We start from the raw sequence: 57,671 nt of genomic DNA on the forward strand, positions 1-57,671 counted from the left end.
TGTCACGGGCTGCGAGAACACTGACAGTGCGGAGGTGGTGATCAGTTCGCCACCGTCGGTGACGGCAGAGGTGGCCACACAAGCTTTTTCGGAAATCCACGTTATAATAGCGACGGCCGTGGGGGACGGTGAATATGAGTACAGTCTCGATGGTGGCCCGTGGCAGTCCAGCGGCACCTTCGAGGACGTTTCCTTTGGGGGGCACATTGTGACGGCCAGGGACGTTAACGGCTGCGGCCAGGCGGAGGTCCCGGTGACGGTGCTGGACTACCCGCACTTTTTCACCCCGAACGGCGACGGTCGCAACGAGACATGGAACATTGTCGGTTTTTCAGGCATGGCCGGCACAAAAATTTATATATTTGACAGGTTCGGCAAGCTGCTCAAGCAGATCAGCCCTTCGGGGACCGGCTGGGACGGGACCTACAACGGCAGCCCGATGCCATCGAGCGACTACTGGTTCACCGTGGAGTACACCGAGGACGGACAGCAGAAACAGTTCAGGGCTCATTTTACTTTAAAAAGATAAAAGATCTAGGTCCCATCGAAATAAAAAAGCTGAACCAATTTGGTTCAGCTTTTTTATTTTAAACTATTAAATTGTTTTTAAAAGTTTTCAATTAAAATTAGGATCTTTTATAAACTAAACCCTAATGTCAAAGTAATGTTGGAATTGTTAGTATCAATTGTAGCGGCATCAACTAATCCAACACTATAAAGCTGATTGTTTACAGTTCGGTCTGATTGATCATATGCTAAATCCAATTTTATATTTCCAAAATTATATCCTAATCCTAACGAGAAACCATTTAAATTTCCATAGAAATCTTCATTCTTGTATGGACTTTCTTCTAGACGATAGCCTCCTCTAAAACTAAATTCTTTATAACGATACTCACCTCCGACACGGTAAGTTGAAGCAACTTTAAGGTTATCTGAAATAATATTGTTTTGAGATGAAAAATAAATATCGGATGTAGGCCTAAACTTCATATTTCCAAAATCTTTTCTAGAATAATCGAAACTAATCAAACCTTGTTCACCAAATACATACGCTAAACTTCCAGTGATTTTACCGGGAGTTTGAAGTTTGTAATCAGGAAATACATTTACAATATTGGGATTGATTACAACAGTGTCAGCACCATCTCTAATGGTGGACAAATATTGGCTTGTTTCTTCGGAAATAGTATACCATATAGGTGAATCATATGCTAATCCTAATCGCAACTCACTTGTTATTTTGGCAATTGCTCCAAGTTGAAACGAGAAACCAGTACCGATGGTTGATAGATAATTATCAAAACGGACGTTAGAAACCATTGATCCCGTATTGGCATTAGATTCATTAAACACAGTTGAACGTTCATAATTAATAAAATGTGAATTCAAATTTAACCCTATATATAAATTATCTTTATATTGGGATGCGACATTAAATCCAAATTTTCCATTATAACCTGTAGCAACATAATTGTAGCGCTGATTAAAGGTTCCAGAAGCAATGTTAGATGAATACATTGTGTTTTCATCACTATCGTTTAAAGGTTCTAGTATATAAGATTCATATCCTAAAAAAGCTTGTTGATTTGAATAACCAAAGGCAGAACCTATTTCTGAATATGCCTCTGTGTAAGTCTCTCCTGGGAAAGCCGAAATTTCGTCTAATCTCAAACCTTGCGCATATCCTAAAAAATAACTGTCTATAGACCTAGTGTTCACTCCAGAGGCAAACCAATTATCTTCATAACTAGCTGTTTTGTCATAAGCTACGCTCAACACAAACTTTTTCCAATTTGAATTTTCATTGTTATTGTTGAAAACAAATGCAGCACCTGTTTGATTTAAATCGATTTTCGATTCTGATGAAGAGTTAAAGCCGTTAAAAAAACTAACATCATTATTAATGTTTAAGCTAGAAAGCGAAATGGAAGCATGGCTACTGTTGAATACTGCCGAACCAGCAGGATTGATACTTACTGCCGACATATCTCCTCCAAGTGCTCCAAACGCACCGCTCATACCTCTAAATCTAGCTGTACCCTGAACTTCATCTAGAGAATATCTTACGGCATCACTTATGTCTTGAGCCATAATATTTGACATAGATAGAACACCTATGAATAGTAAACTGAACTTTTTCATATTATTTTTTTTAATTTGGAATAGCTTCTTGTCGATATAATGGATTATCCTCCTCTTCGTGAAGATCCACCTGAACTTCGTCCGCCGCCACCGCTTGATGATCTAGAAGGACTTGAACTTCGAACAGTAGGCGAGCTAGTAGAACGACTTGGTGTATTCATTCTTGTCATGGAACGTGTGCTTCTGGACGGTGAATTTACTCGAGTATTAGAACGATTGGTATTCATCCTTGTTGTAGATCTACCATTTGAATTATTTACTCTGGTATTTGATCTTCTAATGCTATTTGCTGGATTATATCGTGTTGTACTTGAACTACTCACAGTAGAATTGTTTCGTCTCGTTGTACTGCGAGCATTGTTATTTCGGTAATTACTACTTCTGCCGTAATAATCTACTGTGCCTCTACGTCCCGAATGATAAGCAACGCCTCTATTGTAGTAATGACCATAATACGGATTATTGTAATAGCCATAATAGTATGGATGATAGAAACCTCCATAGAATCCATATCCATAAAAAGGTGTGTTCCATCCGAAACCAGCATTCCAACCCCAATAGTTGTTCCAGCCCCAGTTATTCCATCCGTAATAACCCCAGTTGTTCCATCCCCAAGGTCTATACCAACCATAGCCGTAACCCCAATTGTTCCAGCCCCAGTCGTTGTTGTAAACATTTATCGTAACATTGTCAGAATCTTGTCCCCAGCCAGCATAACTTTCTTCATACTCAACCTCGCCAGTGGCTTCGTTGTAAGTTCCTTCATAATCATCAATATCTGTAAAAATGACATTGTCGTCTTGGGCAATGTTTGCATACTTTTGAGATTTTTCTGCAAAGTAACCTTTATAATAGGTATTATCGCTGGTTGAAGGCTCTGTTTCATCTATAGTAACAGTTTCATTTGAAGAACTGTAAATACCATCATTATCATAACCAACGTATTGGTACGATCCACAAGAAGCCAACACAAACAGCGAGCTCAAAGCAAGATAGAATGGCAATTTCGATTTTAGGTAAGTTTTAAATTGCATATCTCTTTAATTTTATTGTTGAACATTACAAAAATAGTTAGTTTTGCGCAACTATTTTTTTATTTAACATAAGCACAACTTTTGTGCCAAAATACTGACAATGAGTAAAAATCTTACATCTCGTGCGGAAGATTATTCAAAATGGTACAACGAGTTAGTTGTAAAGGCTGATTTAGCAGAGAATTCAGCAGTGAGAGGTTGTATGGTAATTAAGCCGTATGGATACGCTATTTGGGAAAAAATGCAAGCGGAACTTGACAAAATGTTTAAAGAAACGGGTCATCAAAACGCATATTTTCCTCTTTTTGTTCCAAAAAGTTTGTTTGAGGCTGAAGAGAAAAATGCAGAAGGTTTTGCAAAAGAATGTGCGGTAGTTACTCATTACAGATTACAAAATGATCCAGAAAATTCGGGGAAATTAAGAGTTGACCCTGATGCAAAATTAGAAGAAGAATTAGTAGTAAGGCCAACGAGTGAAGCAATTATTTGGAGTACTTATAAAAATTGGATTCAGAGCTATAGAGATTTGCCAATATTGATAAACCAGTGGGCCAATGTGGTACGCTGGGAAATGAGAACACGTTTATTCTTGCGCACTGCAGAGTTTTTGTGGCAAGAAGGTCATACGGCTCATGCCACTAAAGCGGAAGCTATTACAGAGGCAGAGCAAATGAATGATGTCTATGCTGAATTTGCAGAAAATTTTATGGCAATTCCTGTCATTAAAGGTGTCAAAACAGAAAGTGAAAGATTCGCAGGAGCAGTTGAGACCTACTGTATTGAAGCATTAATGCAAGACGGTAAGGCTCTTCAGGCGGGAACATCTCACTTTTTAGGGCAAAATTTCGCAAAGGCCTTTGATGTGAAATTCACCAATAATGAAGGTAAATTAGATTATGTTTGGGCTACATCTTGGGGAGTTTCTACGAGATTGATGGGAGCGTTGGTTATGACGCACAGCGATGATCATGGTCTAGTTTTACCTCCTAATTTGGCACCAATACAAGTGGTCATTGTGCCCATACATAAAACCGATGAGCAATTGGAAGAAATTTCAAATTTAGCTAAAAATCTTATGGAAGATTTCAAGGCTAGAGGCATATCGTGTAAGTTCGACCATAGGACTACGCATCGTCCTGGAGCAAAATTTGCACAATATGAGTTGCAAGGTGTTCCTGTGCGAGTAGCTATCGGTCCTAAAGATTTAGAAAACAAAACTGTGGAGCTTGCCAGAAGGGATACTCTCACTAAAGAGACTGTGAATGTTGAAGATTTGGTTAAAACTGTGACTCTTTTAATGAGTGAGATCCAAGAGTCATTGTTTAAGAAAGCGAAGGATTTTAGAGATTCTCATATCACTGAAGTCAATGATTTTGATGAATTTAAAAAAGTATTGGAAACCAAAACGGGTTTTGTGTCAGCACATTGGGATGGCTCTTCTGAAACGGAGCAAAAGATAAAAGAATTGACTAAAGCAACTATTAGATGTGTCCCTCTGGATGCTAAAAATGAGAGCGGAATCTGTGTGTTTTCTGGTGAACCTTCGAGTAGAAGAGTACTGTTTGCGAAGGCTTATTAAAAAAATCAAAAAAAAATTGTTTAGGTATTGCAACATTTAAAAATAGTTGTATTTTTGCATCCGCATTGAAACAATTGCACGTTCATTTAAAATGTTTCTGGAGTCACTGGTAAACAACCCAAACTTCAAATGTAATAACTCAAATGGCCCGTTCGTCTATCGGCTAGGACGCCAGGTTTTCATCCTGGTAAGAGGGGTTCGATTCCCCTACGGGCTACATATTAAAAGAAAGTAATAAAATAATGGCAAATCATAAGTCAGCATTAAAAAGAATTAGAAGTAACGAGGCAAAACGTTTGACCAACAGGTACAAGCATAAAACTACTCGTAATGCTATCAAAAAATTACGTGAGACAACAGACGCTAAAGAAGCACAAAAAATGCTTGGTGATGTTGTATCTATGATTGATAAATTGGCGAAGAAAAATATCATTCATAACAATAAGGCTGCTAACTTAAAGTCTGGTTTGACAAAGCATGTAGCTTCTTTGTAAGAAGAATTGAAATAATATTGAGAAAGGTCTTTTCATTGAAAAGACCTTTTTTTTTGACTTTACTCAAAAATAAACCCCTTGAAAATGTTCTTTCAAGGGGTTTGTCTTTTCAGAATCTATTTTTAATTATCCATTCATTGATAATAAAAACTCTTCGTTGTTCCTGGTCTTTTTAACTCTGTCATTGATGAATTCCATGGCTTCAACAGGATTCATATCTGCCAAATACTTGCGCATTACCCACATTCTTTGAATAGTGGCATCATCCAAAAGTAAATCATCTCTTCTTGTACTTGAAGATGTAAGGTCAATGGCTGGGAAGATACGACGATTGGATATTTTTCTATCCAACTGAAGCTCCATGTTACCAGTACCTTTGAATTCTTCAAAAATAACTTCATCCATTTTTGAACCTGTTTCTGTCAACGCTGTGGCAATAATGGTCAATGAACCACCATTTTCAATATTTCTAGCAGCACCGAAGAAACGTTTAGGTTTGTGAAGCGCGTTTGCATCTACACCACCACTTAAAATTTTACCTGATGCAGGCTGAACTGTATTGTAAGCTCTTGCCAAACGGGTGATGGAATCTAATAGGATCACAACATCATGTCCGCATTCAACCAATCTTTTCGCCTTTTCTAAAACTATATTTGCAATTTTTACGTGTTCATGTGCTTCTTTGTCGAAAGTTGAAGCAATAACTTCACCACGTACGTTTCTTTGCATATCAGTTACCTCTTCAGGACGCTCATCGATCAACAAAATCATTTGGTAAACTTCTGGATGATTGGCAGCAATAGCATTTGCAACATCTTTCAACAACATGGTTTTACCAGTTTTTGGTTGCGATACAATCATACCACGTTGTCCTTTTCCTATTGGAGAAAACAAATCCATAATTCTAGTGGAAATGGTGCTTTGCTTTTCTGCAATATTGAATTTTTCTTGAGGAAATAATGGTGTCAAGTGTTCAAATGATACTCTGTCTCTTACCACGTCTGGACTTTGACCATTGATTTTACTCACTTTAATCAATGGAAAATATTTTTCACCTTCTTTAGGAGGTCTTACATGACCGAGAACTGTGTCTCCAGTTTTAAGGCCAAATAATCTAATTTGGGATTGTGATACATAAATATCATCAGGTGATGATAAATAGTTATAGTCGGACGAACGTAAAAATCCATAACCATCCTGCATAATATCTAATACGCCTTCACTTTGTATGATTGCATCAAACTCAAAATCTGGTTCTCTGTAACGGTTTCTGGTATCCTTATTACCATTATTGCCGCTATTGTCGTTCACATTGCCATCTTTTTCTTTCGAACGCTGATTGTTAGGTTTGTTTGAATTGTCTTTCTGGCGTTGGTTAGACTTGTTCTGTTGTTTTTCGTTTTGTTTGTGTTGAGTTTTTTGCTCATTTTTATCAGACGAAGTTTCTGTAGATTTTTTCTCGTCTTTGGAGTCGTTTTTAGAATCACTAAACTCCATTTTTTGTTGCTCTTTAGAGTGTGTGACTGGTTTTTTGATGCGTTCTCTTTTCTTTTTTTGTCGAGGGTTTGATGATGAAGAAGTATCAGAAGAACTTCTCGCAGGTGTTTCCTCTTTAAGAACCTCTTTTTTTACGGCTTCAGGATTTGCTGCCTGAACATCCAATATTTTGTAAACCAAATCAAGTTTTTTAAGCGTACGATATTTTGGTACATTCAATTTTTGAGCTATATCCTGTAAATCGGAAAGCTTTGTTTCTTTTAATTGCGAAATTTCAAACATGTATGTTTATAGAATAGTTATTTTAAACTGAAATTGGCTCTAATCTGAACTTTTCAAATATAAACTGAAAGATAAGGGTAAAACCAAGAAAATTTTTGAAGATTAGACGCTGTGTAACGTTCTGATGCACACATTGTCTATGCAATAATACAATTTTATTTTAAAAATTGACATAACTTTTAAAAAGAAACTGTTAATTTTGTCGTTAAATTTTTGAAAAACGATGTTACAACGCATACAAACAGTGTATTTGTTACTTGCTGCCATAAGTTCTGGAGGGCTTATTTTTGTGTTCCATTTATGGACAACTAATGCAGATGCAATGGTTTATGCAAAAGATAATATGTATTATTTGGCTTTGTTTTTAGGTTCTGCAGCATTATCTTTGATTTCGATTTTTGGATATAAAAATAGAAAGTCGCAATTCGTATTGAATCGGCTTAATATCATATTGAACTTTATTTTATTAGGATTATTTGTGTATCAATCCCTAAACTTATCTGGAGAAGCTGACGTTTCGGAGAAAGGTATTGGGATCGTTCTTCCTGCTTTGTCTATCGTGTTGTTGGTTTTGGCCAACAAGGCCATAAAAAAGGATGAAGATCTTGTAAAATCTGTGGATAGATTACGATAAACCCTATTAACTTAATTTTATTAGTGCGTAAGCCCAAGGTGAAGATCTTGGGCTTTTTTATTTTTTGAATTCAATTACCTCCAAGTTTTCGATTTTTTTACTGTCAATAGTAAATCGCAACATAGTTCTGACTTGTTGAAATCCGTGTTTACCGACAGCTCCAGGATTCATGTGTAATAGATTTAAATTTTTGTCTGGCATCACTTTTAAAATGTGTGAATGACCACAAATAAACAATCTTGGAGGATTTTCATAAAGCATTTCCCTTACCTTTATATTGTATTTTCCAGGGTAACCTCCAATATGAGTCATCAACACATCTACCTCTTCACAAAAAAAACGATTGTGTTCAGGAAATTCAACTCTGGCCTTGGCATCATCAATATTGCCATAAACTGCCCTCAAAGGTTTTAATCTTTTGATTGCATCAGTCACTTTCAAATCTCCTATATCTCCAGCATGCCATACTTCATCGGCTTGTTTGACATATTTTAAGATATCATCATCTATATAACTGTGCGTGTCGGAAAGGAGAAGAATTTTTTTCAAAATTGAAATTTTATGAGGCCACTCAATTAAAAATTTGTTAATAAAGAATCGTTAATCGTCAATCGCAAATAACTGACTATCTTTGCCACTTACAAAAATAAACCTTTGCATTGAGATATTTTATCGAGTTTTCATATAACGGAAAGGAGTATCATGGCTGGCAAAACCAGCCTAACGCTATTTCTGTGCAACGGGTCTTGGAGGAAGCATTGTCAAAGTTGTTGCGAACCAAAATTAGTGTCATGGGAGCAGGTAGAACTGATGCAGGCGTACATGCCTCACAGATGTTTGCTCATTTTGATATTGAAGATTCATTTGATGTTGAGTCAATCGTTTTCAAATTGAATTGTTTTCTGCCAAAGAATATTGCAATTCATAATATATTCAGGGTAAATGACAAGGCACACGCTCGCTTTAATGCTACAAGCCGGACCTATCATTATAAAATTGCAACAAAGAAAAATGTATTTACATACGATTTGGCATATCACATTTATTTTTCTTTAGACGTTGACAAAATGAATGCGGCATGCAAAATTTTATTTGACTATAACGATTTTCAATGCTTTTCCAAAAGTAATACAGATGTAAAAACGTATCATTGTACTATCAAAGAGGCATTTTGGAAACTTGATGAAAATCAATTGATTTTTAAAATTACAGCTGATAGATTTTTGCGAAATATGGTAAGGGCAATTGTTGGTACCATGATAGAAATAGGGCTGGGAAAAATTGAAGTGGAACAGTTGCACAACATTATAAAATCAAAAAGTAGGAGTGAAGCCGGTTATTCGGTTCCTGCAAATGGGTTATACCTAACAAATATTGTATATCCAGAAAAAATTAAACAAATCAATTGATGTCAACAAAGACCAAAGACATATATGATGCAAAGCTGTTCAAACGCTTGTTGCAATATATCAAACCTTATAAACTGGTTTTTTATAGCACCTTGGCGTTTGTTGTAGGTTTGGCGGCTTTTGGAGTCTGGAGACCTAAAGTGCTGCAAGAAGCGATTGATACCAAAATGGCATTGCAAGAATATGATGGTTTTTTGTACTACATTATTCTGATGGTAGTTCTACTTGTTCTGGAAGTAGTTTGCAATCTTCTCTTTATTTATTATGCCACTTGGTTGGGACAATCAGTTGTAAAAGACGTTAGGGTCAAATTGTTCAAACACATCATGTCTTTTAAAATGAAGTATTTTGATAATTCTTCTGTGGGTGTTTTGGTGACAAGAACCGTGACAGATATGGAACGTATTGCTGATGTTTTTGGCGATGGATTGTTCATGATTTTTAGTGATTTGTTGAAAATGATTGCCATTTCTGGAATGATGCTTTATATGAATTGGTCTTTGGCACTGATTGTTTTCATCACAATGCCTGTCATATTATATGCGACCAATATTTTTCAGAAGTATATGAAAATGGCTTTTGAAGATGTTCGAAATGAAGTTTCAAACCTTAATTCATTTGTGCAAGAGCGAGTAACAGGAATGAAAATACTTCAATTGTTTGCTCGTGAAGAAACCGAATATCAAAATTTTAAGAAAATCAACGAACGTCATAAAAAAGGCTGGCTCAAAACCGTTTGGTACAATTCGATTTTCTTCCCAATTGCTGAATTTTTATCATCCATCACTTTAGGTCTTGTGGTTTGGTATGGTGGCTTGAATGCCGTTTTGGATGACACGGCATCACTTGGTGAATTGACAGCCTTTATCATGATGATACCAATGTTGTTTAGACCTTTGAACCAAATTGCCAATAAATTCAATACACTTCAAATGGGAATGGTAGCAGCAAACCGTGTCTTCAAAGTGCTGGATACCGATTCTCATATCGATGATGCAGGAACTATTGAAGCGCCACAGTTTAGAGGCGATATTTCATTTAAGGATGTTCATTTTTCTTATATTGAAAATGAGGAAGTTCTGAAAGGTATTTCGTTTAAAGTGGAATCAGGTCAAACTGTTGCCATTGTTGGTGCCACTGGAGCAGGAAAATCTACGATCATCAATCTTTTGAATCGATTTTATGATATTCAAAATGGAAGTATTCTAATTGATGACATCAACATCAAGGACATGACTTTAAGGTCTTTGAGGGCGCAAATTGCGGTGGTTTTACAAGACGTGTTTTTATTTGCAGACACAATTCTTAACAATATCACCTTGAATAATAAGGACATTTCAGAAGAAGAAGTGCATCAAGCCGCAAAAGATATTGGAATACATGATTTTATCATGAGTTTGCCAAATGGTTATCACTACAATGTGAAAGAGCGAGGCGTAATGCTTTCATCAGGTCAGCGCCAACTTATATCGTTCTTAAGGGCTTATGTTACCAATCCAAGTATCTTGGTTCTGGATGAAGCTACATCTTCAGTCGATTCTTATTCAGAGCAATTGATTCAAGATGCTACTGATAAAATTACGAAAGGAAGGACTTCCATAGTCATCGCACATCGATTGGCCACAATCAAAAAAGCAGATAATATCATTGTGATGGATGCTGGAAAAATTGTTGAGCAAGGCACACACAAAGAATTGCTCAAGAAAAATGATGGTTATTACCGAAATCTATATGAAGTGCAGTTTATGAAAGAGGAAGCGGTTTAAGTTTGTTTTGCTGCTCGTTGTGCTTCAATCATGGTATCCAAATTTCCATTCAAATACCAGACTACAAACATTATTATTCCAACAATAAACCAAAAAACAAGCATTAATGCCAAAAAAATGAGAGTTCTCAAGATCATATTTGAAAGATTTAAGTCATATAATCTTTTAAGGCAGAATGCGGAATATAAAATCATCAGTCCGACAAAGGCAAAGCTAATTAGCCCAACATTCCAGTTTAACCACATGATAGGAATCATTAAGACAGATGACGTAAGGGAGAGTTGCGCTTGTATGTACATGAACACAACCAATAACTCTGTATAATTATATTTCTTTAGTCCGAGAAATGTAATTCTAGCTAAAATAGCATAGAACGGAACATAAAGCATCATAAAAATTGAGTTATATTCCTGAAGAATCGAAACCCATTCTTTTTGCATTTCTTCTTGACCGTTTGCAGCATACATTGAATAATCCATTATGTCAGGAAAAAATTTTCTTTGGACAAAAACATAAAGTCCAGTGATTGTAACAGCTAATGCAAAATAACTAATGACATCAACATATTTTTTTCGAGTTCCATTTATATAACTGTCAATGACATCTTCAGGTTTCTTGAAAAGATTTATAAATGTCTGAAAGAACTTGTTGTCGTAATTAAAAAATGTTTCACTGAAATGAGCAAAAAGATTACCCATCGTCAATCGATTTCGAATTACTCTTCCACCGCAGGAATAGCAATAATCACTATCTTCTAAAAGGTCGGTTTTACAGTTTTTACAATTCATTTAAGTCAAAGCTTTCGAAATCAATTTCAATAACTCGTCAGTGTCTTTATACATTACGAACTCACCATTTACGATGTATGAAATTTGACCAGTTTCTTCACTTACTACCAAAGCCAAAGCATCTGTTTTTTCTGTAATACCTATGGCAGCTCTGTGACGCAAACCGAACCGTTGAGGAATGGTACTTTCATTATTAACAGGAAGAATGACACGTGTAGCCTTTACAGTGTTGTTGGCGATAATTATAGCACCATCGTGCAATGGACTGTTTTTAAAAAAGATGCTTTCGATAATAGGTTGGGTCACTGTGATACTCATTTCATCTCCAGTTCCTGTCAAGAAATCTAGATTGTTGTTACGTTCCAATACAATCAGCGCACCTGTATTGGTCGAGCTCATTTTTTCACAAGCTGCCACAATTGCGGAAATATCTGTTTCGGTATTATTTTCGGTTTTGAGGAATTTCATCTTACTGAAAAATCTTCTTTGTCCACTTAAATTTGTTGAACCGACCATCAACAGAAATTTCCTGATTTCAGGTTGAAAAACCACAATCAGCGCGATAATCCCAACCTTCATAAATCCGTCAAATATGTTATGTAGCATAAACATATTGAGCAGATCGGTCACTTTCCAAATGACATAAATAACTATGATTCCGATGAAAATATTGACAGCCACTGTGCCTTTGACCAGCTTATAAACATAATATAGAAGAATGGCAACGAGAAAGACGTCGATAAAATCGATGATGCCAAAATCCCAAAATTTGAGTTTATCCAAGGTTGTGTGCTTTGTGTAAATTTAACAAAATATAGTTAATCGAAAATATACTCATCATTGGATATGATGGCGTGTTTCAATTTTATTTTTGAAAGCAGGGATTTATAGTCGATATAATCCTGAAACGTTAAATCTTGATTGAATTTTAAGTAAATGACTCCCATGATTTTATTCTGTATAGAATCCATGTATTTCAATCTGCTGGAAAATTCAGATTTGACAATTGCCTCTGAATTGATACTGATGGAATCATTTGACTTAAACAAAATACTTAAGATGTGATTTGTTTCCGAAGGTAAAGTTTCATAAAACCCTTGGCTTTCGACAATACTTTCATCAATACCATCGTGATAGGTGATGTCTGTAAAATCTATAAAGCCAAGATTTTTAATGGACGTGTCATTACAAGTATAGTAGTTTTTGGTATTTTCGTTTTTGTGCATTTCTGCATTTCTCTTCTTTTCCTGTAGCGTTATTATGGATGGAATGGCTTGCCTTAATGTCAGCCGTTTGTCCACATTCACAAGCCAGTTGGTAGAAATGATAAGGTTTTTTCGATTTAATTCTACACTGTCTTTTTCAGCTTCATTATAGAAAATATAGGCAGAAGATACATCTCTAACATCATGAATACTGGTTTGGTCAATTTCCGGAAGTTGAACAGATTTCTCCTTGCCGCAGGAGAGGAAGAGTAATATAAAAACTGGAAAAATGTATTTCATTGGTTTATTGTAAATGATCTATCAACTTAACACATTCCACGGCTTCCTTCACATCGTGTACCCTTAAAATAGATGCTCCTTTTTGCAAGGCCACAGTATTTAAAACCGATGTGCCATTCAGCGCTTCATCAGCTGATGAGTCGAGTGTTTTGTATATCATTGATTTTCTGGAAAGACCAATCAACATAGGTTTTTCAAGAATTTTTAAAAGCTCTAATTTACTTAAAAGTTCAAAATTCTGTGTTATGTTTTTTGCAAAGCCAAATCCTGGGTCGATGATGACGTCTATAATTCCATAGCTTCTCGCAGCTGCAATTCGCTCTGAAAAATAATAAATGATATCTTTCACCAAATTGCCATAATTGGTAAGGCTTTGCATAGTTTGAGGATTACCTTTCATATGCATCATTACGTAGGGAACACGCAGATTGGCAATAGTTTGCAACATAATGTCATCGAGCTTTCCGGCTGAAATATCATTGACCATACAAGCTCCTGTCTCGACACAACGTTTGGCAACCTCGCTTCGGAAAGTGTCCACGGAAATCAATGTCTCTGGAAATGCATTCAAAATCAATTCTACAATTGGAATAATACGTTGCAATTCTTCTGTTTCGCTAACGTCTTTGGCATTTGGCCTTGAACTGTAAGCGCCAACGTCGATAAAAGTAGCGCCTTCTGACAGCATTTTTTCCACTTGGTTGAGAGCGATGGATTCATCTTGATATTTTCCACCATCATAAAATGAATCAGGTGTAAGATTGAGAATTCCCATCACTTTGGGTGTGGATAGGTCAATGAGTTGTCCTTTGCAGTTGATTGTCATAAGTTTGATTCCTAATTCGGGATTTTGAGTTCAAGATTTAGATTGACATAAATAATTCTCAAAAACTATATGCATAGAAATTCTTGAAAATTTTAGTGTTGTTACTATAGAAAACTTTGAACTCTGAACTTTGAACTTTAAACTTTTTAGGCGAAATTTACGCAAAATTAAATTTTTAAATGTCGAATACGTCAAAACAATACGATGCTGTCATAGAAATATGCAGAACACTTTTCATTAATAAAATGTCTGATTATGGCAGCGCTTGGCGAATATTAAGGCTTCCTTCTTTAACAGATCAAATTTTCATCAAAGCCCAACGTATACGTGGATTGCAAGAAAATAGTGAAAGAAAAGTGGATGAAGACGAAAGCAGTGAATTTATAGGAATTATCAATTATTCCATAATGGCGCTCATTCAACTGGAAAGAGGTGTTGTGGAGCAACCAGATTTGAAAGTTGACGAAGCGACCAAATTATATGATGAAAAGGTTGCCTTGACCAAAAAATTGATGATGGACAAAAACCACGATTATGGCGAGGCTTGGCGTGATATGCGTGTCAGTTCGTTGACAGATTTGATTTTACAGAAGGTTTTGCGAGTCAAGCAAATTGAAGATAATAAAGGCAAAACGTTGGTAAGCGAAGGAATCGACGCTAATTATCAGGATATGATTAATTATGCAGTCTTTGCAATGATACATTTAACAGAAAATTAGAAAATGAAATACATAGTAAACATCGCAAGAATATTAGTCGGAGTACTTTTCATCATTTCGGGATGGATAAAGTTGAATGATCCGCTCGGATTTTCATACAAGCTTCAGGAATATTTTGGGACTGACGTTCTGAATTTGCCATTTTTGGAGCCTTATGCTTTGGGCATTTCGATCTTTGTAGTCGTGTTCGAAGTAGTTTTGGGCGTGTTTCTATTGATAGGTTATAAACCAAAATTCACTATTTGGAGCTTACTTGCGATGATTGTGTTTTTCACTTTCCTGACATTTTATTCTGCATATTTTGATAAAGTAAAAGATTGTGGCTGTTTTGGTGATGCCTTAAAGTTGACACCTTGGGAAAGCTTTACGAAAGACGTCATCTTATTGGTTCTGATTTTGATAATCTTCTTCGGAATCAAACATATCAAACCGATTTTTAGCAAATTTGGAGTAACACTCGTGGCGCTTTTAAGCTTTGTTTTAAGTCTTTGGTTTGGCTATCACGTCTTGATGCATTTGCCGACTGTAGATTTTAGAGCGTACAAAATTGGCAACAATATTCAAGAGCAAATGAGTACGCCTGCTGATGCTCCAAAACCATTGATTGAATATTATTATACATTCAATGTCAATGGGAAAGAAGAAACTTATACAGTCACAAGTGGTTATCCGGAAGTTGATGGCGAACTGGTAAAAGTGGACTCCAAAATTATTGATGAAGGTTACGTTCCGCCTATTCAGGATTTTTCAATCGAGTCTGATGATGAGAATTTAACGGATTATTTTCTGGAAGAGCCAAAATTGGTAATGGTAGTAATGTACGATTTGTCCAAAGCCGAATGGGAAGGTGTAGAAAAATTGAAAGCAATGTCCGAACAAGCGATGAAGAAAGGTTATAAAGTGATCGGATTGACCTCCTCAGGAAGCGAAGCAAAAGCAAATTTCAAAGCAGCTCATCAACTTGATTTCGATTTTTATCTATGTGATGAAAAAGTGCTCAAGACCATTGTTCGTGCCAATCCAGGTGTTGTGGTGTTGAATAAAGGTACAGTGAAGCAAAAGGTACATTGGAACGACATTGATGATCTAAAATTTTAGGTTGGGAGAATACCCAATCGTTGAGGATTTGAGTCCCATTTTCAAATTAAATGATAAATAACTGATAAAATATCTCCTAAATAAAATATTTTATGCCGCACTTACTTTGTTTGGTGTTGTAACAGTTATTTTCTTTTTGTTCAATGTTTTACCAGGCGACCCAGCGCAGATGATGCTAGGTCAGAATGAAGACAGTGCACAGTTAAAAATTGTGAAGCAGAAATATGGTTTCGATAAACCTATTAGCACACAATATTTTTATTATTTGAATGATTTGTCGCCACTTTCTTTTCACTCAACAAATGCTTCAGATTATACTTTTTTGAGCGAAGATAAATATTCAGCAGCGAAATTATTCACTATCGGAAACACCACAACGGTTTTAAAATTTCCGTATTTGCGTGAATCCTTTACAAAACAAGGTAAAAAAGTTTCGCAGGTCATTGGTGAAACACTTCCCAATACATTTGTGTTGGCAGTATCAGCCATATTGATTGCCATATTTACAGGAATCGTTCTAGGAATTGTTTCAGCATTATTCAAAGACCATTGGATAGATAAGTTGATTCAGGTGGTCAGTACAATTGGTATGAGCGTACCATCCTTTTTCAGTGCCATTTTGTTTGCTTGGTTTTTTGGTTTTGTGTTGCACGAATATACCAATCTTGAAATGACAGGAAGTTTGTATGAACTGGATGATTTCGGCGAAAAGATGCATATTCAATTGAAAAATTTGATACTTCCGGCTATTGTTTTAGGAATTCGTCCATTGGCTGTAGTGATTCAATTGATGCGAAATTCATTGTTGGAAGTATTCAATCAAGATTACATTCGAACAGCAAGAGCAAAAGGTTTGAGTGAGTTTCAAATCATAAGAAGACACGCGCTTAAAAATGCATTGAATCCAGTGGTTACGGCTATTTCTGGATGGTTTGCTTCAATGTTGGCAGGTGCTGTGTTTGTTGAGTATATTTTCGGTTGGAATGGACTCGGAAAGGAAATTGTAAATGCATTGAATACACTAGATTTACCAGTGATTATGGGTTCTGTTTTAATCATAGCTTTAATCTTCATAATTATCAATATTTTTGTAGATATCATATATGTTTGGTTAGATCCAAAAGTTAAACTTCAATAAAATAAATAATGAGAGCACAGATAGTAGCAGGAAATTGGAAAATGAACAATGATTTGGCAATGACCGAAACGTTGATTACAGAATTGAAAAATCAAAAGAAAACATCAGATGCCGAAGTGATGATTGCACCAACTTTCACCAATCTTTGGGCAGCTTTTCAAGCATTGCGCCAATTTCCAATTGAAGTGATTGCACAAAATATGCATTTTGCAGAAAATGGAGCTTATACTGGCGAAGTAAGTGCTGAAATGTTGAAAAGTGTAGGAGTACAAACGGTTATTTTGGGCCACAGTGAGAGAAGAGCCTATTTTAATGAAACTGATGAACTATTGGCAAAAAAAGTGGATACTGCTTTAAAAAACGAAATGAGAGTGATTTTTTGTGTTGGTGAAGAATTGAACGATAGAAAATCGGACAATCACGAAAATGTGGTTGAAAACCAAATAAAAAATGCCTTATTCCATCTAGATGCAAACGCTTATGAAAACATCGTTTTGGCCTATGAACCGGTTTGGGCAATTGGTACCGGTGAAACTGCCACGCCCGAACAAGCACAGGAAATGCACGCATTCATCAGGAAAACCCTTTCCAATAAATATAGCAATGATGTTTCTGATAAAGTCTCCATTTTGTATGGTGGCAGTGTGAAACCTAACAATGCCAAGGAAATTTTCTCAAAACCAGATGTCGATGGCGGATTGATTGGTGGTGCATCACTTAATGCAAATGACTTTTTTGCGATAGTAAACGCTATTTGATGAGGCTTAAATTCCTATTTCAACCTGAAATCTAACGTACCAATTTTCGCGATTCGAGCTATCAAAATAGTTTAAATCAGTTTTAGTGACTTCTGCCTGAAGTTTCAAGGAATGTTCCCAAATATATTTGGTAAGTCCTAAAGAATACTGATTGGTTTGTGGCGTAAGTCTTTCAATGTCTTCGTGCGGTTTTTGGTGCGAAAATCTACCAATCACTTCATAATTGTTATCAAAAAGATAGCTCAACTGTGCATCATAACCATCACCAACATAAGCAAAGCGTTGTTCCGCAGCGTCTTCTGGATTTATGGTAATCGGGTTATCGGTCATTCGGTTCATATAAGCTGTTTGAAATGCCCAACCATCATATTTAAAAACGGCATCAAGCAACAGCGATTTTAAATCCCGGCGTTCAAACAAATCATTGCCAAGTGTTCCTTGCGTTCGCCTCGCCTTTTCATTGTAATGATAAGAGCCCGAAAACATTACTTTTGGTTTGTCCTCACGTTTCAAATCACCTTCAAAAAGGGTTCCATTGCTTTTAAAAGCGCCCAATGGGAACAGTTCCAAACGTCCTGTAAAAGCCAATCCGTTATCTGGCTCTCTGGTCCAATTTCGACCTTCGCCAGTGCTGACAGCTGTTTTTACATTGTATGAAAAATTGTTTTGCAGTTCATTGAGGTAATATACCTGAAGTCCAAAATCTCTGTCAATATTAAAACGCGCATTGTTGATACTTCTATCGGTTAGCTGCAAAGCTCCGGAAGAGTTGATACGTTGACGGTTTCCTGGCAATTTTGTCTGTCCAAAACCAATGTTCCAATGTTCGTTAGGTCTATAAAAAACAATCGCATCACGTATGATGTTGAGGTTTTCACCATCTTCAATCGCACCAACATCTCCAGGAGAAAACGATAATTGGATAACATAAATGATTTTCGGGTCACCTACGTAGCCATCAAAACGCAAACGTAATCTTCGAATCAGTGCTTCATAAGCTGGGTCTTCATCTTCATTGTTGAGGTACGTCAATCGGTTTTGCATTCTAAAACGAATGTTCAATTGAAAAATACTATCAGGAGACGTAATACCAAGACCTTTTCCGTAGCTATAATAAGGTAAAGCGGAAAGTCTAATGTCGTTGTTATCTTGGGCATTCGATATTAGGCAAAAGAAGATGCCCAAACAACTGAAAATAATTTTCTTCATCCGATTTATTTTGACGCCAAAAGTACTAACTAAATTAATGATTAGTAAATTTGCAAAAAAAATTAATGGTCGAAATATATATAGGTTATCAATTTAAGGTGAATCCGTTGCAGCCAGCCGTTGAAATTCTTATTGCTGAATTGGGCTATGCCGGATTTGAGAGTTTTGTTGAAACTGAAGATGGCGTAACAGCGTACATTCAAAAAAATGAATGGAACACTGATATTTTGAAAGATATCGATATACTTAAATCCGAAGAATTTCAAATTTCTTATACGTTTGAAGAAATCGAACAAACCAATTGGAATGAAGAATGGGAAAAAAACTTCAATCCGATAATTGTAGATGATGTATGTTCGGTTAGGGCACCATTTCATCCAAAACCAGATACAAAGTACGATATCGTGATTGAACCTAAAATGAGTTTTGGTACAGGTCATCACGAAACAACGCACCTGATGATTCAGCATATTTTGAAGAATGATTTTACCAACAAATCTGTCTTGGATATGGGTTGTGGTACAGGTGTTTTGGCAATTTTGGCCGAAATGAAAGGCGCAAAACCTATTGATGCCATTGATTATGACAATTGGTGTTATGTGAACAGTCTTGAGAATGTTGAGAGAAATAACTGCAAACATATCACCGTTTTGGAAGGCGATGCCGCGTTATTGGATGGAAGGTCTTATGATATAATTATCGCGAACATCAACCGAAATATCCTGTTGAATGATATGGCTACTTACGTAAAATCATTGAATCAAAATGGGATGCTCTTTTTGAGCGGTTTTTATAATGATGATATTCCGATTATTGAAGCCGAATGCAATAAACACAACCTGAAACTCGTTGAAAGTTTGGAAAAAAATAATTGGGTTGCCCTAAAATTTGTAAATTAGTATAAAGTTTTGAAAATGAGTACCAGAGAAAAACTACAAGAAGACCTACTTGTCGATACCTTGGAACAACAGCTTAATGAGATTGTGTTGTATAATGATGATGTGAATACTTTTGACCACGTTATCGACACCTTGATTTACGCCTGTGACCATACACCAGAACAAGCCGAACAATGTTCAATTTTAGTGCATTATAAAGGAAAGTGTACGGTGAAAACTGGTGAATATGATGATTTAAAACCTCGCTGCACAATGCTTCTGGAAGCAGGTTTGAGTGCGGAAATAGTGTAAAATAATCAGACCTGACAGGTTTTCAAAACCTGTCAGGTCTTTCTAGGATTTTTGGAGAGTATCATTTACAATGTCGAAGGACACACAAAATCAGTCGTCTTCAAATCCGTTTTCTTAATGGCACCAAATCCGCCCGCAATGTCCACCAAGTTATTAAATCCTCTCGCCTTTAAAATCGATGCTGCAATCACCGAACGGTAACCACCAGCGCAATGCACGTAATAGGTTTTGTCTTTATCCACCTGATTCATATTTTGGTTGATGAAATCCAAAGCAAAATGTTGCGCATCTTCAAGATGAGAAGAAGTATATTCACCATCTTTTCTCACATCAAGAATATTTAATTCCTGTTTCTTTGCTCGATTGGCGAATTCATCAGCAGAGATAGATTCTAACGTTCCAATCTCTTTTCCAGCCGCTTTCCAAGCTTCTAGTCCCCCTTCCAAATAACCGAGCGTATTGTCATAACCTACACGTGATAACCGTGTCACAGCTTCTTCGCTTTTTCCTTCAGGAACCACCAAAATTATAGGTTGTTTCAAATCAGTAATCAGCGCTCCAACCCAAGGCGCAAATTGACCATTCAACCCAATAAATATCGAATTTGGAATATGTGCTTTCACAAAATCTTCCTGCGAACGAACATCCAGAACCAAAGCCTCTTCGTGATTGGCCATAGCTTCAAAATCTTCTGGATTTAAAGGCACATTTCCTGTTTTCAAAACCTGCTCAAAAGAATCGTATCCCGTTTTGTTCATCATCGCATTCTTTGCAAAATATTGAGGTGGAGGAGGCATTCCATCCAAAACTTCTTTCACAAATTCCTCTTTTGTCATATCTTCTCGAAGAGCATAATTGGTTTTCTTTTGGTCGCCAATAGTTCCGACGGTTTCTTTACTCAAATTTTTCCCGCAGGCCGAACCTGCTCCGTGTGCAGGATACACAATGACATCATCAGCCAATGGCATAATTTTATTACGAAGGGAATCATATAACATTGCAGCCAAATCTTCTTTGGTCAAATCAGATTTAATAGCCAAATCAGGTCTTCCTACATCACCCAAAAACAACGTATCTCCTGAAAAAATAGCGTGATTTTTACCATTTTCATCAATCAATAAATAAGTTGTGGATTCCAAAGTATGACCTGGTGTGTGCAATGCTTTAATGGTTATTTTTCCCAATTGGAATTCTTCACCATCGGTTGCCGAATGAATATCATACGATGTTTCAGCTCCTGGACCGTAAACGATAGTTGCTCCTGTCTTTTTTGCTAAATCAATATGTCCTGAAACAAAATCGGCGTGAAAATGCGTTTCAAACACATATTTAATTTTGGCATTTTCTGAATTTGCTTTATCGATATAAGGCTGAATTTCCCTCAAAGGGTCAATGATGGCAACTTCACCTTCAGATTCGATGTAGTATGCGCCTTGAGCAAGGCATCCTGTATATATTTGTTCTATTTTCATAGGTGTGAATTTTTGATATTCAAAGATACAAATTATTGATTTTTTGCTTTGTGACTTTTATCACATTTCTCTATAGCAATTCTCGAAAAATGATATAGATAGCGACCAAGAGAGTAAACCATCCAAATCCGCGTTTGAGTTTTTTGCCACTGACAAATTTTGAGACATAAACGCCAACAATGATTCCCAAAATTGAAATAAATGTAAATATCAATAAAAATGTCCAGTGGATATTATTATGGCGTAAATCGCCCGTAAAGCCTATCAACGAATTAAGAGCAATAATGAATAGGGAAGTGCCAATGGCTTTCTTCATAGGGAGCTTTGCCAATAAAACCAGAGCAGGAATAATCAAAAAACCGCCACCTGCACCGATGATTCCTGTCAGCAAACCTACTCCAATTCCTATCATCATAAGATATGGAATGTTGATAGTGGAAGGTGTTTTAATGTCTGTCAAATCCTTCTTCGACCGAATCATTGAAAATGAAGCCAATATCATAATGATTGCGAAGAAAGACATTATGAAAATGTCCTTTGTCACTTCAAAACCATTGATACTGAAAACCGTGTTAGGAATAGCTGGAACTAAATAACGACGGGTTAGGTATACCGTTGTGAAGGCAGGAATTGAAAAAACAATAGCCGTTTTAACGTCTACCAATTGTTTTCTAAAATTCTTGAATGCTCCGATGGTTGAGGTACATCCAACCACAAAAAGCGAATAGGCAGTTGCTGTTACAGGATTGATGCCAATCAAGTATACCATAACAGGAACAGTTATGATGGAACCACCACCTCCTGAAAGTCCAAGAACTAGACCTGTGATAAAAGCTCCTAAATAGCCTAAAATTTCAGTAATTTCCATTTAATGAGGTAGTTTGTCTTTCAGAACGCCATACACATAGGTTCCTAAAATGGCAGCCAAAATCACTATGAGCATAGAAAACACACCTGTTCCCACCAAGATATACATTGGTCCAGGACAAGCGCCAGACAATGCCCAGCCAAGTCCAAATAGCGTACCGCCCAGAATGTAACGTGTCAGTCCTTTTTCTTTTGAAGGAACATTTATAATCGAACCTTCTATATTTTTTACTTTGAATTGTTTCGAAAGCAATAATAGCAAAATACCTGTTCCTATGGCAGTTCCAATAATTCCGTACATATGAAAGGATTCAAATTTGAACATTTCATAAATCCTATACCAAGACACAGCTTCCGACTTTACCAGTACAATTCCGAAAACAATTCCTACGATTAAAAACTTAAAGTATTTCATTTTTTAGAAAATTAAAGGAAACAAAAGGTGTATCATAATCAATCCGCCAAGAAAAAAGCCAATAATGGCAATCAAGGATGGTCGTTGCAAACTGCTCAAGCCTGTAATGGCGTGGCCTGACGTGCAACCTCCAGCGTAGCGTGTTCCGAAGCCTACCAAAAATCCGCCAATGATTAAGATGGCAAGACCTTTAAGACTTAAAACAGCATCCCAACTATAGATTTCTGAAGGCAACAAAGATTTACCTGCATTTTCAAAACCAAACTGGGAAAGTTCTTCAACTGTCTTCGGATTCAAATCGATATCAGAAGGATTGGATAACAGAAAATGCGCAATGAATCCACCGATAACCGCTCCCAAAACCACCATTAAATTCCATCGTTGTGATTTCCAATCAAAATTGAAAAACTCGGTTTTTTTTCCAGCGCCAGCAATGGTGCAAAACGTGCGAAGATTGGACGACATACCAAATGTTTTCCCAAAATAAATAAGAGTAAACATAATAATGGCAATCAATGGACCCGAAACATACCAAGGCCAAGGGTTTAAAATAAATTCCATAAAATTGATAATTTAATGCAAAAGTAAGATGATGAAATTAGTTAAGTGTCACAATTGTTACTAAAAGTCCAATAGTTCTATTTTATTTCGGCTCAACTTTATTTTCTGTTCGTTCTCCAGTTGTTTTAATAGTCTTGAAACCACAACTCTAGAGGTATGCAAGTCTTCGGCAATATCTTGATGCGTTTTAGGGATAATGATGCTTGAGTTAAGTTTTGCTTGGTCTTTCAAATACTTATAAAGTCGTTCATCCATTTTAAGAAAAGCAAGCGTATCGATAGTTTCAAGCATTTCATTAAATCGAATTTGATAGCTTTGAAGGATGAAGTTTCTCCAGCTTTCATTAGAGTGAAACCATTCTTGCATTTTTTGAGTGGAAATCATCACAATAATTGAATCTTTGTCGGCAACAGCTCTAATCTTGCTTTTTGATTTTGCCATACAACACGTAAGTGACATTGCGCACGTATCTCCGCTTTCCAATACATATAGTAGCAGCTCATTACCATCCTCATCTTCTCGTAGCACTTTTATATTACCTTCAATCAATAAAGGAATGCTGGTTAGGTCTTGCCCAATGTCTACAATAATGTCATTCGTATTGAATGTGTGTGGAGTACCATATTTTGATAAGTTATCAATCATAAACTCATCAATTTGATAGTTGAAAGGCTGCAAGAGTTCTTTAGATACCATACTTCAAAAGTAAACATTTAGAAATTTGAAATAAATTGTTTGGTAGATTTTTAATTAATGTAGTATATTTGCATCCCATTAAAAAGGCCTCGTGGCGCAACTGAATAGCGCACTTGATTACGGCTCAAGAGGTTACAGGTTTGAATCCTGTCGAGGTCACGAATAAATCACGCAATAAGAAAAAACGCCAAGCTTGCTTGAGCGTTTTTTTTTGTGTGATTTTCAAACCGGAGTTAATGCTTTTTACAAGCTGTCTGAACTGCCCAACCCCAAGTTTACTTATGCTTCACAAGAAACTCAATGTGTATCATTTATGAAGCTGTATTTATCCTTTAAATTTTCTTACACTATTTTAAACCTTCCACGATAACAATTGTCTAATCCAGAAGGATTAGGGAAATTCTGTTAAATAAAATTTAACTTCTAGAGTATTTTCGCCTTTTCAAGTTAGATTTGTTTTGCTCAAAAATTATTTCATTCTAATGTTGAATTCCATCACTCAATGAAGAAAAGATATATACTCTATTTTATTATCGTCGGAGGTTTAACGGCCTTAATTATCCATAGAGTACTTGCCAACAAGAAAATCAATGATAAAGGAAGCGACAAAAAAATGAATGTTGCAATGTCTGTTCAAGGAATGGTTCTCAAACCTGAAACCTTTGAAGATAATCTATCATTGTCAGGAAGTTTGGAAGCCAATGAAGAAATTGATATCCGAAGTGAAATTTCTGGAGTTGTGGAGAGCATTAATTTTGAAGAAGGTGCAAAGGTTTCCATAGGACAAGTTTTGTTTAGAGTTAATGGTATAGAACTTCAGGCCCAATTGTCAAAAGCAAAAACTGCACAACAATTGGCATCTGAAAATCAAAGAAGAGCAAAATTATTACTGGAAAAACAAGCTATCAGTCAAGAGGAGTACGATATTTCGAATGCAGATTTTGAATCTGCAAAAGCAGAGTCGCAATTGATTGCTGCACAGCTATCCAAAACTACAGTGAGAGCACCATTTTCCGGTACTATCGGGTTGCGTTCCATTTCCAAGGGAACTTATGTCACGCCTACTACTCCTATTGCAAAACTTGTGAATACAAATCAATTAAAAATTACATTTTCCATCCCAGAGAAATATGCGTCTCAAATGAAAGTAGGAAATGAACTGACATTTACTACTTCTGATTCAAAAGAGGAATATCAGGCTAAAATTTACGCCATAGAACCACAAGTAGATGTAGCTACTCGAACTTTGAAAATGAGAGCCATTGCTGAAAACAAAGAAGGGAAATTGTATCCTGGTACTTTCGCCAATGTGCAGTTGCCTCTTGAAACGATGAATGACGCTCTGTTGGTGCCGACTGAATCATTGATACCTATTCAAAATGGTAAAGTGATTTTTGTTTCTGAAGATGGAAAAGCAAAACAAGTTGAGGTCGAAACTGGCACTAGGACTGATAGTATGGTTCGTGTGCTTTCAGGCATTAAGGCTGGCGATACGATTTTGACATCAGGTGTGATGTCGCTCAAAAATGGCACAGCTGTCAAAGTCAACCTTAACAATAGTTCTAACTGATGAGTTTATCTACCTTAAGCATCAGGCGTCCAGTACTCACTATTGTGATGAATTTGGCAATTATGCTGTTCGGAATTATCGGTTTTACTTATTTGGGTGTAAGGGAGTTTCCTTCTATCGACCCAGCCCAAATTTCCGTAAGCACTAATTATTCAGGAGCGAACTCTGATATCATCGAGTCACAAATCACTGAACCACTTGAAAAAGCGATTAATGGTATCGATGGAATTCGAAATATCACCTCTTCGAGTAACCAAGGTTCTAGTAGAATCAATATTGAATTCAATCTAGACAAAGACCTTGAAGAAGCCGCAAATGATGTAAGGGATAAAGTTTCTCAAGCTGTTCGTAGTCTGCCGCAAGATATCGATGCGCCACCAGTAGTTTCGAAGGCTGATGCTGATTCTCGCGCTATCATTTCTATGACCGTTCAAAGTGATAACAAGAATATTCTGGAGTTAACGGACTATGCAGACAATGTGCTTTCTCAACGTTTGCAGACCATTCCAGGAGTGAGTAGTGTTCAGATTTGGGGACAGCGCAAATACGCTATGCGGCTTTGGATAGACCCGGTGAAATTGGCATCATATGGTGTGACGGTTGCGGAAGTGAGAGAAGCCTTGTTGTCTCAAAATGTGGAATTGCCATCAGGGAAATTGACTGGTGCCAATACCGAATTGACGGTAAAAACTATTGGAAACTTATCAACTCAAGAAGAATTCAATAATATCATCATTTTTACGGATGATGAAAAAGTGGTTCGTTTTAGTGATGTGGGAAATGCCACTTTGGAAGCCGAAAATATGGAAACAAAGTTGAGTGATTCTGGTCAACCTATGGTGGCAATGGCAATTGTACCACAGCCAGGAGCCAATTATGTTGCCATTGCAGATGCTTTTTATGAAGAGTTCGAAAAACTCAAAAAGGATTTGCCAAAAGATTTCAAATTGAATGTCGTCATCGATGACACATTGTTCGTGAAAAAAGCCATTACAGAAGTGGTTGAAACATTGGCGATTTCTATTATTTTGGTGATTTTGGTCATCTATTTCTTCTTTCGAAATTGGTCGATGGCATTACGACCATTGATTGATATTCCAGTGTCGCTGATTGCTACATTCTTCATTATGTGGATGTTTGGTTTTTCCATTAATGTATTGACCTTGTTGGCGATTGTGTTAGCCACAGGTTTAGTTGTGGATGATGGTATTGTGGTCACGGAAAACATTTATAAAAAAGTTGAGGAAGGAATGACGCCTATTGAGGCAGCCATCAAAGGCTCCAACGAAATTTTCTTTGCAGTTATTTCTATTTCCATCACATTGGCAGCTGTTTTTCTTCCAGTCATTTTTCTTGAAGGCTTCGTTGGAAGACTGTTTAGGGAATTCGGTATTGTCATTGGTGCAGCTGTCCTTATTTCAGCATTCGTATCCTTGTCCTTAACGCCAATGTTGAATGCATATCTGATGAAACCAGGCAAGCAAAAGCATTCAAAATTCTATGAAGTGACCGAGCGCTATTTTGTAAAAATGAATACAGCCTATTCAAATTCACTTCAGAATTTTATGAAGAAGAAGTGGTTGAGTTTTCCCATTCTTTTAGGGTGTATTTTAATGATTGTATTGTTTTTCAATCTGCTTCAGAAGGAAACGGCACCTTATGACGATAGAAGCTATATTCGAGTGAATGTGACTGCTCCGGAAGGCGCATCCTATGATTATATGGATCGTTTTATGAACGAAATCACCGATTTAATCAATGATTCCATTCCAGAAAAAAAGGTGAGTTTAATCATCACGTCCCCAGGATTTGGTTCAGCTTCTGTCAATAGTGGTCGTGCTATTATTTCGTTGGTTGAACCGAGCGAGCGCGAACGTTCACAAAAGGAAATTGCAGAAGATTTAACGCGTTGGACCAAAAAATTTGAGAATGCACGTTCCAGTGTTTCAGAATCTCCAACTATCGCTGTCAATAGAAGGGGAGGAATGCCTATTCAATATATCATTCAGGCACCGAATTTTGAGAAATTGAAAGAAAAGATTCCGGAGTTTATGGAAGAGGCAGAGAATCATCCAGTTTTTGCCAATACGGATGTCGATTTGAAGTTCAACAAACCAGAAATTTATGTGACGATTGATAGGGAAAAAGCTAAAACATTAGGGGTTTCGGTATTGGATGTTGCGCAAACATTACAATTGTCCTTAAGTGGTCAGCGTTTTGGATACTTTATGATGAATGGTAAGCAATATCAAGTCATAGGTCAATTTGATAAAAAAGATAGAGATGCTCCAATGGATTTAAAATCGATGTTTGTTAAAAATGATAGAGGAGAATTGATTCAAATGGATAATCTCGTAACTACCGAAGAGCAAAGCAGTCCACCGCAATTATATCACAACAATCGTTATATGTCTGCAACCGTTGCGGCTAGTTTGGCGCCAGGAATGAGCATTAACGACGGCATAGATGCAATGGAGTCGATTAAGGAAAAAGTCTTGGACGATTCCTTTACTACAGATTTGGGAGGAGAATCTCGAGATTTTGTAGAGAGTAGCTCTAATACGATGTTTGCCTTTGGATTGGCTTTACTGCTGATTTTCTTGATTCTTGCGGCGCAATTTGAAAGTTTCATCGACCCATTTGTAATTATTTTGACGGTTCCTATGGCTGTGGCTGGAGCATTATTTTCACTATGGCTCTTCGGACAGACGTGGAATATTTTCAGTCAAATTGGTACCATTATGCTCATCGGGCTGGTTACCAAAAACGGAATTTTAATAGTAGAGTTTGCAAATCAACTTCGAGAGGAAGGAATGCCTAAATATGAAGCTATTATGAAAGCATCAGAGTCAAGATTAAGACCAATTCTTATGACGAGCTTAACCATCGCTTTAGGTGCGTTGCCAATTGCTTTATCTCTTGGAGCGGCATCCACCAGTCGTATTGGAATGGGTGTGGTTATCATCGGAGGAACGATGTTTGCGTTGATTTTGACCTTATTTATCATTCCTGCAATTTATATGATGTGGTCTCGCGAGAAAAAGCACATTCCAGAATTCGATAAAATAGATAGTTATGAAAAGGCATAGGTTTCTTTCTATCCATATTAGTGTCTTTTTGATGTGCTTTAATCTTCATATGAAGGGTCAAGAATTATTGACATTGGAAGAAGCTGTTCAGGTTGCTTTGGAAAACAACTACGAAATTCGATTGGCAACAAATGATTTAAAAATTGATGAAACATCCGTCAGTCCTGGTCTCGCTGGAATGTTGCCAAGGGTTGTTGCATCTGCCACTAAAAATAATAGTACTCAAAACATTTCACAAGTACGTTCTGATGGTACGTTGAGAGAGCTCGATAATGCCAGAAATAACAATCTCAATTATGGTGTCAATCTAGATTGGACAATTTTTGATGGCTTAAGTATGTTTGCGCGTTATGACCAATTGAAAGAGCTCGAGAAACTTGGCGAAGCCGAATTGCAAAGTACGATTCTCAACCGTGTAAGCGATGTGATGAATGTGTATTTTGATTTGGTACAGCAGCAGCAGCAATTGATAGCGTTGGATAGTAGTTTGGTGATTTCGCAGCAAAGAGTTGAATTGGCTGATAATCGATTCAGTATAGGAAAAGCCTCAAAACTGGAAGTGCTAAATGCACAAGTCGATTTAAATACTGACAGAACCTTGTACATTCGACAGAATGAATTATTTGCCAACACTAAAATACGATTGAACGAAATTTTGGCTCGTGATACAAAAATCGATTTTAAGGTTGAAGATGAGATGTTGATAAGTGAAAACCTGCTGCTTGCTGATTTGGAACGTCTTGCGCAAGAGCAGAATCCAGAATTGCAGATGCAACTCATCAATAAGCGTATTGCAGAATTGGAATTGAAGGAAATCAAAGGCAATCGTTTTCCTGTTATTTCTGCTAATACTGGTTATAACTTCAGCGAATCAGAGAACAGTTTGGGCTTTACCACACAGAACAATGCACAAGGTTGGAACTATGGTTTCACGGCAAGTATCGATATTTTTAACGGTTCCAATCAAAATAGAAACGAGAAAATTGCTAAAATCCAATTGGAGAATTCTACCATCGCGATTGAACAACAAACACAAACACTGAAGTCGCAATTGGCATCAGCATTTCAGACCTATTTGTCAAATATGAGTTTGATAGAATTGGAAACCAATAATGAAGAAATTGCAAAGGAAAACCTAGATATTACACTTGCCAAGTATAGAATAGGAACCATTCCAACCATTGAATTCAGGACTGCCCAACTTAATTATATCAATGCACAATTGAGATTGAGCAATGCCAAATACGAAGCGAAACTGTCTGAAATCGCCTTAAAGCAATTGGCTGGGAATTTATCTTTGTGATATATTAATTTTTGAAATTTTCGATTCCTAATTTCAACCATTCATAATACTCATCAGCATCAGGAGTATATCCAACTGGTTCAATAAGGTTTTGTTCGTCGTGGCTCATCAATACATAAAAAGGTTGTGTATTGGTTTTATATCGAATAGTTTGAAATTCGCTCCATTTTTGACCGATGTATTTCAATTTTTTTCCTGGTTTCAATTGAGATTCAACAACGTCATCTTCCTCAAGCGGACGCTTATCATCCACATATAAAGAAATCAAAACCACCTCGTTTTTAAGGATATTCAAAACTTGGTCCTCAACCCAAACATTCTGCTCCATTTTTCTGCAGTTAACGCAAGCCCAACCTGTAAAATCAATCATTACAGGTTTTCCAACTTCTTTCGCGTAAGCTAAACCTTTATCATAATCATTGAATGCCAAAATTTGATGAGGTGCCAATAGATGTGCGCCTTCAGGAAGTTCTTCGTGTTCACTTCCAATAATTCCGCCTCCCACTTTAGAATTACCAACACCATAAGGAGATTCAGCATAATCAAGTGGAGGAGGGAAAGCACTAATTAGATTTAGAGGTGCACCCCAAAGTCCCGGAATCATATAAACTGTGAAAGACAGTACTAATAGACCCAAACTCAATCGGCCAACAGAAATATGAGTTAGAGGTGAGTCGTGAGGCAATTTGATTTTTCCAAATAGATATAAAGCCAAAGTTCCGAAAATGGCAATCCAAATGGCAATAAAGACTTCTCTTTCCAATATGTGTAATTGCAATACCAAATCTGCTTGCGACAAGAATTTAAAGGCAAGAGCCAATTCCAAAAATCCTAGAAATACTTTTACCGTATTGAGCCATCCACCAGATTTTGGTAGAGAATTGAGCCATCCTGGAAATGCTGCAAATAAAGCAAAGGGCAATGCGATTGCTAATGAAAACCCCAACATTCCTATTATTGGAGCGATACCACCTTTAGAGGCTGCTTCAACCAGCAAAGTTCCAACAATTGGTCCAGTGCAAGAAAACGAAACGATCGCCAAGGCCAAGGCCATAAAAAAGATGCCAATCATTCCGCCTTTATCAGCTTGCTGGTCTACTTTATTTGCCCATTTATTTGGTAGCATAATTTCAAATGCACCCAAAAATGAAAATGCAAATACCAAAAGTAACAAGAAGAAAATAAGATTGAACCAAACATTCGTTGCAAGTGCATTTAGTGCATCAGCACCAAAAATTGCAGTGACTGCTGTGCCGAGCAATACGTAAATAATGATGATGCAAATCCCATAAATAATTGCATTTCGAATTCCGACAGCCTTATTTTTACTCTGCTTGGTGAAAAAACTTACTGTCATTGGAATCATTGGAAAAACGCAAGGCGTCAATAATGCAGCAAAACCTGATAGAAAAGCGATGATAAAGATGGTCCAAAGACCTTTTTCTTCAGTTTTTTTTTCCTCCTTTTTGATGTCCTTAACAACTTCTTTTTCTGGTTTTTGAAAATCAATGGCACCAAACGAGCCTTCATTTTTTTCAACCACTTTTGCATTAGAAAGGTCGAACTCTAAATCTACATAAGTTGGAGCAAGGCATCTTTCATCATCACATACCATAAACTCAACCTCACCTTTTATGATAGAGAGTTCTTTGTTTAATACTTTAATTCTTTGTCTAAAATCTGCCTTTTTCTCAAAGAACTTTATTTTCATTTGAAAAACAGGGTCATCAACTGTTTTTCCATTTTCTTCGGCAACGGAGTCGATTAACTCATATTTGTCATTGGATGTAAATGAGAATAACGTCGGGATCGGTCCATTGTCCGGGACATTTTGAGAATATAGATGCCAACCCTTATCTATGGTGGCTGTACTTATCAAGGTGTATTCGGTGTCAGAATTTTTTTCTACGGAAGTTATCCATTTTACAGGTTTCAAAACTTGTGATTGAACCGAAAAAAAAGAACAAAACACTATAAGTAAAGCAGCTATTTTAAGTTTCATTAGTTAGTATGGGTAATTAAAAATGTTGCACAATCGCAAAAATACGATATTTAATGAGAGCTTAAAAATCCTTATAAACTTGAAATAATAGCGTTAAGAGGATGCTAAAATTTGGTGCTTAATATAATGAAGAATATGATGATCATTTAATCAAGAGCATTTTTTGTAACATAAGAGCGCCAACCGATGATGGCCAATTGGAATTTTGAAGCTTTTGATAAATCCAATTGTCGCTTGGTATAGCTTGGTAAAACAGCTTTATTGAGTTTTGCCAAAAATTTAAAAAATGCTTTTTTCATAGTCGAGAAACATTGATGTAAAGTTAGCTAATTAACCTCAAACTGTTAAATTGATGATTTAATAAAGTCTAAAATAAGGGATGTTGAGTCACTTCCGTATCTTTGGAAAAAATAGAAATATGAATAGAATAATTACTTTTTTAATCATTGTCTTCGTTACGCAACTCGGTTTTGGGCAAATTTTGCGCATCAATGAGTTGGATTGCGATACGCCAGGCACTGATGACAAAGAATTCGTAGAATTAAAATCTCAAACGCCAAATTTCCCTTTAGATGGTTATGTTGTTGTGTTCTTCAATGGTTCAACTTCTGGAGGCAATATGAGTTATTTGGCTTTGGACCTTGATGGTTATGAGACTGACATCAATGGTCTTTTGTTGATTGGAAGTACAACTGTTTCACCGTTTCCACAATACATTATTCCTCAAAATGTGATACAAAATGGAGCAGATGCAGTGGCTATTTATCAAGCAGATGAAATCGATTTTGAAGAACCTGTCTTGGCATATGTTGATGAGACATTGATTGATGTAATGCTTTATCAAACAAACGATAGTGACGGACAAGGATTGTTGACAATTTTTTCTGAATTTGACCCTACTATTACAATTCTCAATGAAGGTGCAGGAAATAACACTAATTCCATTCAACTTGATAATGGAAATAATGATATGGGTTATTTGGTACAGGCGCCGACACCACGTCGGTTGAACGACGGAAGTGGTGTGGTTTTGAACGGAATTTTGATGACACTTTCACAAACGATGTACAATGAAGGTGAGAGTTTTGATATCGTTTTTACATCAGAGCAAAATGTTACAGAAGACTTGAATTTCACATTGAATTTGAACAATGGTACTTTTGATGCGTCTGACTTTACGGGAAATACTTCCATAACAATTCCAAACGGTTCAAATACAGCAACAACAACGATTACATTAGTAGATGATACGTTGGATGAAGGCGATGAAGAAATGGTCATTAGAGTAACTGGTTTGCCACCAACATTTTCTGCCCTCAACAATAATCTTCGCATCAGAGCTGTGGATAATGATTTTACCGTGGCATCTTTCGGTACGCCTATCAATCCAACATACGGAATAGTTGAAAGCACACAACCTGATGGTTATTACGATAGTTTAGAAGGATTTGCTGATAATGCTTTGAGGCAAGGTATTCAGAGCATTATTGCTGAAGAAGGTGTGGTAAGGGCGCAAACTTATGCGGACATTGTGGATATTTTAAAAGAGGCTGACCAAAATCCAGAAAACAGCAACCAAGTTTGGTTGGTCTATAAGGAAATAGGAAGAGCAAAGCTGGATTATCAAACAACATCGAGCAATATTGGCAAATGGAACAGAGAACACACCTATCCGCGTTCGAGAGGTGGATTTAACAATATTGAAGCTGACGATATTGCTGATGGCAGAGACATTTTTTGGAACACTACAGCCGACTCTTTGCGACACGGAAATTCTGATGCCCACGCGTTGAGAGCTGTTGATGGACCAGAGAATAGCTCACGAGGCAACCAACATTATGGTCAGTATAATGGCCCAATGGGAACACTCGGCGGATTCAAAGGCGATGTTGCTAGAAGTGTTCTTTATATGGAATTGCGCTATAACGGATTACAGGTTGTAAACGGTTTTCCTGAAGGTACGGTTGGTCAGTTGGGAGATTTAGCGACACTTTTGGATTGGCACCGTAACGATCCACCTGATGATTTTGAAATGAATCGTAACAATGTGGTTTACACTTGGCAATTCAACAGAAATCCACTGATTGACCATCCTGATTTGGTAGAATATATTTGGGGAACGAATGTAGGAGATCCTTGGAATCCAAACCTGAATGTCGATGAGGTAAATGATTTGGCGGTCAAGATATTTCCAAATCCAAGTAATGGTACGATAAACTTTTTAGGAATTCGCAACAATACATTCGTAGACATTTTTTCTACAGACGGAAGAAAATTATCAAGCTTCAATTTGGAGGGAGATAGATCTATTGATTTAAATCTAAAAAGTGGTCTATATCTGATGCAAATCTCTTCGGAAGGAAAAATTATCTCAAAGAAATTAATCATCAATTGAATGAAAACTTAATGAAATAAAAAAGCCCAAATCCTTAATAGAATTTGGGCTTTTTCGTTTGGTTGGTTGTTAATTTTTCTTCGATGTTATTTCAATAACACCATCTTTGGCTTTCTTGCCGTGTTTTTCAATTGCTTTATCACCTTTCAAAACATTGACACTTTCAATATTTTTAGGGTCAATCGCTTCCATATCCTTTTTTGAAATTTCCTTTCCATCCAAGAAAATTAAAGGTTGGTCGTCTCCACTGGTGAAAACTTTGAAATTTTTGTTGTCATTTTCTACTGTAATGATTTCAACATCTTCGCCATCATCGTTGGTCCACACAATATTTTTTACGTCTTTTTTAATCCATACAGTGTCTTTTTTATTCTTTTTGATGAAAACCACTTCATCTTCAGAATCAGAACTGTTTTTTGTGGAGCCAGATTTAATGACGTACACCTTTTTCTCTGTTTTTACTTCGTGCTCTTCACCATCTTTTCCCACCACAATCACTTCCTTTTTAACTTCTACTTCATCTTCGTCATCAGTAGAATATACAAAAACGTTACTGTTTGAACCTGTTCCAGAAGTTTTTACCTTTTTCTCTCCATCTTCAGTTATGATTTCAAAGCTTTGACTTAAATTTTTCGTCGCTTGCGCCACTGAAAGCTCGTTTTCATTAACATTGAGTGTAATGGCTATGTCCTTGATGGGTTCGTCAGAATTCACATAAAACTCTCCCGATTTTTTGTTGTAATCATAAGCGATTTTAATACCGATAATCTCTTTACTTGAGTTTCTCGTCACTTTTTTAAAGTCGATCTTCACATCCTTTTCAGCCATTTTTTCTTGGATGGACTCCAATTGGTTGTCCTTCGTAGTTTTGGTAACAACATACTTTATGATGTTTTGTCCTATAAGAACTTTTTCAGTTTCTTTTTTTGGAGTTTGGGCAATAGTTTTTGTGTTAAAATTGAAAACAAATAAAGTCAGCAAAGGAAACACCAAAGCATACTTTAATGCATTTATTCTGTTGGATTTGGATTTGTGTAACATAACGATTCGTTTTTTAATTAATGAATTATAGAAATTATTGGTCATCGCCAATTGATGACTGGGAATACTTGTTTTTAGTAATAGGTGCTGATAGCTTTTCTCGCAAGGCGCTACGTGTTGTGCTTCATTATCTGCAATAAATTCAAGATTTTGAAGCATCGATTTTTTGTAAAACCAAACGATTGGGTTAAACCATAGCAAAGCGCATACCAATTGTGAAAGGATGACATCGAGAGAGTGCCATTGGTTGACGTGTACTTTCTCGTGTTTTAATATAAGTTTGAGTTCATTCTCACTAAACATTGAAGGATTATAAACGATCCAATTGAAGAATGAAAAAGGTGCTACTTCCTTATCCGTCTTAATGTAAGTGTATGAACTTTTAATTGATGGATACTTCTGAAGTGTAATGAACAACGAAACCAGTTCAAAAACCATTTTTATAACAAAGAAGAGCAATCCGATTAAGTAAACAATGCTTATTAACTGCATATAATCAAAACTGGCGGTTGTAACACTATTTGACTCTGTAATTGTGGATGTTGAAGCCATATTCAGGAACATCACAGGCTCATATTCTACGTATACAATTCTCGGAAACAATGGAAGAATGATGGAAGTGATGATTCCTAAAAACAAAAACCATCTGTTACTTGTAAAAAATGTCTCTCGTTGCAAAAACAATCTGTAGCATATATAAAATATGACCAATACAGCCGAAGATTTTAGAAAATAGTCCATATTACTTCTTGTTTTCTATTAATGCGATAATCTCTTTCAGGTCGTCTACACTTATTTTTTCTTCCTTTGCAAAAAATGACACTACATTTTTATAAGAGCTGTTGAAATAATTTTCGATAGCAGTATTCATAAAGCGCTTTTTATAAGCTTCTTTAGAAATAATAGGGAAGTATTGGTGTGTTTTGCCATAAGCTGTGTAACTGACATATCCTTTTTCTTCAAGATTTCTGATGATAGTAGATAGTGTATTATAATGAGGTTTTTCATCCTCCATTTCAGCCAACACATCTTTGACAAACGCTTTTTCAAGCTTCCAAAGAATATGCATAATTTCTTCCTCCTTATTGGTCAGTTTTTGCATATCATTCATTTTAGACAGTCAAACATATAACTATTTTTGTAGTTATACAACTACATAAATCGTTATTTAACTAAAATTTAAGTTTTCGGCATTAAATAAAATGAAATGGTATCTTCACCAAAAAATTAGATTATGAGCTTACTTTGGGTCATTTTAGGATTGATTTTGTTGGTTGTGGGAGGAGAGTTTTTGGTACGTTCGTCAGTCGCACTGTCTTTTAAATTTAACATCTCAAAATTAGTCATAGGTATGACTGTGGTGTCATTTGCGACTTCAGCACCAGAACTTTTGGTGAGTTTGCAGGCCGCTCTTGATGGCTCGTCAGATATTGCTCTTGGTAATGTAATAGGTTCAAATATTGCGAACATTGGATTGGTTTTGGGTGTGACGGCATTGATTTCTCCCTTGGGAATTGACAAAAATTTCTACAAGCTTAATTGGCCTATGATGATGTTACTCTCCGTAGTAATGTATTTTATCTTGGAGAGTGGTGATGTTCTCGACTTTAAAGAAGGTTTGGCATTGTTTTTAGCCTTGATTGTATTTCTTTATGTTTTAATCAAACGTTCCAAATCTGAACCAGAGACTCATATCGAGGATCTAGATGATGATCTAAAAATAACTTCAAATTTTAAAATCATTATTTGGCTTCTGATAGGTGCTTCTGCACTTTATTTTGGAAGTGAATGGTTAGTGAGAGGCGCAAAGGAAATGGCGATTTCTTTAGGTGTGAGTGAACGTGTCATTTCCATTACAATGGTTGCCGTTGGTACGAGTGTTCCAGAACTTGCAGCTTCTGTAATTGCAGCGCTTAAGAAAGAAAAGGCTATTTCATTAGGTAACTTGATTGGTTCCAACGTTTTTAACATTGCATCAGTTTTGGGGTTGACAGCAATGATTCAGCCTATCTACGTAAACAACCCAAATATCTTGACGAATGATATTTTTTGGATGATGGGCTTTGCAGCAATCCTATTACCTTTTGTGTTTCTTCCCAAAAAATTTGAAATAGGAAGAATCAAAGGATTTATTTTAATAGCAGCCTACGTAGCTTTTGTTGTTTTGGCTTTCACTGGAGAAAATTAAAAAACGCCTGCAATCATAAAGATAGCAAGCGTTTGTTTTATAAGTGAGCGTGTTTGTTTAAGCTTTGGCAGACTTTACAGTTTTAATAATACGACTGGCAATCTTGTAAGGGTCACCATTAGATGCAGGTCGTCTATCTTCTAGCCAACCTTTCCAGCCTCGTTCTACAGTGATGATAGGAATTCTAATAGAAGCTCCACGATCAGAAACACCATAGCTAAAATCGTGTATCGAAGCCGTTTCGTGTTTGCCGGTCAAACGTTGATCATTAAATTCACCATAAACTTCAATATGTTCTTTCACGACCGGTCTAAACGCTTCACAGATTTTTTCAAATACTTCTCTTGATCCACAAGTTCTCAATGTACTGTTCGAAAAATTTGCGTGCATTCCAGAACCATTCCAATCCATATCTTTTCCTAATGGTTTTGGATGGTATTCAATATAATAACCATAATCTTCGGTCAATCTGTCAAGCATATATCGAGCTACCCATAATTCGTCACCAGCTTGTTTGGCACTTTTGGCAAATAATTGAAATTCCCATTGTCCGCAAGCAACTTCCTGGTTGATACCTTCAAAATTCAATCCTGCGGCAATGCACATATCTGCGTGACGCTCAACCAATTCTCTTCCGTGTGTATTTTTTCCTCCTACAGAGCAATAGTACAGGCCTTGAGGTGCTGGATATCCACCTATTGGGAAACCCAATGGCAATAAGGTTTGATTGTCCATAATAAAATATTCCTGCTCAAAACCAAACCAAAAATCATTATCATCATCATCTATAGTGGCTCTTCCATTTGAAGCGTGTGGCGTTCCATCAGGGTTCAAAACTTCATTCATAACGAGATAACCATTTTCGCGAGCTGGATCTGGATAGATCGCGACAGGCTTTAACAAACAATCTGAAGAACCACCTTCTGCTTGACGCGTAGAACTTCCATCGAAAGACCAAATAGGACAGTCTTCCAGTTTTCCACTAAAATTCTCTTCAATTTTAGTTTTGCTTCTCATATTTTGGGTAGGAAAGTAACCATCCAACCAAATGTACTCTAATTTTGACCTGCTCATATTTTAAGGTTTAGTTTAACATCGCAAATATTATCAATTTCCAAATCAGGTCAAAAAAAATAGGGGTATTTTAGATAAAATGTTATTAACAGACGTTTATACCCCAAAAAATATAGGGATAATTTAGTTTTGGGTGTATTAAATTGTATTTTTGCAGAATTAAATTAATAAAAATAAGAATATGTCAACTTTACGTTTTCACGCAATTAAAGAATCACTTAATCATAAACCAATTCATATCGATGAAAATGAACGTCGCTCTGTAATTTTTGGTTCAAATGTTTTTAATGAGGCAACGATGCGTCAATATTTGACCAAAGAGGCTTATAAAAGTGTAATGGATGCCAATCAATTCGGTACCAAGATAGACCGAATCGTGGCAGACCATATCTCAACCGGAATGAAAGAATGGGCTATTTCTAAAGGTGCAACCCACTACACGCACTGGTTTCAACCTTTGACTGGTGCCACTGCAGAAAAACACGATGCGTTTTTTGAAACAATTGGTAATGGATTGGCAATAGAAAAATTTGGAGGAAGTCAATTGGTGCAGCAAGAACCTGATGCTTCAAGTTTTCCAAATGGAGGTATTCGAAATACCTTTGAGGCGAGAGGTTATACCGCTTGGGATCCAACATCTCCAGCATTTATTTATGGTACGACCTTATGTATTCCAACAGTTTTTGTGGCTTATACAGGTGAAGCATTGGATTATAAAACACCTTTGTTGAGAGCTTTGCAAGCTGTTGATTCTGCTGCAGTGGATGTTTGCAAATATTTTGATAAGAATGTCAAAAAAGTGAATGCTTCTTTAGGTTGGGAACAAGAATATTTTTTGATTGACAGTGCATTGGCTAATTCTAGACCTGACATTGTATTGACAGGCCGTACATTGCTTGGACACTCTCCTGCGAAGGGTCAACAACTGGATGATCATTATTTTGGTTCAATTCCAAGTAGAGCGTTGGCTTATATGAGAGACTTGGAGACAGAATGTATGTTGCTGGGAATTCCTGTTAAAACACGACATAATGAGGTAGCACCAAATCAATTTGAGTTAGCACCTATATATGACGAAGCTAATTTGGCTGTTGACCATAACTCCTTGTTGATGGATGTGATGGATAAAATTGCCGATAGACATAATTTCAAGGTGTTGTTTCACGAAAAACCATTTGCGGGCGTGAATGGGTCTGGTAAACACAATAACTGGAGTTTGGGTACTGATACTGGTGTCAATTTGTTGGGTCCAGGGAAAACACCGATGAGCAATCTTCAGTTTTTGACTTTTTTCATCAATACTATTAAGGCGGTTAATGACAATGAAGAATTGTTAAGGGCAGCTATTGCTTCTGCCAGTAACGATCATCGTTTGGGAGCCAATGAGGCACCTCCAGCAATTATTTCAGTGTTTATTGGAGAGCAGTTGACAAATGTGCTTAACGAATTGGAAAACGTTACTTCGGGTAAATTATCTCCAGAAGAAAAAACAGATCTAAAATTGAATGTTGTTGGTAAAATTCCAGATGTTTTGTTGGATAATACTGATAGAAACCGAACATCCCCTTTTGCATTTACAGGAAATAAATTTGAATTTAGAGCTGTGGGTTCAAAATCCAATTGTGCGAATGCTATGACGGTTTTAAACTCAATCGTTGCGAAGCAATTGATAGACTTTAAAAAAGAAGTGGATACGCTTGTTGAGAAAAAAGATATGAAGAAGGATGATGCTATTTTCAATATTTTGAGAGAGTATATCAAAAAATCGAAAAACATTCTTTTTGAAGGCAATGGTTATGGTGATGAATGGCACAAAGAAGCCAAAAAACGAGGTTTGAGCAATAACAAAACAACTCCAGAGGCATTAAAAGCAAAGGTTTCAAAAAAGGCATTATCTCTTTTTGAAGAATTAGGAGTGATGAACAAGGTCGAGTCTGAAGCACGATACGAAATAGAGATGGAAGAATATGTGTTGCGCATACAGATTGAAGGCAGAGTTTTGGGCGATATTGCACGTAATCACATCGTTCCTACGGCTGTCAAATATCAAAACATCTTGATAAAGAACGTTAAAGGTTTGAAGGAAATCTATGGCGCTGATTTCAAGAAATATGCAAAGGAACAATTGATTCTCATTCAGGAAATTTCAGAACATATTGAATCAATTAATTCCAATGTTACGAAGTTGATCAATGAGCGTAAAAAAGCCAATACTGTTGATGATATTAGTAAGAAAGCTTTGGATTATTGCAACAAAGTTAAACCTGTTTTTGATGATATTCGTTACCATTGTGACAAGTTAGAATTATTGGTTGACGATGAGCTTTGGCCATTGACAAAATATAGAGAGTTGTTATTTACTCGATAATCTCACCAATATTTAATTCAAAAAGTCTCTATTTTATAGAGACTTTTTTAATGACTATGCAAAATCCTCAATAAAACCTACGTAGTTTTACGTATATAACAAAGTGAAATCTTGTATTTCGTCAAGAGAATAATACAACTAGTCGAAAAGTTAAAAATTAGAAGGCTGCTCAAATATCTGCGGAAGGTTAATTTATTACATTTGTAGTGCTATTAATCAATACTCTATTTAAAATGAAAAAGTTACTTCTTAGCCTTGCGGCTTTGGCTTTTGCGACTATGCTATTCTCAATGCAGAATACTAAAATCGCTAAAGATAAAGTATCGCATGATACAGTGGCTAACAAAGTGGACAAAGTGTTTCAGGCTTAAGAATGATTTTTGACCGTTTACATTAGTTTTTGGAAAGTCACTATATCATTTGATGTTAAGTCCCGAAAACTCAAAAAGACAAAAGAATTTTATATCCTTTTGTCTTTTTTTATATAATGAAAATTAAAAATTGTTAAAAAATCAATCGACTGATAACTAATTTGTTATATTGTCGAGCTTTTCCCCAAAGATGAACATTGATTTTTTATTTAGTTGTTGGTTATAATATGTTTAATTAACGATAAAATTGATGATAGCAAACGGCTTAATAAGCAAAATTGTCGCCTTGGTCTTTATTATATTTTTTCACTTCGACTTGAGCGCTCAAAAAGCTACCAATTATACAAGAAAAAAGAAAATTGAATTTTATGAATTGAGAGGCACCAATGCTTTTGACGCAGGTGCTGGAACTTCAATTCTCAATGGCGATCTTGTTGATCCGATATTTGAAATTTATTTTCATTTAGGTTATAAGAGATATTTATTCCCTCATTTAAACCTCAATGTGAGTTACAATAAATTTAATTTAGCTTATAAAGATGTTTATAATGAAGGTTTTATGTCATTTGATGCCAATTTGGAGTCTACTTTAATGCCTCATCATAGGTTTTCGCCGTTTGTATTTGCTGGAGCAGGTTATAACGCAGCAAATTACTTTGAACAAACAGCTATGAAAATTCAAGGAGGAGGTGGCATAGAATATATGTTGGTAGAAGGTTTTGGTCTAAAGCTATATACCGATTACAATTATGTATTGAGTGATGAACTTGATGGGCTAATTGCAGGTGCTTCAGATGATACTTACTTTAGAATTGGCTTTGGTTTCAACTATTATTTTGGGGGTGAAAAAAAGAAAAATAGAATTTTGAAAGACCAGCCTTCTATCATTAATTCCAATCAAATTTTACTAGATAACTAGTTTACTATTCCTATTTTTGCAAAATAACTCCAGTTATGAGCGAAAATATAAGCAATCGTTATGCGCAACGAGGCGTTTCTGCTTCAAAAGAAGATGTCCACAACGCTATAAAGAATATTGACAAGGGCCTATTTCCTAAAGCATTTTGTAAAATCGTTCCCGACTATTTAACAAATGATGATGATTATTGTTTGATAATGCATGCCGATGGTGCAGGTACTAAATCGTCTTTGGCTTATATGTATTGGAAAGAAACGGGAGACATTTCTGTATGGAAAGGGATTGCCCAAGATGCGCTCATTATGAACATCGATGATTTGCTATGTGTTGGTGCAACGGATAGTATTATGTTGTCTTCGACCATCGGAAGAAATAAAAATTTGATTCCAGGCGAAGTGATTTCTGCAATTATCAATGGTACTGAAGAATTAATATCCGAGTTAAAAGAATATGGCGTAACAATTCATTCAACAGGTGGCGAAACTGCTGACGTGGGTGATTTGGTAAGAACAATTATTGTTGATTCTACAGTGACCGCGCGAATGAAACGAAGTGATGTCATTGATAATTCCAATATCAGAGAAGGTGACGTTATCGTAGGATTATCGTCATCAGGTCAAGCTACTTACGAAAAGAAATATAATGGAGGTATGGGAAGCAACGGTTTAACTTCTGCAAGGCATGATGTTTTCAACAATTACCTTGCTGAAAAATTTCCAGAAAGCTACGATGCTTCGGTACCTAAAGAGTTAGTTTATTCTGGAAATGTAAAATTAACTGATAGTGTTGATGGTTCTCCTATTGACGCTGGTAAGCTAGTATTGTCACCTACAAGAACTTATGCGCCAATCATCAAAAAAATAATGTCAAAATACAATTCAAAAGACATACATGGTATGGTGCATTGCAGTGGAGGAGCTCAAACTAAAATCCTTCATTTTATTGATAATTTGCACATCGTAAAAGATAATATGTTGCCGATTCCACCGTTGTTTAGACTGATTCAGGAACAATCGAATACAGATTGGAAGGAAATGTATCAAGTTTTCAATTGTGGACATCGTATGGAACTGTACGTGTCGCAATCTGTTGCGGAAGATATTATTTCCATTTCTGAATCATTTAACGTTCAAGCTCAAATTATAGGCAGGGTTGAGGCATCGAACCAAAAGAAATTGACCATCAAAAGTGAGTTTGGAACATTTGAATATTAAATAGATTTCAATCTTTTCAACCATCAATTTTATGAGATTTCTTTTTATTGCTACTCTTTTATTTTCTTTCCAACTCTCAAATAGTCAAATTTTTCAAATGCCGAATGCAAATGGTTATATGTTGCGTGTAAAGGCGGCTGATACTATACCGAAATGGGATTTAAAGCACAGAGTAGGTTTGGATATCAATGAAGTGACGTTTGTGAATTGGAATGCTGGAGGCAGTAACTCCATTTCTGCATTAATGGGCATCAGATCAGAACTCAATTACAAATACGGACTATTTAAATGGAAGAGCCAGGCTATTGTGAATTATGGAATAAATAAGCAACAAGAACAAGAGCTGCGCAAAACTAGTGATGAATTGGAACTGATATCAACAGTTGGTTTTCAAAAAGACAGCGAAAGCAATTGGTTTTTCTCTTCTCGATTTAATTTTAAGACCCAATTCACAAATGGCTATAATTATCCTAATCGTTCTACACCTATATCTAGGTTTATGGCACCAGGTTATTTATTCATTGGAGGCGGAGTTGAGTATGGAAAAAACATAGATAAATTTTCCACATATTTCTCACCACTGACGTTTAAATCTACATTTGTTTTGGATAAAGATTTATCAAACGCTGGATCTTTTGGGGTTAGAAAGGCTGTGGTAGATAGTGAAGGAAACATCATTAAACAAGGCGAGAGAGTAAGAACCGAAATAGGAATGCTATTGACCAACGAATTCGAAACTAAAGTTTTTGATAATGTTTTAGTTAGAAATAGGGCAAGTTTCTATTCGGATTATATCAACAGCTTCGGGAATATTGACGTAGACTGGGAGGTAATTTTTAATTTTAAGGTGAATCAATACGTAAAAGCAACATTGGGTTCACATGTAAGGTATGATAACGATGTAAAAACATTTGCCGAAGTTGAAAATGAAGAAGAGGAACTAGTGATGGAAGGTGCAAAGATACAATGGAAACAACTTTTGGGAATAGGAGTTGTGGTCGATTTCTAATTCATCTTAAAAAGGATTAGACTTCAGATACCCATAATTTTCAAGTTCTACAAAATTTTTAATTTGATGTGTAGCACCATTTTTTAAAAGGTACAATTCTTCAGAAATATCACAAACATCTTTATAATAATGATCAGTAATGATGATTATTTTTGACTGTTTCTCTTGCTCAATTAACTTTTTGATGTTTTCTATATATATAGGTGCAATGTGCGAAAACGGTTCATCAAGCAAAACAATTTCCTTTGTCATTTTTAACATTAAAAAGATTTCCAAAACTCTTTGTTCACCTCCCGAAAGTGTTTTAACATTTTTATTCCAATAGATCGCAAAAGATTCAAAAAAGTCAGTAAATTCAGTAAAATCTACTTTTAATAATTTAAAAAGGGTTTTGAGTTTGATGTTTTTTGGCGCCAATTTATGTTGAGGCAATAAATTCACAACAGTCTCTAAATAAAGAGGTTTTGTCACAATCCTTCCATCCAATCGTAAGGATTTGTATTTAGGTTGAAGTGATCCAAAAATGATGGATAACAGACAGCTTTTTCCGCAGCCATTACTTCCAAGGATTCCAGTGACTTTGCCAGTTTCGGCTTTAAGATAAATTCCGTTGAGAATTGTTCTATTCGAAAAACTTAATTCGACACTGTCAATCTCTAAAATCATATAAACTCTTGCATTATGAATATAAATATAATGGTTATAATGACGTCTATGATGAATAGGGATGCAAATAATCGAAGGTTCGAAATACCTAAATTTTTATAAAAGATGAGTTTCTGCTGTCCATTTGTTTCATTAATGAAATAATATAAAAACAAGGTCAATATTAGCTTTGAAAAGATAGCGGTGGCAAGGTTTGGTCCAAAAATAACATTCAGGATATTAACGGCAAAAGACCATACGGCAAATGGTTTGTAAAAAAGTAATATGGCCTCAAAGCGTTGCAACATAAGTTGAGAACGTGAATTATTCACAATTATTTTGAATTATGGGATTGTTCAATAAATCAGTAATCCTGATCAAAACTCCATTTTGGAGAGAAACGATGACTATTGATTCTTTCAAAGAAATAATCGTATTTTTGCAGCACAATTTAAACGCATAAATGTTAGATAAATTAAATATAGTAAAGCAACGTTTCGATGAGGTGAATGATTTAATTATTCAACCCAATGTCATCAGCGACCAAAAACGTTACATCGCTCTCAACAAAGAATATAAAGAGTTGAAAGTTTTGGTTGATAAACGCGATGAATACAAAACATTGTTGGATAACCTGAAGGAAGCAGAAGACATTATCAAAGAAGGTGGCGATGCAGAAATGGTGGAAATGGCGAAAATGCAGTATGAGGAAGCCGAAGAAGCCATTCCTAAAATTGAGGAGGAAATCAAATTTTTGTTGATTCCCAAAAACCCTGAAGATGCGAAGAATGCTGTGGTCGAACTTCGTGCAGGTACAGGTGGTGATGAAGCAAGTATTTTTGCTGGAGATTTATATAGAATGTACACCAAATATTGCGAAAGCAAAGGCTGGAAAGTTGAGGTCGTAGATTTCAACGAAGGAACGTCTGGAGGTTTCAAGGAGATGATTTTTGAAGTAAATGGTGAAGATGTGTACGGAACCTTGAAGTTTGAAGCAGGTGTACACCGTGTACAGCGTGTACCTCAAACGGAAACTCAAGGACGTGTGCATACCAGTGCAGCAACAGTAATTGTGTTGCCGGAAGCGGAAGAATTTGATGTCGAACTGGATATGGCCGATGTTCGTATCGAGCGCACTACATCTACAGGTCCTGGTGGTCAGAGTGTCAACACGACCTATTCTGCCATCAAATTACACCACGAACCTACAGGGATGATTGTAAGTTGCCAAGACCAAAAGTCATCACACAAAAATCTTGAAAAAGCATTAAAAGTATTACGTTCAAGGTTGTATGAGTTAGAGCTTGAAAAGAAACTCGCTGCCGATTCAGAAAAGCGTAAAAGTATGGTGTCAACAGGCGACCGAAGTGCGAAAATCAGAACCTATAACTATTCGCAAGGGCGTGTCACAGACCATCGTATTGGACTGACCTTGTATGATTTGGCGAACATTATGAATGGCGATATTCAAAAAATTATTGACGAATTAATGTTGGCAGAAAATACCGAATTGTTAAAAGCAAACACCGATATCATTTAAACAATCAGGCCTCTTTTGAGGCTTTTTTTATAACTTATGACTACAAAACAACTCATCAGTCAAATCAAGAAAAAGAAATCTTTTTTATGCATCGGTTTGGATGTCGATTTAGAGAAAATCCCACCGCATCTATTAAATGAAGAGGATCCGATGTTTGCGTTCAATAAAGAAATTATTGATGCCACACATCACTTGGCAGTCGCCTACAAACCGAATATCGCTTTTTACGAAGCACAAGGTTTGGCTGGTTGGAAAGCTTTGGAAAAAACAATAATGTACCTTAATGTGATGCATCCAGAGATTTTTACCATTGCAGATGCCAAGAGAGGCGATATCGGCAATACCAGCAGTATGTATGCCAAAGCCTTCCTGCAAGATTTGGATTTTGACAGTGTTACAGTGGCGCCTTATATGGGTAAAGATTCTGTGGAACCTTTTCTTGTGTTTAAGAACAAGCATACCATTTTGTTGGCTTTGACGTCCAACGAAGGTGCTTTCGATTTTCAAACCAAACGTGTCAATAGAAACTTTTTATATCGTGAAGTCATCAAGACCTCCAAAACCTGGAAGAACTCCAAAAACCTTATGTATGTTGTGGGAGCTACGAAAGCCAGCTATTTGAAACAGGTGCGAAAACTGATTCCAGATAGTTTTCTTTTGGTGCCTGGTGTAGGTGCGCAAGGCGGAAGTTTGAAAGATGTTTGTAAGTATGGTATGACCAAGAATATAGGGTTATTGGTCAACTCTTCTCGAGGGATTATCTATGCGTCCAGTAAAGAGGATTTTGCACAAGCTGCAGCTTCAAAAGCAGGAGAATTACAGAAAGAAATGGCGATTTTATTGACCAAAAAGTCTAAATAATGCCTTCTGATGACTGCGACTGTGACTGTAAACTATGAAAGATCAACTCAACAGAACAATTCAAATAAACGCAACTCCAAAGCGAATTGTCTCCTTGGTGCCTTCACAAACGGAATTGCTTTATGATATGGGTCTGGAATCCTTCATCCTGGGCATCACCAAATTCTGTGTGCATCCTGTTCATTTTAGAAAGGAAAAGAAGATTGTTGGCGGTACAAAAGATGTTCATTTTGATAGGATAAAAGAATTGAAGCCAGACATCATTCTATGCAACAAGGAAGAGAACACCAAAGAGATGATTCTCGAACTTGAAAGAATTGCACCTGTTCACATCAGTGACATTTATACGATTGAAAATTGTTTGGAATTGATAGAAATGTATGGCAACTTGTTTGCAAAAGAGGAAACAGCTTCTCAAATTATTTCAGAAATAACAAGCAAGTATGATGATTTTAAAAACTTTATCAGCAATACTTCTGAATTGAAAACAGCATATTTCATTTGGAAAAATCCTTGGATGGTAGCTGCTAGCGACAACTTCATCAATACGATGTTACAGTTGAATAATTTCAAAAATTACTTCGGTGAACTAACACGTTATCCAGAAATTGAGTTATCGGAAGTTAAAAATGAGACGGCAGATTTAGTGTTGCTTTCGAGTGAACCCTTTCCGTTCAGTGAAAAGCATATGGATGAAGTTGGGACCTATTTTCCCAACGCAAAAGTGTTAGTTGTTGACGGAGAAATGTTCTCTTGGTACGGAACACGTCTTCTCAAAGCCTTTCATTACTTTAAATCGCTGCATCAAGGTCCTTTGAAAGAGTTTTTTTCAAATTCAAGATAGTTTTCTTCAACTTTGAAGCCTCGTGGTACAAAAAGTCGCTCAATCCAGCATCTGTTTGTATCAAATTATAAGCTTCTTCAACAAACTTTTTGTAGTTAATTTCTAATTCCTTAAGATTCAAAACCTCGCTTAATCCTAACTTGGTTTTGCCTACTTTGCAAAAATGTGTGTTCATAATCATCCATATTAAACTGTATATACGAATGATTAATGCAGTTTAGTCTAGCGACTTAAGTTAATTAAATGATAAATTTTAATTGGTCTTTTGTTGCAGCGTATCACGATTCAAAAACTTCAATTGGTTGAGCTTATTCAAAAGTTTGATGGCTTTGAATTCAGAAAGGTCGCTCAATGCAGAATCGGTTTGGCGAAAGTTGTAAGCTTGCTCTACAAGTTGTTTGTAGCGTCGTTGTAATTTAGACTGATGTTCTTTTATTTCAGACAATGTTTTCATCAAGGGTATTTGCTATTAATTGATGGTTATAATTTCAACATAATGGAACACGTCCATTTACAAGGTCAACGCAAAATTTTAGTTATGTTGAAAACCATAGCTACAACTTTGTAAAATTAAATATATCTAAAATATTATTAAAGAGCAAGTTAAAAATCGAATATGTTCATAAAAAAAATCGACCCATCCCCATGAGCCGATTTCCAACTAACTTTTGCTAATCCAAATTAAAGATGTGTATGTTCTTTCTTGGCACTGCAAAGATGCGTTATAAATCTATTTCCAATGTTATGTAAACATTAGCTTTGGATTAAGGTTAGATAATCATCTTTGTAATTGATTGTCTTTTATTTACCGTCTTGCAACACAAATACTTTTCTCAATAAATCGGTAGTTCTAGAAGACACTTTGGTGCGTATCTCTTTCTCTTCCACGGCTATCATCGTATAGACGCCCTTCAAAGCTTCACCTGTCACGTAATCGGTAAGGTCAGGATTCACATCATTGGTGAAGGGAATAGCATTGTATTTATTGATAAGGTTCGTCCAAATTTGGTCGGCGCCTACTTTGGCAAACGAATTATTGATCACAGGATGAAACTTGTCATACAAAGCTGTTTGTGTTTTGCTTGTGAGGTATTGCGTCGCCGCATCATCAGAGCCCAACAAGATATTCTTGGCATCTGCAAACGTGATTTCCTTTACGGCATTCACAAAAATAGGTGTCGCCTCTTTTACGGCATCTTCCGCAGCTCGGTTCAAGGCTTTGAGACCTTCATCGGCAAGATTGCCAAGCCCAATGTCGCGCAGACCTTTATCAACCTTCTGAAGTTCGGAAGGAAGAAGAATTTTTACCAATTCATTTCTGTAAAACCCATCCGTTTGGGTCAGCTTGCTTACCTGTTTGTCAATCCCAAAGTCAAGGGCTTGGCGCAGTCCCGCTGCAATCTCTGCATTGCTCAACACAATTCCTCCTTGTGGCAACGAATCGACCACACCTTGCAACTCAGCGCAAGAGGTCAGGGTAAAAATCGTAAAAAGGGCTATCCATACTTTTTTCATCAGTCGTCAATTTAATATTGGTCAAAAATAATTTAAAATGTTTAGAAGCGCAGTATTTGGGCAAGTTTTTGAATCAAAAACCGCGTTATCCGCTCTATCTTTTTAATGCTTTTCATAGACCGTGCCACAATTCAAAAGTAGAGAAGCATTAAAAAGGATGCCGCTCCTACCGTTCTTGCAGTACCAAACTATTCACAATATTAGCCAACATCTTTTGAAAAATCCGTAAATTTGCATCACTTTTAAATCCTTTTTTTACAAATGACACAAGTAGAACCCTACAAGCCAAAACATAAAGTACGTATCGTCACCGCAGCCTCGCTTTTTGATGGGCACGATGCCGCCATCAATATTATGCGACGCATCATTCAGGCGACGGGTGTTGAGGTCATTCACCTTGGGCACGATAGGAGTGTGGAGGAAGTGGTGAATACCGCTATACAGGAAGATGCCAATGCCATTGCACTGACCTCTTACCAAGGCGGACACAACGAGTACTTTAAGTATATGTATGATTTGTTGAAGGAAAAAGGCGCTGGCCACATCAAGATATTTGGCGGCGGCGGCGGCGTTATCCTTCCGGAGGAGATAAAAGAGTTGATGGACTACGGCATCACGCGCATCTACTCGCCAGATGATGGTAGAGAGTTGGGACTGCAAGGGATGATTAATGATTTAGTGAAGACTTCTGATTTTGCCATCGGTGACTCATTGAATGGCGAAGTCAACACGTTAAAGAAAAAGAATCCGCGCGATATTGCTCGTGTCATTTCATCTGCAGAAAACTTTCCAGAGATTGCGAAAGAAACATTGGATACCATTCACGCAAAAAATAAAGAATCGCATACGCCAGTCCTAGGGATTACTGGTACTGGTGGTGCAGGGAAATCCTCACTGGTAGACGAACTTGTGCGTCGCTTCTTGATTGATTTTCCAGAGAAAACCGTGGGATTGATATCCGTAGATCCGTCAAAAAGAAAAACAGGTGGTGCCTTGCTTGGCGATCGTATCCGAATGAATGCCATCAACAATCCACGTGTGTATATGCGTAGTTTGGCGACGCGTCAATCCAATCTTGCTTTGTCAAAATATGTGAGCGAAGCCATCGAAGTCTTGAAAGCTGCCGAGTACGATTTAATCATCCTCGAAACATCAGGGATTGGTCAAAGCGACACCGAAATCATCGAACATAGCGACGTGTCGTTATATGTGATGACACCAGAATTTGGTGCAGCCACCCAACTCGAGAAAATCGATATGCTGGACTTTGCTGACCTTGTGGCCATTAATAAATTTGACAAACGAGGGTCGCTTGATGCCTTGCGCGATGTCAAAAAACAATACCAACGCAACCATAACCTTTGGGATGCGAAACCAGAAGACTTGCCAATCTTCGGTACCATCGCCTCACAGTTCAATGACCCTGGGATGAATACGCTTTACAAAGCTGTGATGGATAAATTGGTCGAGAAAACCGACACCGATTTAAAATCGAGCTTTACCATTACCGAGGAGATGAGCGAAAAAATCTTCGTGATTCCACCATCGCGTACGCGTTACCTGTCTGAAATTGCCGAAAACAATCGCGCGTATGATAAAACCGCTAGCGAGCAGGTAGAGGTGGCGCAAAAACTGTATGGTATTTACAAAACATTGGAATCTGTTGTGGGTGCAACGCCTGTATTGGATAAAGCGGGCATTGATTCAGCTTCTATCGAATCCAAAGAACATAAAGACTTCATCAAATTATTGGTGGGCGAATTCGACCGCGTGAAACTCAACCTCGACCCTTACAATTGGGAAGTGATTACTGGTTGGGACGACAAAGTGAACCGTTATAAAGACCCAATCTATTCCTTTAAGGTAAGGGACAAAGAGATAAAGATTCAAACTCATACCGAATCGTTATCGCATTTACAGATTCCGAAGGTAGCATTGCCTAAATATCAGGCTTGGGGCGACATCCTACGCTGGACACTTCAAGAAAACGTGCCAGGGGAATTCCCATTTGCCTCTGGGTTGTATCCATTCAAACGGACGGGTGAAGACCCTGCACGAATGTTTGCCGGTGAAGGTGGCCCAGAGCGTACCAACCGACGTTTTCATTACGTTAGCCAAGGGATGCCAGCCAAACGCCTTTCCACAGCCTTTGATAGTGTCACTTTATACGGGAACGACCCCGACCTTCGACCAGATATCTATGGAAAAATAGGGAACGCCGGGGTGAGTATCTGCTGCCTGGACGATGCAAAGAAGTTATACTCTGGCTTTAACCTTGCGGATGTGATGACCTCTGTGAGTATGACCATCAATGGGCCGGCGCCGATGTTGTTGGGCTTCTTTATGAATGCCGCGATTGACCAACAGTGCGAACTCTATATTAAAGAAAATGGTCTTGAAGCTGAAGTTGAAGCTGAAATTGAAAAACTATATAAAGGAAAAGAAAGACCAACTTACAATGGACAGCTTCCCGAAGGTAATGATGGCCTTGGCCTGATGCTTCTCGGTGTTACAGGCGACCAGGTATTGCCTGCCGATGTCTATGCTGATATGAAGAAACGCACAATTGCCCAAGTACGTGGTACTGTGCAAGCCGATATTTTAAAGGAAGACCAAGCACAGAACACCTGTATTTTTAGCACCGAGTTTGCCCTTCGATTGATGGGTGATGTACAGGAATATTTCATCGAGAATAACGTCAGAAACTTCTATTCGGTGTCTATCTCTGGCTATCATATTGCCGAGGCAGGGGCGAACCCGATTACCCAATTGGCGCTCACGCTTTCCAACGGATTTACGTATGTAGAGTACTACTTAAGTCGTGGTATGAACATCAATGATTTTGGTCCGAATCTGTCATTCTTCTTTAGTAATGGTATTGACCCTGAATACGCCGTCATCGGACGTGTTGCACGAAAGATTTGGGCAAAAGCGATGAAAAATAAATATGGAGCCAATGAGCGTGCACAGATGTTGAAGTATCATATCCAAACATCAGGGCGCAGCCTTCACGCACAGGAAATCGACTTTAACGATATCCGCACCACATTACAGGCATTGTACGCTATATACGACAATTGCAACTCGCTGCATACCAATGCGTATGACGAAGCCATCACAACGCCTACCGAGGAGTCGGTGAGACGAGCTATGGCCATCCAATTGATTATCAATAAAGAATTAGGGCTTGCCAAAAATGAAAATCCGATACAAGGTTCATTTATTATTGAAGAATTGACGGATTTGGTAGAAGAGGCAGTACTTGCCGAGTTCGACCGTATTACGGAACGAGGCGGCGTGCTTGGTGCTATGGAAACGATGTACCAACGTAGTAAGATACAGGAAGAAAGCTTGTATTACGAGACCTTGAAACACAATGGTGAATTCCCGATTATCGGGGTGAATACGTTCTTGAGCAGCAAGGGCTCACCAACGGTGATACCTAAAGAAGTCATCAGAGCCACCGAAGATGAAAAGCAGTACCAGATACGTACGCTTAACAATCTGCACGAGGCTCACGACACCAAGCAATTGCTCAAAGATTTACAGACAACCGCCATCCACAACGAAAATATCTTTGCCGCCCTGATGGATGTGTGTAAGGTATGTTCGCTAGGTCAGATTACCGATGCGTTGTTTGAGGTTGGTGGGCAGTACAGACGTAACATGTAATGTTCGCTTTAGGCTATAAGCTTTATGCAAAAGGCTAAATGAAATCCCGCTGATTAAGAAATTGGCGGGATTTTTTATTTTTAGGTGGTTTGTTCTGAAAAACGGCTTCTCGGGATAACACCCAATTACTTTGTTTTCATTGGTGGTAAGTCGAACGCCTGGGCATCATGCTCAAAATGATTGCGGTGCGAGCCATCACAAAAAGGTTTATTGGTGGATAGCCCACAACGGCAAATGCCAAGCACCGTTCGACCCCGTAAGCCATACGCATTGCCTTGTGCATCCACGATTTCAAAATCGCCCTCTACTTTTACGGAGCCATTACTGTTGATTGTCAATTTTGTTTTGCTCATATCATTTGGTTTTGATGAAACACAAAGTTGGGGAAATTTGTTGTTGAAATATTAAGATGGCATCAAAACTTGGAGGTGGAGAGGGTAATTTGTATTGGGTATAAATAAAGGGGTGTTTTTTGAAAAGTGGTGTTGGGTTGCTTTGTTAGTGAAGTGCGTTTTGGGTTTTTATTTTGTGGGATGTGGGGTTTTTGGTGTGATTTTTTAGTTGCTTGATTTTGAAGGTTTGGGAGTGAGGTGGAACGCCTCTGCACCATTTTGGAACGCCTCTGCACTACTTTGGAACGCCTCTGCACTACTTTGGAACGGCTGTGCACCACTTTGGAACGCCTCTGCACTACTTTGGAACGGCTGTGCACCAAAGGAGAACGGTTTTGTACCAAAGGAGAACGGCTGTGGACCGAAGGAGAACGGCAGTGCACCAAACAGGAACGGCTTTGTACTAAAGTGGAACGGTTGTGCGTGCGGAAATGAAGGGAATTAGCGATTACTTATGCAAATAGCATGACCGTAGTTACCAACGTGGCGACTGTTAAAGCGGTAAAAATGATGGCCTTTGTTCTTTGCCGTGCATTATACTTACGGAGTTTTTGGCGTATGCCTTTTAGCTGTTCTTTGCTGGCTTGTTTTTTTAAGAGCTCATCGAAGTGGATATTAGGGGCATTTATGGGCATACCACTTCTATCAAAATGCTTTAACTCTTTTTTGCGTGAGTTGTTTTTGAGCGATATGATCATCCATTGTACTATGCCGAAGCTCATGGTGTGCTGTTTGGTATATAGGACGTTGAATTGGTGGGGGTGTTACAGATGCAATTTTAGTTTTATCAAGGATTGTAAATACTTGCTATATTATTGTTTTTTGATCCTGATTTAATGTTGCAAATTGTTAAAAACATTTTGTTTAAAGTGAATACATGCTATATTTTAATAGAATGTTCTTTTTAAATTTGGAAGTATAAATAATTAGAAGTCAATAATATGTTACGGGAATACTCCAATAAAAAAGAGCCTTCAAAAAAGGTAGATAAAATTAAAGATAAGATTGCAGATAATAAAAATGATGAAAGTGTAGAGAAAAGTGATACTTCTGTTAAAGTTAAACTTGATTTACTTACCCCATTAGATATAAAAGACGATGCTAGAATAAAAAAATATATAGAACACATTTATAATGCTGTTGATAATCCAAACATTAAAAATTTAGCACTCACTGGGGTTTATGGTTCTGGTAAAAGTACCATCATTAAATCTTTTAAAAGTCAATATTCAAAACTAAAAGTGCTGCATATTACTTTGGCTTCTTTTAATGAGGCTGTTGAATATGATAAATTTCAAGACAAAATTCAGTTAGCTATCTTACAGCAGATATTATACAGTCAGAGTTCAGAAAAATTACCTGAATCGAGAATCAATCGAATTAGGGAAATTGATGTATGGAACAAGAAACATTTCCTTAAAGTCCTTTTATTATTAGTATTTATAATATCTCTATTTTCCTTATTAAACTACTATACTTTACAATTGAATCCGAATAATTGGAATGCCGATTCAAGTTTTAGTATTGGGTGCATTCTAAATCTATTCCTTTTTCTTCTTTCTTCTTTTCTAATAGGGCAATTTTTATTTAAAATGATTGCCAACTCAAAAATAAACAAGATTAATGTTAAAGGTGAAGCGGAGCTTGGTAGCAAAATAGAGAACAAAGATTTTCTTAATAAGCATCTTGATGAAATTTTATACTTTTTTGAAAAGATTCCAACCGATATTGTAGTAATTGAAGATTTGGATAGGTTTAACAGCACAGAAATCTATCGCACATTAAGAGAAATAAATTTTATTCTTAACAATTATCTGAAAAACACAAAAAAGGAATATAGAAAGGTTACATTTCTTTATGCTATAAAAGATGATTTGTTTTCAAATGAAATTGACAGAACCAAGTTTTTTGACCAAATAATTCCAACTATTCCATATGTGAATTATAGTAATGCAAAAAATGTTTTAACCAATAAGCTAAATGAAATTTACGGAGATGAAAACAACTTGTTTAACAAATCTAATAGCGGTAAAGATCTCATAAACGGAGTATCTACATTTATAACAGATAATCGAATTCTCATAAACATTATGAATGAGTTTACGATTTTTAAAGAGCAACAAAAACTACAAAATGAGGAGTTTAATCAAGAGAAACTTTTAGCCATTATTGTATACAAAAACCTAAGACCAAAAGACTTTTCAAATCTTCATACAGGTAAGAGTAACATTGATATTGTCTTCTCTAACAAATGGAAGTTTACCAATTTACTAGAAAATGACTTAAAAGATGATATTAGAATTAATAATGAATCAATTACTAAAATACGTCAACATAACGTTAAAAGTATTTCAAATCTTAATACCCTATTTCTATACCATATCAAAGATTTAATTGGAAATAATTCTGCAAGAGGGCTGGTTATACAATCTGAAAATAAAAAATTCAAAGAAATAATTGATAAGAGTATAGATTTGAATACTCTTTATACAGAAGAAATTTTTTGGTATCAATCGGCGAACGCTAAATATTCCATTCATATTAAATTGGATGAAGTTGATAAATTGGTTGGATACAAATATTCTGACAGCTATAATGTCATATTCAATGAAAATGAATTAATAAAAAACAGGGAAACTGAAATTGATAAATTAAGAACTTCCATAAATGATTTAAAAAATGAGACACTTTCTCAAATTTTAAAAAAGAAATATTTATCTAAAGAAAACTTGATTTCAGATTTTGAAGATTATTATCAAGATAGGGAAGAAATTGTTCCTTTTTATGATGATTCTCTTTTGATGTTTCTACTTGAAAATGGTCATATAGACGAACATTACAGGGAATACATTTCCACATTCCAAAAAGGTGGTTTAACTCCTAGTGATTATGAGTTTAAGGTAAATATATTTTCTACTACGAATGAGCCCAAAACATTTGATTACAAACTCTATAACATTATTGATGTTGTTGAGGAACTTTCAAATAATTACTTTCAGGATAGCAGAATTTTAAATGTTTCTTTGATGGATTTTCTTTTGGTTAATAAAGAGAATCATAAGACTAAATTTAAAACTTTAATAGAAACAATCTCAAAATGGGATAGTAGAAGTAGACTATTTTTTATTCATTATATAAACAATGGTGGGGGCGTAGATTTGTTTATTGAAGAGATGGCAAAATCTTGGAAGGATTTATGGAACAAAATTGAATCAGATTCAAATGTACTTGATAAGGATAAAAGACATTTATTGTTTTTGTTATTGGAGAATCTAAATATTGAATTTTTAAAGTCAATAAACTATAAAATGAATTTAAGCAAACATATAGCAAATGATATCGAATTCTATTATCAATTTAATAATAACGAAAATTCAGAAAAAGTTAAGAAAATTCTTTCTGCAAAAGGTTTAAATATAAAATTCAAACAAATAGATGCAAGAGGGTGGGAAGAAAAGAAATTTACGCTGTTATATGAAAATGATAGATATATATTGAACAGTTCTAATGTAAAAGCTATACTTGCATATCAACTAAAAGACACATTTGATATAAACGCCTATGAAGATTTTAATTT

53 protein-coding genes and 2 tRNA genes (1 of these 55 running past the window's edge) are annotated in these 57,671 nt (G+C 36.5%); 30 read left to right on the top strand and 25 right to left on the bottom strand.

The annotated features are described in order from the left end of the window. A partial coding sequence (locus tag M0G43_RS12275; RefSeq protein ID WP_248026857.1) for a T9SS type B sorting domain-containing protein occupies positions 1–529 on the top strand: 529 nt, incomplete at its 5' end. A 107-nt stretch (positions 530–636) separates the two neighbouring features. On the opposite strand, the gene M0G43_RS12280 is transcribed toward M0G43_RS12275, so the two are convergent. Next, complete coding sequence (locus tag M0G43_RS12280; RefSeq protein WP_248026859.1) at positions 637–2,145, bottom strand: OmpP1/FadL family transporter; 1,509 nt, start codon at positions 2,143–2,145, stop codon at positions 637–639. A gap of 44 nt (positions 2,146–2,189) precedes the next feature. Further along, the gene (locus M0G43_RS12285; protein WP_248026861.1) at positions 2,190–3,179 is read right to left on the bottom strand and encodes a hypothetical protein; all 990 of its coding nucleotides are present in this window, start codon (positions 3,177–3,179) and stop codon (positions 2,190–2,192) included. A gap of 100 nt (positions 3,180–3,279) precedes the next feature. On the opposite strand from M0G43_RS12285, the gene proS reads away from it, so the two are divergent. From proS to rpsT, 3 genes are all read left to right on the top strand, one after another. Beyond that, entirely contained in the window at positions 3,280–4,758 is a 1,479-nt protein-coding gene (gene proS, locus M0G43_RS12290; protein ID WP_248026862.1) for a proline--tRNA ligase, read from the top strand. Between the two features lie 145 nt (positions 4,759–4,903). Further along, positions 4,904–4,975: transfer RNA gene (locus M0G43_RS12295), tRNA-Glu, on the top strand. 25 nt (positions 4,976–5,000) lie between these two features. Next, positions 5,001–5,252, top strand: coding sequence for a 30S ribosomal protein S20 (gene rpsT / locus M0G43_RS12300; RefSeq protein WP_248026863.1), 252 nt, complete (start codon positions 5,001–5,003; stop codon positions 5,250–5,252). Positions 5,253–5,378: 126 nt separating this feature from the next. On the opposite strand, the gene rho is transcribed toward rpsT, so the two are convergent. Beyond that, on the bottom strand, positions 5,379–7,031 hold the full coding sequence (rho, locus tag M0G43_RS12305; RefSeq protein ID WP_248026864.1) for a transcription termination factor Rho: 1,653 nt from the start codon (positions 7,029–7,031) through the stop codon (positions 5,379–5,381). A 223-nt stretch (positions 7,032–7,254) separates the two neighbouring features. On the opposite strand from rho, the gene M0G43_RS12310 reads away from it, so the two are divergent. Continuing rightward, a complete protein-coding gene (locus M0G43_RS12310; protein WP_248026865.1) occupies positions 7,255–7,665 on the top strand; it encodes a DUF4293 domain-containing protein in 411 nt (136 codons plus the stop codon). Positions 7,666–7,722: 57 nt separating this feature from the next. On the opposite strand, the gene M0G43_RS12315 is transcribed toward M0G43_RS12310, so the two are convergent. Next, on the bottom strand, positions 7,723–8,214 hold the full coding sequence (locus M0G43_RS12315; RefSeq protein ID WP_248026866.1) for a metallophosphoesterase family protein: 492 nt from the start codon (positions 8,212–8,214) through the stop codon (positions 7,723–7,725). A 110-nt stretch (positions 8,215–8,324) separates the two neighbouring features. On the opposite strand from M0G43_RS12315, the gene truA reads away from it, so the two are divergent. Continuing rightward, on the top strand, positions 8,325–9,074 hold the full coding sequence (truA, locus tag M0G43_RS12320) for a tRNA pseudouridine(38-40) synthase TruA (protein ID WP_248026867.1): 750 nt from the start codon (positions 8,325–8,327) through the stop codon (positions 9,072–9,074). Continuing rightward, complete coding sequence (locus tag M0G43_RS12325; protein WP_248026868.1) at positions 9,074–10,840, top strand: ABC transporter ATP-binding protein; 1,767 nt, start codon at positions 9,074–9,076, stop codon at positions 10,838–10,840. Before truA ends, M0G43_RS12325 begins: the two co-directional genes overlap by 1 nt. Here the strand turns inward: M0G43_RS12325 and M0G43_RS12330 are convergent. Genes M0G43_RS12330 through folP form a run of 4 tightly spaced genes read right to left on the bottom strand, consistent with a single transcriptional unit; the run spans position 10,837 to position 13,959 of the window. Next, positions 10,837–11,628: a DUF3667 domain-containing protein gene (locus tag M0G43_RS12330; RefSeq protein WP_248026869.1), complete on the bottom strand. Its 792-nt coding sequence runs from the start codon at positions 11,626–11,628 to the stop codon at positions 10,837–10,839. The genes M0G43_RS12325 and M0G43_RS12330 overlap by 4 nt on opposite strands. Beyond that, positions 11,629–12,411: a diadenylate cyclase CdaA gene (cdaA, locus tag M0G43_RS12335; RefSeq protein WP_248026870.1), complete on the bottom strand. Its 783-nt coding sequence runs from the start codon at positions 12,409–12,411 to the stop codon at positions 11,629–11,631. Positions 12,412–12,446: 35 nt separating this feature from the next. Then, entirely contained in the window at positions 12,447–13,133 is a 687-nt protein-coding gene (locus tag M0G43_RS12340; RefSeq protein WP_248026871.1) for a hypothetical protein, read from the bottom strand. 4 nt (positions 13,134–13,137) lie between these two features. Further along, on the bottom strand, positions 13,138–13,959 hold the full coding sequence (gene folP / locus M0G43_RS12345; RefSeq protein ID WP_248026872.1) for a dihydropteroate synthase: 822 nt from the start codon (positions 13,957–13,959) through the stop codon (positions 13,138–13,140). 179 nt (positions 13,960–14,138) lie between these two features. Here folP and M0G43_RS12350 point away from each other — a divergent pair, with 179 nt between their 5' ends. The 4 genes from M0G43_RS12350 to tpiA all read left to right on the top strand — a co-directional run bounded on the left by M0G43_RS12350 (position 14,139) and on the right by tpiA (position 17,672). After that, complete coding sequence (locus M0G43_RS12350) at positions 14,139–14,678, top strand: DUF1599 domain-containing protein (protein WP_248026873.1); 540 nt, start codon at positions 14,139–14,141, stop codon at positions 14,676–14,678. Between the two features lie 3 nt (positions 14,679–14,681). Further along, on the top strand, positions 14,682–15,776 hold the full coding sequence (locus M0G43_RS12355) for a BT_3928 family protein (protein WP_248026874.1): 1,095 nt from the start codon (positions 14,682–14,684) through the stop codon (positions 15,774–15,776). A gap of 61 nt (positions 15,777–15,837) precedes the next feature. Continuing rightward, positions 15,838–16,914 carry an ABC transporter permease gene (locus M0G43_RS12360; RefSeq protein ID WP_248027691.1) on the top strand — a complete coding sequence of 359 codons (1,077 nt, stop codon included), beginning with the start codon at positions 15,838–15,840 and terminating at the stop codon, positions 16,912–16,914. 8 nt (positions 16,915–16,922) lie between these two features. After that, complete coding sequence (gene tpiA, locus M0G43_RS12365; protein WP_248026876.1) at positions 16,923–17,672, top strand: triose-phosphate isomerase; 750 nt, start codon at positions 16,923–16,925, stop codon at positions 17,670–17,672. 6 nt (positions 17,673–17,678) lie between these two features. Here tpiA and M0G43_RS12370 read toward each other — a convergent pair whose 3' ends face one another. Further along, a complete protein-coding gene (locus tag M0G43_RS12370; protein ID WP_248026878.1) occupies positions 17,679–18,881 on the bottom strand; it encodes a porin in 1,203 nt (400 codons plus the stop codon). Positions 18,882–18,946: 65 nt separating this feature from the next. Here M0G43_RS12370 and prmA point away from each other — a divergent pair, with 65 nt between their 5' ends. Both prmA and M0G43_RS12380 read left to right on the top strand, forming a co-directional pair. Next, positions 18,947–19,780, top strand: a complete 834-nt coding sequence (prmA, locus tag M0G43_RS12375) for a 50S ribosomal protein L11 methyltransferase (protein WP_248026879.1) — start codon at positions 18,947–18,949, stop codon at positions 19,778–19,780. A 15-nt stretch (positions 19,781–19,795) separates the two neighbouring features. Then, on the top strand, positions 19,796–20,071 hold the full coding sequence (locus M0G43_RS12380) for an ATP-dependent Clp protease adaptor ClpS (protein WP_248026880.1): 276 nt from the start codon (positions 19,796–19,798) through the stop codon (positions 20,069–20,071). A gap of 65 nt (positions 20,072–20,136) precedes the next feature. Here M0G43_RS12380 and M0G43_RS12385 read toward each other — a convergent pair whose 3' ends face one another. The 5 genes from M0G43_RS12385 to M0G43_RS12405 all read right to left on the bottom strand — a co-directional run bounded on the left by M0G43_RS12385 (position 20,137) and on the right by M0G43_RS12405 (position 24,082). Beyond that, complete coding sequence (locus tag M0G43_RS12385) at positions 20,137–21,543, bottom strand: MBL fold metallo-hydrolase (RefSeq protein ID WP_248026881.1); 1,407 nt, start codon at positions 21,541–21,543, stop codon at positions 20,137–20,139. Between the two features lie 70 nt (positions 21,544–21,613). Beyond that, complete coding sequence (locus tag M0G43_RS12390) at positions 21,614–22,411, bottom strand: sulfite exporter TauE/SafE family protein (RefSeq protein WP_248026882.1); 798 nt, start codon at positions 22,409–22,411, stop codon at positions 21,614–21,616. After that, complete coding sequence (locus tag M0G43_RS12395) at positions 22,412–22,825, bottom strand: DUF6691 family protein (protein ID WP_248026883.1); 414 nt, start codon at positions 22,823–22,825, stop codon at positions 22,412–22,414. A 3-nt stretch (positions 22,826–22,828) separates the two neighbouring features. Then, on the bottom strand, positions 22,829–23,386 hold the full coding sequence (locus M0G43_RS12400; protein WP_248026884.1) for a YeeE/YedE family protein: 558 nt from the start codon (positions 23,384–23,386) through the stop codon (positions 22,829–22,831). Between the two features lie 60 nt (positions 23,387–23,446). After that, the gene (locus M0G43_RS12405) at positions 23,447–24,082 is read right to left on the bottom strand and encodes a Crp/Fnr family transcriptional regulator (RefSeq protein WP_248026886.1); all 636 of its coding nucleotides are present in this window, start codon (positions 24,080–24,082) and stop codon (positions 23,447–23,449) included. An 85-nt stretch (positions 24,083–24,167) separates the two neighbouring features. Between M0G43_RS12405 and M0G43_RS12410 the strand changes: the two genes are divergently transcribed. The 4 genes from M0G43_RS12410 (at position 24,168) to M0G43_RS12425 (ending at position 30,044) form a co-directional block, all read left to right on the top strand. Then, positions 24,168–24,241 (top strand) — tRNA-Arg (locus M0G43_RS12410). 343 nt (positions 24,242–24,584) lie between these two features. Beyond that, a complete protein-coding gene (locus M0G43_RS12415; RefSeq protein WP_248026887.1) occupies positions 24,585–25,652 on the top strand; it encodes an efflux RND transporter periplasmic adaptor subunit in 1,068 nt (355 codons plus the stop codon). Beyond that, positions 25,652–28,741, top strand: a complete 3,090-nt coding sequence (locus M0G43_RS12420) for an efflux RND transporter permease subunit (RefSeq protein ID WP_248026888.1) — start codon at positions 25,652–25,654, stop codon at positions 28,739–28,741. The genes M0G43_RS12415 and M0G43_RS12420 overlap by 1 nt, the downstream gene beginning before the upstream one ends. Then, a complete protein-coding gene (locus M0G43_RS12425; RefSeq protein ID WP_411039871.1) occupies positions 28,728–30,044 on the top strand; it encodes a TolC family protein in 1,317 nt (438 codons plus the stop codon). Before M0G43_RS12420 ends, M0G43_RS12425 begins: the two co-directional genes overlap by 14 nt. 4 nt (positions 30,045–30,048) lie before the next feature. On the opposite strand, the gene M0G43_RS12430 is transcribed toward M0G43_RS12425, so the two are convergent. Next, complete coding sequence (locus M0G43_RS12430; protein WP_248026890.1) at positions 30,049–32,046, bottom strand: protein-disulfide reductase DsbD family protein; 1,998 nt, start codon at positions 32,044–32,046, stop codon at positions 30,049–30,051. 146 nt (positions 32,047–32,192) lie between these two features. Further along, positions 32,193–32,345, bottom strand: a complete 153-nt coding sequence (locus M0G43_RS12435) for an SsrA-binding protein (protein WP_248026892.1) — start codon at positions 32,343–32,345, stop codon at positions 32,193–32,195. Between the two features lie 119 nt (positions 32,346–32,464). Between M0G43_RS12435 and M0G43_RS12440 the strand changes: the two genes are divergently transcribed. Beyond that, positions 32,465–34,441, top strand: coding sequence for an endonuclease (locus M0G43_RS12440; protein ID WP_248026894.1), 1,977 nt, complete (start codon positions 32,465–32,467; stop codon positions 34,439–34,441). A gap of 69 nt (positions 34,442–34,510) precedes the next feature. Here the strand turns inward: M0G43_RS12440 and M0G43_RS12445 are convergent, their stop codons facing one another. Both M0G43_RS12445 and M0G43_RS12450 read right to left on the bottom strand, forming a co-directional pair. Then, positions 34,511–36,223 carry a M56 family metallopeptidase gene (locus tag M0G43_RS12445; protein ID WP_248026896.1) on the bottom strand — a complete coding sequence of 571 codons (1,713 nt, stop codon included), beginning with the start codon at positions 36,221–36,223 and terminating at the stop codon, positions 34,511–34,513. Position 36,224: 1 nt separating this feature from the next. Further along, positions 36,225–36,584 carry a BlaI/MecI/CopY family transcriptional regulator gene (locus tag M0G43_RS12450; RefSeq protein WP_248026898.1) on the bottom strand — a complete coding sequence of 120 codons (360 nt, stop codon included), beginning with the start codon at positions 36,582–36,584 and terminating at the stop codon, positions 36,225–36,227. A 132-nt stretch (positions 36,585–36,716) separates the two neighbouring features. On the opposite strand from M0G43_RS12450, the gene M0G43_RS12455 reads away from it, so the two are divergent. After that, the gene (locus M0G43_RS12455; protein WP_248026900.1) at positions 36,717–37,670 is read left to right on the top strand and encodes a calcium/sodium antiporter; all 954 of its coding nucleotides are present in this window, start codon (positions 36,717–36,719) and stop codon (positions 37,668–37,670) included. 57 nt (positions 37,671–37,727) lie between these two features. On the opposite strand, the gene M0G43_RS12460 is transcribed toward M0G43_RS12455, so the two are convergent. Next, entirely contained in the window at positions 37,728–38,744 is a 1,017-nt protein-coding gene (locus M0G43_RS12460) for a glutamine synthetase beta-grasp domain-containing protein (protein WP_248026902.1), read from the bottom strand. Between the two features lie 181 nt (positions 38,745–38,925). On the opposite strand from M0G43_RS12460, the gene M0G43_RS12465 reads away from it, so the two are divergent. The 5 genes from M0G43_RS12465 to M0G43_RS12485 all read left to right on the top strand — a co-directional run bounded on the left by M0G43_RS12465 (position 38,926) and on the right by M0G43_RS12485 (position 44,625). Beyond that, positions 38,926–41,112 (top strand): glutamine synthetase III, encoded by a 2,187-nt coding sequence (locus M0G43_RS12465; protein ID WP_248026904.1) that lies wholly within the window; start codon positions 38,926–38,928, stop codon positions 41,110–41,112. A 233-nt stretch (positions 41,113–41,345) separates the two neighbouring features. Next, positions 41,346–41,483 carry a hypothetical protein gene (locus M0G43_RS12470; protein ID WP_248026906.1) on the top strand — a complete coding sequence of 46 codons (138 nt, stop codon included), beginning with the start codon at positions 41,346–41,348 and terminating at the stop codon, positions 41,481–41,483. Positions 41,484–41,769: 286 nt separating this feature from the next. Then, positions 41,770–42,402, top strand: coding sequence for a Curli production assembly/transport component CsgG (locus M0G43_RS12475; protein WP_248026907.1), 633 nt, complete (start codon positions 41,770–41,772; stop codon positions 42,400–42,402). 35 nt (positions 42,403–42,437) lie between these two features. Next, entirely contained in the window at positions 42,438–43,616 is a 1,179-nt protein-coding gene (locus M0G43_RS12480; RefSeq protein ID WP_248026909.1) for an AIR synthase related protein, read from the top strand. Between the two features lie 31 nt (positions 43,617–43,647). Further along, positions 43,648–44,625 (top strand): DUF3078 domain-containing protein, encoded by a 978-nt coding sequence (locus tag M0G43_RS12485; protein WP_248026911.1) that lies wholly within the window; start codon positions 43,648–43,650, stop codon positions 44,623–44,625. 6 nt (positions 44,626–44,631) lie between these two features. Here M0G43_RS12485 and M0G43_RS12490 read toward each other — a convergent pair whose 3' ends face one another. Then, complete coding sequence (locus M0G43_RS12490) at positions 44,632–45,291, bottom strand: ATP-binding cassette domain-containing protein (protein ID WP_248026913.1); 660 nt, start codon at positions 45,289–45,291, stop codon at positions 44,632–44,634. Positions 45,292–45,733: 442 nt separating this feature from the next. On the opposite strand from M0G43_RS12490, the gene prfA reads away from it, so the two are divergent. Genes prfA through M0G43_RS12505 form a run of 3 tightly spaced genes read left to right on the top strand, consistent with a single transcriptional unit; the run spans position 45,734 to position 48,515 of the window. Next, the gene (gene prfA, locus M0G43_RS12495) at positions 45,734–46,810 is read left to right on the top strand and encodes a peptide chain release factor 1 (RefSeq protein WP_248026915.1); all 1,077 of its coding nucleotides are present in this window, start codon (positions 45,734–45,736) and stop codon (positions 46,808–46,810) included. A 36-nt stretch (positions 46,811–46,846) separates the two neighbouring features. Then, positions 46,847–47,671: an orotidine-5'-phosphate decarboxylase gene (pyrF, locus tag M0G43_RS12500; protein ID WP_248026916.1), complete on the top strand. Its 825-nt coding sequence runs from the start codon at positions 46,847–46,849 to the stop codon at positions 47,669–47,671. A gap of 34 nt (positions 47,672–47,705) precedes the next feature. Next, positions 47,706–48,515, top strand: a complete 810-nt coding sequence (locus M0G43_RS12505; RefSeq protein WP_248026917.1) for an ABC transporter substrate-binding protein — start codon at positions 47,706–47,708, stop codon at positions 48,513–48,515. On the opposite strand, the gene M0G43_RS12510 is transcribed toward M0G43_RS12505, so the two are convergent. The 3 genes from M0G43_RS12510 to M0G43_RS12520 all read right to left on the bottom strand — a co-directional run bounded on the left by M0G43_RS12510 (position 48,463) and on the right by M0G43_RS12520 (position 50,030). Next, positions 48,463–48,690 (bottom strand): Lacal_2735 family protein, encoded by a 228-nt coding sequence (locus tag M0G43_RS12510; protein ID WP_248026918.1) that lies wholly within the window; start codon positions 48,688–48,690, stop codon positions 48,463–48,465. The genes M0G43_RS12505 and M0G43_RS12510 overlap by 53 nt on opposite strands. Positions 48,691–48,768: 78 nt before the next feature. Next, on the bottom strand, positions 48,769–48,969 hold the full coding sequence (locus M0G43_RS12515; RefSeq protein ID WP_248026919.1) for a Lacal_2735 family protein: 201 nt from the start codon (positions 48,967–48,969) through the stop codon (positions 48,769–48,771). A 347-nt stretch (positions 48,970–49,316) separates the two neighbouring features. Then, entirely contained in the window at positions 49,317–50,030 is a 714-nt protein-coding gene (locus M0G43_RS12520) for a DUF4197 domain-containing protein (RefSeq protein WP_248026920.1), read from the bottom strand. 261 nt (positions 50,031–50,291) lie between these two features. Between M0G43_RS12520 and M0G43_RS12525 the strand changes: the two genes are divergently transcribed. Next, positions 50,292–53,702, top strand: coding sequence for a methylmalonyl-CoA mutase family protein (locus M0G43_RS12525; protein ID WP_248026921.1), 3,411 nt, complete (start codon positions 50,292–50,294; stop codon positions 53,700–53,702). A gap of 125 nt (positions 53,703–53,827) precedes the next feature. On the opposite strand, the gene M0G43_RS12530 is transcribed toward M0G43_RS12525, so the two are convergent. Beyond that, complete coding sequence (locus tag M0G43_RS12530) at positions 53,828–54,055, bottom strand: CDGSH iron-sulfur domain-containing protein (RefSeq protein ID WP_248026922.1); 228 nt, start codon at positions 54,053–54,055, stop codon at positions 53,828–53,830. A gap of 232 nt (positions 54,056–54,287) precedes the next feature. Here M0G43_RS12530 and M0G43_RS12535 point away from each other — a divergent pair, with 232 nt between their 5' ends. After that, positions 54,288–54,539, top strand: a complete 252-nt coding sequence (locus M0G43_RS12535) for a hypothetical protein (protein ID WP_248026923.1) — start codon at positions 54,288–54,290, stop codon at positions 54,537–54,539. 7 nt (positions 54,540–54,546) lie between these two features. On the opposite strand, the gene M0G43_RS12540 is transcribed toward M0G43_RS12535, so the two are convergent. Next, the gene (locus tag M0G43_RS12540) at positions 54,547–54,816 is read right to left on the bottom strand and encodes a hypothetical protein (protein WP_248026924.1); all 270 of its coding nucleotides are present in this window, start codon (positions 54,814–54,816) and stop codon (positions 54,547–54,549) included. Positions 54,817–55,035: 219 nt separating this feature from the next. Between M0G43_RS12540 and M0G43_RS12545 the strand changes: the two genes are divergently transcribed. Next, positions 55,036–57,671, top strand: the 5' portion of a protein-coding gene (locus M0G43_RS12545) for a hypothetical protein (protein ID WP_248026925.1). 1,138 nt of this gene lie beyond the right edge of the window; the window shows 2,636 of its 3,774 coding nt (coding positions 1–2,636); it begins with the start codon at positions 55,036–55,038; its stop codon lies beyond the right edge, outside the window.

Source organism: Subsaxibacter sp. CAU 1640, from assembly GCF_023156585.1.
In the GTDB taxonomy this organism is placed as follows: Bacteria; Bacteroidota; Bacteroidia; order Flavobacteriales; family Flavobacteriaceae; genus JBPOFM01.

Bases quoted from the DNA above. Each gene is read 5' to 3' on its own strand.
- M0G43_RS12280 (WP_248026859.1), bottom strand. From the start codon at position 2,145: ATGAAAAAGTTCAGTTTACTATTCATAGGTGTTCTATCTATGTCAAAT.
- M0G43_RS12285 (WP_248026861.1), bottom strand. From the start codon at position 3,179: ATGCAATTTAAAACTTACCTAAAATCGAAATTGCCATTCTATCTTGCT.
- proS (WP_248026862.1), top strand. From the start codon at position 3,280: ATGAGTAAAAATCTTACATCTCGTGCGGAAGATTATTCAAAATGGTAC.
- rpsT (WP_248026863.1), top strand. From the start codon at position 5,001: ATGGCAAATCATAAGTCAGCATTAAAAAGAATTAGAAGTAACGAGGCA.
- rho (WP_248026864.1), bottom strand. From the start codon at position 7,031: ATGTTTGAAATTTCGCAATTAAAAGAAACAAAGCTTTCCGATTTACAG.
- M0G43_RS12310 (WP_248026865.1), top strand. From the start codon at position 7,255: ATGTTACAACGCATACAAACAGTGTATTTGTTACTTGCTGCCATAAGT.
- M0G43_RS12325 (WP_248026868.1), top strand. From the start codon at position 9,074: ATGTCAACAAAGACCAAAGACATATATGATGCAAAGCTGTTCAAACGC.
- M0G43_RS12330 (WP_248026869.1), bottom strand. From the start codon at position 11,628: ATGAATTGTAAAAACTGTAAAACCGACCTTTTAGAAGATAGTGATTAT.
- M0G43_RS12340 (WP_248026871.1), bottom strand. From the start codon at position 13,133: ATGAAATACATTTTTCCAGTTTTTATATTACTCTTCCTCTCCTGCGGC.
- folP (WP_248026872.1), bottom strand. From the start codon at position 13,959: ATGACAATCAACTGCAAAGGACAACTCATTGACCTATCCACACCCAAA.
- M0G43_RS12350 (WP_248026873.1), top strand. From the start codon at position 14,139: ATGTCGAATACGTCAAAACAATACGATGCTGTCATAGAAATATGCAGA.
- M0G43_RS12355 (WP_248026874.1), top strand. From the start codon at position 14,682: ATGAAATACATAGTAAACATCGCAAGAATATTAGTCGGAGTACTTTTC.
- tpiA (WP_248026876.1), top strand. From the start codon at position 16,923: ATGAGAGCACAGATAGTAGCAGGAAATTGGAAAATGAACAATGATTTG.
- M0G43_RS12370 (WP_248026878.1), bottom strand. From the start codon at position 18,881: ATGAAGAAAATTATTTTCAGTTGTTTGGGCATCTTCTTTTGCCTAATA.
- prmA (WP_248026879.1), top strand. From the start codon at position 18,947: ATGGTCGAAATATATATAGGTTATCAATTTAAGGTGAATCCGTTGCAG.
- M0G43_RS12380 (WP_248026880.1), top strand. From the start codon at position 19,796: ATGAGTACCAGAGAAAAACTACAAGAAGACCTACTTGTCGATACCTTG.
- M0G43_RS12385 (WP_248026881.1), bottom strand. From the start codon at position 21,543: ATGAAAATAGAACAAATATATACAGGATGCCTTGCTCAAGGCGCATAC.
- M0G43_RS12390 (WP_248026882.1), bottom strand. From the start codon at position 22,411: ATGGAAATTACTGAAATTTTAGGCTATTTAGGAGCTTTTATCACAGGT.
- M0G43_RS12395 (WP_248026883.1), bottom strand. From the start codon at position 22,825: ATGAAATACTTTAAGTTTTTAATCGTAGGAATTGTTTTCGGAATTGTA.
- M0G43_RS12400 (WP_248026884.1), bottom strand. From the start codon at position 23,386: ATGGAATTTATTTTAAACCCTTGGCCTTGGTATGTTTCGGGTCCATTG.
- M0G43_RS12405 (WP_248026886.1), bottom strand. From the start codon at position 24,082: ATGGTATCTAAAGAACTCTTGCAGCCTTTCAACTATCAAATTGATGAG.
- M0G43_RS12415 (WP_248026887.1), top strand. From the start codon at position 24,585: ATGAAGAAAAGATATATACTCTATTTTATTATCGTCGGAGGTTTAACG.
- M0G43_RS12420 (WP_248026888.1), top strand. From the start codon at position 25,652: ATGAGTTTATCTACCTTAAGCATCAGGCGTCCAGTACTCACTATTGTG.
- M0G43_RS12425 (WP_411039871.1), top strand. From the start codon at position 28,728: ATGAAAAGGCATAGGTTTCTTTCTATCCATATTAGTGTCTTTTTGATG.
- M0G43_RS12430 (WP_248026890.1), bottom strand. From the start codon at position 32,046: ATGAAACTTAAAATAGCTGCTTTACTTATAGTGTTTTGTTCTTTTTTT.
- M0G43_RS12435 (WP_248026892.1), bottom strand. From the start codon at position 32,345: ATGAAAAAAGCATTTTTTAAATTTTTGGCAAAACTCAATAAAGCTGTT.
- M0G43_RS12440 (WP_248026894.1), top strand. From the start codon at position 32,465: ATGAATAGAATAATTACTTTTTTAATCATTGTCTTCGTTACGCAACTC.
- M0G43_RS12445 (WP_248026896.1), bottom strand. From the start codon at position 36,223: ATGGACTATTTTCTAAAATCTTCGGCTGTATTGGTCATATTTTATATA.
- M0G43_RS12450 (WP_248026898.1), bottom strand. From the start codon at position 36,584: ATGCAAAAACTGACCAATAAGGAGGAAGAAATTATGCATATTCTTTGG.
- M0G43_RS12455 (WP_248026900.1), top strand. From the start codon at position 36,717: ATGAGCTTACTTTGGGTCATTTTAGGATTGATTTTGTTGGTTGTGGGA.
- M0G43_RS12460 (WP_248026902.1), bottom strand. From the start codon at position 38,744: ATGAGCAGGTCAAAATTAGAGTACATTTGGTTGGATGGTTACTTTCCT.
- M0G43_RS12465 (WP_248026904.1), top strand. From the start codon at position 38,926: ATGTCAACTTTACGTTTTCACGCAATTAAAGAATCACTTAATCATAAA.
- M0G43_RS12470 (WP_248026906.1), top strand. From the start codon at position 41,346: ATGAAAAAGTTACTTCTTAGCCTTGCGGCTTTGGCTTTTGCGACTATG.
- M0G43_RS12480 (WP_248026909.1), top strand. From the start codon at position 42,438: ATGAGCGAAAATATAAGCAATCGTTATGCGCAACGAGGCGTTTCTGCT.
- M0G43_RS12485 (WP_248026911.1), top strand. From the start codon at position 43,648: ATGAGATTTCTTTTTATTGCTACTCTTTTATTTTCTTTCCAACTCTCA.
- M0G43_RS12490 (WP_248026913.1), bottom strand. From the start codon at position 45,291: ATGATTTTAGAGATTGACAGTGTCGAATTAAGTTTTTCGAATAGAACA.
- prfA (WP_248026915.1), top strand. From the start codon at position 45,734: ATGTTAGATAAATTAAATATAGTAAAGCAACGTTTCGATGAGGTGAAT.
- pyrF (WP_248026916.1), top strand. From the start codon at position 46,847: ATGACTACAAAACAACTCATCAGTCAAATCAAGAAAAAGAAATCTTTT.
- M0G43_RS12505 (WP_248026917.1), top strand. From the start codon at position 47,706: ATGAAAGATCAACTCAACAGAACAATTCAAATAAACGCAACTCCAAAG.
- M0G43_RS12510 (WP_248026918.1), bottom strand. From the start codon at position 48,690: ATGAACACACATTTTTGCAAAGTAGGCAAAACCAAGTTAGGATTAAGC.
- M0G43_RS12515 (WP_248026919.1), bottom strand. From the start codon at position 48,969: ATGAAAACATTGTCTGAAATAAAAGAACATCAGTCTAAATTACAACGA.
- M0G43_RS12520 (WP_248026920.1), bottom strand. From the start codon at position 50,030: ATGAAAAAAGTATGGATAGCCCTTTTTACGATTTTTACCCTGACCTCT.
- M0G43_RS12525 (WP_248026921.1), top strand. From the start codon at position 50,292: ATGACACAAGTAGAACCCTACAAGCCAAAACATAAAGTACGTATCGTC.
- M0G43_RS12530 (WP_248026922.1), bottom strand. From the start codon at position 54,055: ATGAGCAAAACAAAATTGACAATCAACAGTAATGGCTCCGTAAAAGTA.
- M0G43_RS12540 (WP_248026924.1), bottom strand. From the start codon at position 54,816: ATGAGCTTCGGCATAGTACAATGGATGATCATATCGCTCAAAAACAAC.